Origin of the sequence: Bacillus cereus group sp. BfR-BA-01349 (assembly GCF_022663795.1) — a bacterium.
GTDB lineage: Bacteria > Bacillota > Bacilli > Bacillales > Bacillaceae_G > Bacillus_A > Bacillus_A cereus.
The window spans coordinates 1-43,327 of sequence record NZ_JAKUGE010000045.1 but is presented as its reverse complement, the minus strand read 5'-3'; the positions used below and the strand labels follow the sequence as shown (position 1 = coordinate 43,327).

Here is a 43,327-nt window from a genome sequence, read left to right as displayed (position 1 = left end):
ATAAAAAAATCCCCTCCAGATAAAACAGTATTGAGTCCATCATATCAGATGGACTCTTTTTTTACTGTCTACCTATAGGGGATAATACCAATCTTTCTCTGTTTTGATCTTCATTGATAAATTCACCTTTCTAGTAAATTAATGCATCAGTTCAATAATCCATAAAATCCAGTAAGCACCTGGTACAAATAGCAGTTGTGCTAATAATGTGCCGAGAAGTCTAGAAATCATTAGCCAACCATACATTTTACTCATAGATTCAGCACCGCTTTCTGATTGTAGAGCACGTTCTGTTAAAAGAGCAATGCGTGGATCGAGTAATACAGTTAATAAAATAGTAGCGAAACCATTTACAAGGCCAGAAGCTGTACTTGCATTTGTTGCATAATCTGGATTTAAAAAAGAAGCGTAAAGGGCTGAAAGTACCCCTGCTGTATAAATAGCAGTAGCAAACATGTTAATAAGCATAATACGCTTTGGAATACCACCGATACGCAGTCTATGAATCATTTCTAACTTTGGAAAACGGACATATTTTTTTGTGTACTTTAATTTTTGAATGTTATTCGTTTTCATCATTCGAATGAAAGAACCGTCTGTTTCAAAGTTTTGAATGACATATCCAAATAATTTTGTCAAAGTTGGATAAAGAATGATCGCGATTAATGTACCGATAGAAGCCGATAATAGTACGAGTCGTATAATATGCTCTAAATTAATAGAAGAATCTAGTTTTGCTTCATCGACAATACCACCGATTAAAAAGGCTTGTAGTAAGTTTGATGTTCTTGAAATAAGTAACACCATTCCTACAACAGACAAGGCAACCGCAATCTTCTTTAAACGTACTCCAGCTAATCGAATACTATAAGAGCTTGTTTCAACTGCGTGGATCACAATTGTGAAAGCCATTATAAAAATTAACGTAATTGACATTTGTTTCACCAGTTTCTATTAAAATAATTGTAACTTTTTTACTGTATCATATCTATCGTATTTTGTAACTGAAAGTATGTGACATATGGAAATTGATTTTTCGAAAAAATAGATAATAATAGTATAATAGGGAGAAGTGGAAGAGATGTTAGGACTTATTTATACAGCAAATTAAGTGGAGGAATGAAGCATGTATAAAACATTTCTATTTGATTTAGATGGAACTTTAACGGATCCGAAAGAAGGGATTGTAAACTCGGTTTTATATGCATTAAAAAAAGTAGGAATTGAAGAAGTACATATAAGTGAGTTAGATTCATTTATAGGTCCTCCTATTCAGCAATCATTCATAGAGAGATATAATATGAGTGAAGGAGAGGTTGAACGTGCTGTTTTTTACTTCCGTGAGTATTTAAAGCAGCGTGGATTGTTTGAAAATAATGTATACGAGGGGATTCTGAAGCTCTTGCAACAATTAAAAAGTTCAGGGAATCGCATATTCGTAGCAACTTCAAAGCCCACTGTATTTGCGAAACAAGTTATAGAGCATTTTCAATTAACGAATTATTTCGAAGACATCATTGGAAGTAATTTAGATGGTACGAGAATAAAAAAAGAAGAAATAATTGCTCATATTTTACAAACACATGAAGAACTAAATAAAGAAGAAATGATAATGATTGGTGATAGAAAGCACGATATAATAGGTGCAAATCAGAATGGAATTGCTTCAATTGGTGTTTTATATGGCTATGGCTGTGAAAAAGAACTGACTGAAGTTAGTGCGACCTACATAGTGAAAGATGTTGAAGAACTGTATCATTTTTGTGTAGAGAAAAATTTAATACAGCAGTAAATATAGATTCTAGCAATCCCTTTATAACGTATGACGATGAATTCGTTTCTGTTTAAAGGGATTTTTCATATGTAATCGAATAATTATAATTAGACATTTTTAGCATAAAAATTTGTATGAATAAGAGGAGGGATGTCAGAATTAAAAGGTTAGTAGAAATTTATCAATAAAATTTAGAATATTCTGTTTAATGGAGGGGTAAAATTGGAGTTAGTTATTATATTATTAGCACTAAGTTTACTTATGTTCGTAGCATACAGAGGTTTTTCTGTTATTTTATTCGCGCCGATATTTGCATTATTTGCAGTATTTTTGACAGAACCTAGTTATGTATTACCTTTCTTTTCTAATATCTTTATGGAGAAAATGGTTGGATTTATAAAATTATATTTTCCTGTGTTTTTATTAGGAGCAATATTTGGAAAAGTAGTGGAAATGTCAGGAATTGCAGATTCTATCGCAAAAACAATTATTGAGTTAGTTGGTGAAAAACGTACTATATTAGCGATTGTATTAATGGGGGCTATTTTAACGTATAGTGGTGTTAGTGTGTATGTAGTAGTGTTTGCTGTTTATCCGTTCGCAGCTAAGTTGTTTCGACAAGCTAATATTCCAAAGCGTTTAATCCCTGGAACGATTGTTCTTGGAGCAGTAACGTTTACAATGGATGCGCTACCTGGATCACCACAAATTCAAAATGTAATACCTACAACATTTTTTAAAACGGATATTTATGCTGCACCGATACTTGGGATTGTAGGAGCAATTTTTGTTCTTACATTAGGTTTACTATATTTAGAGAGTAGACGTAAGAAGGCAAAAGCAGCAGGTGAAGGATATTTTGGTTTTAATGATGGAAATACTGAAATGGCAGCATCTTTGCAAGTAGAACAAAAAAATATGCCATTAATTAATAACATTGAAATCACAAGAGCGCAACAACTTATTGCATTTATACCACTTATTTTAGTAGGTGTAATGAATAAAGTGTTTACTATTATGATACCGAAGTGGTATCCAAGCGGTTTTGATTTTTCTGCAATTGGTATGAAAGCATTTGGAAAAGTAGAATTAAGTGCAGTAGTAGGAATTTGGTCTGTAGAATTGGCACTTATTATAGGGATCTTAACAACGTTATTATTATATTGGAAGCGAGTAGTAACAGGTTTCCAAGCTGGATTGAATACAAGTATTGGTGGAGCGCTACTTGCAACGATGAATACAGGAGCTGAGTTTGGATTCGGTGGTGTCATTGCAGCACTTCCAGGCTTCGCAATTATGAGAGATGGCATCTCTGCTACTTTCACAAATCCGTTAGTGAATGGTGCAGTAACGACGAATATTTTAGCTGGAATTACAGGTTCGGCATCAGGAGGAATGGGAATAGTATTAAGCGCAATGGGAGATAAATTTATTGCAGCGGCCAATCAATTTGATATTCCATTAGAAGTTATGCACCGTATCGTATCAATGGCATCAGGCGGAATGGATACACTACCACATAACGGGGCTATTATTACTATTCTTACAGTAACAGGATTAACACATAAACAGTCATATAAAGATATATTTGCTATTACAATTTTGAAAACGGTGGCTGTATTTTTAGTTATCGCATTCTATACTTTAACAGGACTCTATTAAAAAATTTGAATCGTAAAGATTCATCAAATCGATAATTTATATTATAAAATATTAATTAGGATAAGAAGGGGTGGGGGACTTGCAAGAGGTTTCTGAGTTTCGTATGCCAAAGTCGGTATTATATGCAAGAAATTCGCTTGAAAAACTGGGAGAACAATCAAAAAAGTTAGGGAAAAAAGCTTTTATAGTTACTGATACAATTATGGAGAAATTAGGATATGTTGAAAAGTGTATGCAACAACTAAATAAGAAAGGTATTACTGTTAGCACATATAATAAAGTGGATGCTGAGCCTACAAATATACACGTATTAGAAGCGTTATCTCTTTGTAAAGAGGAAAAGTGCGATTTTATTATCGGTATTGGTGGTGGAAGTTGTATTGATGCTGCGAAAGCGGTAGCGGTTTTATATACAAATGGTGGAGAAGTTGAGGATTATGTCCAAAAGGATATTGAAATAGAAAACAATCCACTACCACTTATTGCAATTCCAACAACTTCTGGTACTGGTTCGGAAGTTACAAGTGTAGCAGTAATTACGAATAAAAAAACAGATGTAAAAATGATGATGAAGCATCCTAGTTTTATACCGAAAGTAGCAATTATAGATCCAGTTTTGACAAGTTCGTTACCACCACAAATTACGGCAGCAACAGGAATAGATGCGTTATGTCATGTGATTGAAGCTTATATTTCTAAATTTTCACAACCACTTACAGATGTACTTGCTCTTTCAGCTATTGAAAGTATTATGAAATATTTACGTATAGCATATGAAGATGGACATAACATGGAGGCAAGAGAAGCGATGATGATTGCTTCCTTACAAGCTGGAATTGCATTTTCGAATGCATCAGTTACATTAGTTCATGGAATGTCAAGGCCAGTGGGAGCATTATTTCATGTACCGCATGGAATATCAAATGCCATACTATTACCTACAGTGTTAGAGTTTACAAAAACAAGTGCAGTGAAAAGGTTAGCAAAAATTGGGCGTAGTTTAAATAAGGATTTGTATTCGAATTCTGATGAGGAAGTAGCAAACTACACGCTTGGGGAAATAAAAAAACTTTGCTTTGATCTTCGTATTCCAAATTTAAAAGAATATGGAATCGATGAAATTGAATTTGAAAATGCTATTTCTAAAATGGCATTAGATGCAATTGAAAGTGGTAGCCCAGCTAATAACCCACGTGTTCCATCATATGATGAAATCAAAGAGTTGTATCGAGAGTGTTTTAATTATAAGTATAAAGAATTTATAAAAACATCAAATTTTTAATTTCAGAATATTCTATAAAAATTTCCTTGGAAATGAAAGTAGAATTATTCTTTATTATTCCGTTAAAACAAGACTTTATATTCCAAACTTAAAGTCTTGTTTTATTGTGTATAATATACATAATAAAACGTTGTTATTAGTTTTATAAAAATAGTTTAGGTAGGTGTTTTGTTTATATGAAAACGATAGGTCTTATAGGTGGTATGAGTTGGGAATCAACTTCAGAATATTATCGAATTATTAATGAAGAAATAAAAGAGAGATTAGGAGGGCTACATTCAGCAAAATGTTTGATTAATAGTGTGGATTTTGAAGAGATTGAACGATGTCAGTCTAGCGGAGATTGGGATGGTGCTGGAGAAATTCTAGGGAATGCGGCATATTCATTACAAAAGGGAGGAGCAGACTTTATAATTATTTGTACAAATACAATGCATAAGGTAGTTGGAAAAATAAAGGCGAAAATTGATATTCCAGTCTTACATATTGCTGATGCAACTGCAAAAGAAATTAAAAGAAAAGACATTCAAAAGGTTGGTCTGCTTGGAACTAAATATACAATGGAGCAAGATTTCTATAAGTCACGTATAGAAGAAAATAATATAAAAGTAATAGTACCATCAGAAAAAAATAGAAAAGAAATAAATAAAGTAATATATACAGAATTATGTTTAGGAAAAATAGTATCTCAATCTAGAGAATATTATAAAAGAGTCATCGAAGAGTTAGTGCAAAAAGGAGCACAGGGAATCATATTAGGTTGTACAGAAATAGGATTATTAATAAAGCAAGAAAACGTATCTGTCCCGATATTTGATACAACTCATATACATGCAATTGAAGCAGTCAAGGTAGCTCTAGATAGAGTATAATTATATTATGTAAACTTGATTCGTATATCTGGAAAACATTCAGAAAATATTTTATAATGTAAGTGGTTACATTTAAGGGGGAATGCGTATGTTTTCAGTTCAACCAATCGCATTTGTACATAATGAAAGAAAGGAAATAAAAGATGATGAGTGGGGGAAAGTAAGATCCCGTATAACTTTAACTGAAATGTATGCAGAAGAAAGTATACAAGGGATTGAAGATTTTTCTCATATTGAAGTTGTTTTTTATTTTCATAAAGTAACTGACGAGCAAATTCAGTATTTTGCTAGACATCCTAGAAATAATAAGGATTATCCTGAAGTAGGTATTTTTGCACAGCGCGGGAAAAATCGTCCGAATCGCATAGGTGTAACAATTGTCAAGGTAATCAAAAGAGAAGGTAAATCAATTATTGTTGAGGGATTAGATGCTATTGATGGCACTCCTATATTGGATATAAAACCAATAATGAAAGGGTTTATGCCGACAGAAGAAATACACCAGCCTAAATGGGCAACGGATATAATGAGACAGTATTGGAAGGGGAATGGAGTAAAATGAGAATATATGAGGCAACAATTGCAGATTTAGATGGATTAGCATCAGTTTTTAATAACTATCGCATATTTTATAGACAAGATTCTGATTTAGAAGGGGCAAAAGTATTTTTACGAAATCGAATTGAGAGAAAAGAGTCCGTTATTTTCGTAGCAGTTGAAGACGGCGAATATATTGGGTTCACGCAACTATATCCATCATTTTCTTCCATTTCAATGAAAGAATTATGGATTTTAAATGATTTATTTGTACAAGCGGCGAAGCGTGGAGCCGGAACAGGTAAAAAATTATTAGAAGCTGCTAAAGAATACGCATTAGAAAATGGAGCAAAAGGTGTAAAGCTGCAAACAGAGATTGATAATTTATCAGCACAACGATTATACGCTGAAAATGGTTATTTGAGAGATAATCGTTATTTCCATTACGAATTAACGTTTTAAAAAATTAAGTTGAAAGAGACATTTTCAAGAAAAAGAATTTCTTTGTAATGAGAAATTCTTTTTTATTTTTGCCTAAATTAAAAAACATGACAAAAATAAAACGATATTTATTTATTATTAAACAATAAATGTTGTGATAAAATTATGTTGTCATTAAATAAGTGAGGAATTGTAAATGAATCTTAAACGAAGTTCAACAACGTTCTTAAAAGTAATTATTTTTCTTGCTGGAATTTCAGTGCTTGCTTTATGCATATTTTTAGTGCCGGAAATGGCGAATTTCGCAGCAAGTTTGTATCCTAATATTGCTCCGATGAAATATCTTGTTTTCATTGTGATGTATGGAGCAGCTGTGCCTTTTTACGTTGCTCTTTATCAGGCTTTCAATCTTTTACAGTACATTGATGAGAACACAGCGTTCTCGGAATTATCAGTAAAGGCGTTAAAGAATATAAAGCGCTGTGCAATTACAATCAGTGGTTTGTATGTATTAAGTTTGCCACTTTTTCATTTTATAGCGAAAAAAATGGACCCTCCTATTGGGCTAGTGGGACTCATTATCGTTTTTGCTTCGCTCGTTATCGCCGTTTTTGCTGCTATCCTCCAACGACTTCTACAAGAGGCAATTAACATAAAATCAGAAAATGATTTGACGGTCTGAGGTGGCGGATATGACAATCATTATTAATATTGACGTCATGTTAGCAAAACGAAAAATGAGTGTAACGGAGCTTTCGGAGAAGGTTGGAATTACGATGGCGAATCTTTCTATTTTGAAAAATGGGAAAGCAAAAGCGGTTCGTTTTTCAACATTAGAAGCGATATGTAAAGCTTTAGAGTGTCAGCCAGGGGATATTTTGGAGTATAAAAACGATGAGAATACTCAATAAAAACAGATAACAAATGTAAATAATAGAAGTCAATAAAGAAGGGATAGCCACTAAGCTATTCCTTCTTTACGTTAATTGCTGTTACTAATAAAAAATATAATTTGAATTGCAATGTTTGCGTATCAAAAGGGAACTTGCTACCTTTTGAGGTGATCCGTTTTGTGGAAGACAATTATTTGCCAAAAAAGCTATTTAAACTATGTTTTAAATTATTTCGAGTGAATCAAAATCTTCATTTGTATTATAGTTGATTTAAAACCCAGTTTGTTGCATCTTCAAAGTTATCTGCAATGTAGTTTGGTTCAATATGTGCCCATTTGTCTCGGTACGTATGCAAAGCATCATACCCAGCGCCTGTTCGGACTAGAATCGTAGTCGCATTTACTTTTGCCCCTGCAACAATATCAGTCCAGCGATCACCAACTACAGCACATTGTGTTAAATCAAGCCCATGTTTTTTTGCTGCTTTAAGCAGCATGCCTGTACTTGGTTTACGGCATTCACAACCATCACCGTGTTTATGAGGACATACATAAACATCATCAAAACCGAAGCCTTCTAATTCTTGTACAAAATCGGCTACAGTTGCTATTCCATCTGCGATACCAGGTTGATTTGTGAAAGAGAAAATTTTTATATTTTTAGCTTTTAGTTTTTGCAAAGATGTTTTTGTGAATGGAAATAATGTAAAAGATCCTGGATAATGTATTGTAGTGTCACCACCAATTGTACCGTCACGATCAATGAAAATTGCTTTAATGTTTGTCATAGTTATAGTCCCTTCAATTTATTCCGTATTAACGGGGAGTAAGACCCCCACTGATTAAAGTTTCACTTTATAAGTAGTTTAAAAATGTTTTACAAATCGGTAGCCATTTACTTCATAGCCTAATTTTTTGTAAAAAGGATGAGCTTCTACTCTTTTTGTTCCACTAACTAGCCATGTGCCAATGCAATTATGTTTCTTTGCTAATTGCTCGGCATAATCCATCAACACTTGTCCAATGCCTTTCCGTCGTATGTTAGAATCAACGCTAATAATTGAAATCTCTCCATAACGTGTTACATCTTCTAAATTTTCACGTATACGAAATCCAAGTAATCCAAATATAGCTTCTTCTTCCTCGTAAACATATAAAAAATCAAACGGACTCATTTGTACGAATTGTAGGCGGTTGTTCATATCTTCATAGGAAATAGAGGAACCTTTTAATTCTTTCGTTAAAGAACAAAGTGCGTCTATATCATCTATCGTTGCTTCACGAATTTGAAAAGACATATTATCAACTCCAATAAAATGTAATCAAACATTTTATATTCTGTTAAAAAATGTTTTTTCCTGCTATGAAAATAAATATTTTATAATGATATACAGATAGTTATATATTATTATTTTCCTTGATTGTATTAGAAATGGAAAGAAGGGGAATGCATGTTAAAAGTAAATATCCGCTCAGCTGGATATGAAATAGGTGAAAAAATAATTCATGATATAGCTTTTTCTATCGAAAAAGGTGAACTAGTTGCTCTTATTGGAGCAAATGGTGCTGGGAAGAGTACGACGATTAAAACGATACTCGGATTACTTGTAAATATGGACGGTGAAATATCATTCGGTGAAAAGAAAAATCCGTATGCATACGTACCAGAACATCCAACATACTATGATTACTTGACGCTCTGGGAACATATTGAATTATTAATGGCAGCTCGTGGAAGTGAAATGGGAAGTTGGGAAGAACGAGCGGAACAATTATTACATACTTTTCGAATGAATAAGCATAAACATGAGTATTTATCAAAGTTTTCAAAAGGCATGAAACAAAAATCGATGCTAATATTGGCGTTTTTAACTGAGCCAGATTTTTATATCATTGACGAACCTTTTATCGGTTTAGATCCAGTAGCTACGAAAGAGTTTTTAAATTATTTATATAAAGAAAAAGAGCGCGGGGCAGGAATTTTACTTTGTACGCACGTATTAGATACTGCTGAAAAAATTTGTGAAAGATTTTTACTCATTTCACAAGGTACATTAGTCGCAGATGGACATTTAGAATCTATTCAAATATTAGCGGAAATGCCGGGTAGTTCATTATTAGACTGCTTTGATGTAATTGTAAGGCGTGAACAACATGATTAAACAACAATTTTATAAGAGATTACGCCATGAACTTGAGCGGAAATGGAAGTCTATACGTTCGGTAACAGATTGGACAGTCGCATTATATATTATTATTCCAGCACTTATATTTATGGGAATCTATTATCGATCGCTATGGATAAATGAATTATCAACGGAAGAGACGATTTATTTCGGATTAGGATTACTCGCATTTTATTTAGTAACATATCCAAGAGGAGTTCGTTCATTTTTTGAGCAAGCGGATAGTTTATTTTTAATTTCGTATGCAACACATATGCGAAAATTAGTCCAGTATGGCATGATGTACACATTTGTTCGAATAGCGATAACGAATATAATAGTAGTCGTTATTATGTTACCGGTGTTGATGAAAAGTATCGAAGTAACAGAGATACAAGTCCTATTATTTTGGGTATTCTTTACTATATTTCGATTTATGTTGTCGTTGTTAACGAGATTTGTTCATGTACATGTGGGGAAACGATGGGTTTTATGGATTGTAAAAAATGTAGTATTTTCTATGAGCGTGTCCTTTTTTGGAATTAGTTTATTTTTTATTTATAAAAATCCGTTGTATTCAATTTTATTTATCGGTCTAGTAATTTTCTTAAGTAGTGTATTAGTAAAAGAGAAAATGAATTATAAAAAGTTCTTTTTTAAAGAAATCGAGAAAGAAAAGGAGGAAAGCATGCGCTGGACGAGCGGAATTATGCAAGTTGGTGGTCATGCGGCTAAACCGAGTAGTTCGAATAAAAAACCGTGGATGTTTCCGCGCTCTAAAAGACTTTTAGGGAAAAAAGCTGATTCTCGTATTGTCGAATCTTTTTTGAAAGAATTTTTCCGTACAAGTACTGCACGAATATTTTATATTCAAATTGTATGTATCAGTACTGCAAGTATAATTATGACTCCAAGGTGGATTGCAGCTATTGTTCTCGTATTTGCTGTAGTTGCAATTTCTCGCTATGCACGTGATTATTGGAATGAATTTACGAATAAGATGTTTCTTCGTTTATATTGTGATGAAGGGAAATTACTATTGTTAAGATGGAAGGCAGATCGTTATTTACTACTACCAGCAATACTTTTATATGGAATAGTTATACTTTCACAGTTTTATTTATTGCCAGCTGTGGTAGGCAGCGTTGTTTTTATTTTATTAATTGTATGGATTGTATTTCTACCATTAAAAAAGAGCCATTGATGGCTCTTTTTCTAGTCTGTAACACATTGATAAATAAAATATACTAAAACGAGTATGCTTGCGGCGGAATACATGACGTCTAAAGTCATTCAAGTGCCTCCTCAATATCGTGGTATTAATATTGTATGAAATCTTACAATTTCATATTCAAGTGAAAAATATGTGAACGTTAACAAAATTGTAAAGTGCAAAAATTACAATCATTTTGTATAATAGAAGAAACCACCGTTATATAAAAAATAATGAGTGAAAGGGGAGGGAACATAAATGCCAAATTGGTTTAGAAAAACCTTAGTCGCATTAATTACCGTATTTACATTTGGTTTAGTGACGCCTCCTTCCATATTGCTTGATAATGCCAAAGCTGCGGACAAGCCTACGAGCACAGCTGGGCAACAAAGTTTGGAGAGTACGTCCTATACATATGAAGAAACGAATGACAGGTTAACCACCGATACTTTTATTACTTATGCGATGCAAGAAGCAGAGAAGCAGTCGATGCAAAAGTTTGGTACTAAAATTGGTCCAGTAATTGAAGATGAATTTAAAGATGTAATATTACCAAAGATTGAAGAGGCAATTGCTGAGCTTGCTAGTGATGTACCAGAAGATTCACTACAATCATTAGCGATTTCTCAAAAACCAGCTGGTGGGAATAACGAAAAGATTTTTCATGTCTACGATACGAAATCAGGAAATGATTTATTGCGTTTCCATGTAAGAAGAGATCATCCACCGCAAGATGGTTATTATTTTAATTTCCATTATCATCGTTTTGATGATGGATACTCAGGACATCATGAGTTAGGAAATATTTATTGGAATACGAATGTACCGCCGAAATGGCTTTCTTAAAAAGAACAAGAGAAAATCTTGTTCTTTTTTATTTTTATAGAAGGGACAGACAACCATGTTGTTGAATAACATAGGTTTAGAAAAAAGAAGCAAAGGGAGTATGGAAATGCAAAAATATATTGTTTTTGACTTTGATGGCACATTAGTAGATTCACAAAATATATTTGTACCAATTTATAATCAAATTGCTGAAAAGCACGGATATAAAACGGTAAGAGAAGAAGAAATTGAGTATTTACGCAAGTTAACGATGGCGGAGAGATGTAAACAACTCGATGTACCACTGTATAAACTACCGATATTAGCGCTGGAGTTTTATAAATTGTATCAACCTGCTATAAAAGATCTTATTTTGTTCCATGGGATGAAGGAAGTATTAGATGAACTACATAAAAAAGGCTACGGAATTGCAGTCATATCATCGAACTCAGAAGAGCATATTCGGGCGTTTTTACAAAAGAATGATATAGAAAATATACAAGAAGTGTATTGTTCTAAAAATTTGTTCGGTAAAGACAAGATGATAAAAAGATTTTTAAAATCGAAAAAGATAACAGAGAAAGATATGTTATATGTCGGTGATGAACAGCGAGACGTAGCAGCGTGTAAAAAGGCTGGAGTGAACGTAATTTGGGTATCTTGGGGATATGATGTTATTGAAACAGTGAAAAAAGATGCACCAGATTACATGGTTCATAAGCCGATGGAAATTGTGCAAGTAGTACAAGGAGCGTATTCTTAATATGAATACACTGCGAGCAGGCATTCATCATATTGAATTTTGGGTAGCAAATTTAGAGGAGTCCATTTCTTTTTATAATAAGTTGTTTTCCATAATTGGGTGGAGAAAGTTAAATGAAGTAGCATATAGCACAGGAGAAAGTGAAATATACTTTAAAGAAGTAGATGAGGAAATTGTAAGGACGTTAGGGCCTAGACATATTTGTTATCAAGCTATTCATAGAGAAGTAGTTGATGAAGTAGCAGATTTTCTTTCTAGTACGAAAGTGAAGGTAATACGTGGTCCAATTGAAATGAATCATTATTCGGAAGGTTACTATACGATTGATTTTTACGATCCGGATGGATTTATTGTAGAAGTTGCCTATACACCAAATGCAGAAATGTAAGGGGAATAGATATGAAGATAATTACAGCACGGCAAAGCAATATACAAATAGTAAAAGATGCAGCGAATATTGAAGAAATTTCTAAAGGTTTTTCGCCTGATAAGAAATATATAATTACGAATGCAAATAATGAAAAATATTTATTTCGGACAGGCGATATAAAAGAGTATGAAAGAAAGAAAATATAGTTTCAAATTTTAAATGAAATGGTAAAACGTAACGTACAGGCACAAAGGCCAATTGAAATAGGTATATTGGAAGAAGAAGGTGTATGCTATAGTATTTTTTCATATTTAGAAGGGGAAGATGCGAAGAAGCTATTGCCTACGTATTCACCAAAAGAACAATATGATATTGGTATAGAGGCAGGAAAAGATTTAGCAAAAATGCATACATTTGAAGCTCCTAAGGATATACTTCCATGGTATGAAAGAGCTATGAAAAAACATAGTAAATATGTAGAGGTATACAAAACATGCGGAATAAAAATAAAAAATGATGATAAAATCATAAAGTTTATAGAGGAAAATGAAATATATTTAAAGAGCCGCCCGAATCGATTTCAACACGATGATTTTCATTTAGAAAATATAATTGTACGGGATGGAAAATATGTAGGTGTTGTTGATTTTAATGGCTATGACTGGGGCGACCCAATTCATGATTTCGTAAAAATTGCACTGTTTGCAAGGGATATTAGTATTCCGTATTCAATCGGACAAATAGAAGGATACTTTAATAGGAAAATACCAGAGGAGTTCTGGAAATTATACACGGTGTATGTTGGCATGACAGTTTTCTCCTCAGTTGTCTGGACATTACGAGCAGCGCCGCATATGTTAGATGATATGTTAGAGCGTCTTACTATAGTTTTAGAGGATCATAATAACTTTGAGTTATCGAAACCAATTTGGTTTCAACCAGATAAGATTGATATGAAATAGAAAAGGTAGGTGTGATTCGCACCTACCTTTATTTTTTACCGTCAAGATACTTATTTAATTTTCTTAAATGTAAGCGGCTGAGTACTTAATGTAGCTGGTACATGTAACTGAAGGGATGGGAATTCACCACTTACATTCATTTCATAAGCGAATAATAAGCTCATTTTCATTTGGAATAAGTCAACTTTTGTGGAGAAGATGTCGTAATGATGATGCCCTAATTGAATATCCATTTCCATAAATTGTACATATAACGAATCATCTCGTTTGTATACTTGTAATGTTCCGTATGCAGGATGTTCAAAAGTACCAGTATAATCCTCTAACTTGTGCGAAGGTGTAGTCCCTTTAATTTGTTCAGGGAGGGATTCAGTTGCTTCTTTCATCATTTCCTTCATTTTTTTAGTATCTTCTACAGCACGTTTATGCCAATCAATGGATTCTAATTCAAGTAGTTCGTCATAAATTTGATTAGCGAGATAAGTAGGAAGTAATGTTCCTCCAGCATTCGTTAAAATGACAAGGCCTATGTTTTCTGTTGGTATGAATGAAACAAGCGCTGAAAATCCATCGATATTACCGCCATGATGAATCACTTTTTTACCACGATAAGCGCTAATAAACCAACCAAGACCGTAACTATTTAATGGAGATTCAGGGAGTGATAAAACCGGTTGGTCTGGAATTGAATTGTGTGGTGTATACATTTGTTGTAATAATTCAGAGGAGATTAATTCATGATCTCCAAATTTTCCTTCATTTAAGTGGAGAAGTACCCAATTTGCCATATCTTCAATTGTGGAATTAATACACCCAGCAGCGCCAACTGTATCGATGTTACGGAATGGAACTGCTTTTATTTCACCGTCATTTTCAATGTAAGGTAAAGCGTAATCATCTGTAGTTTGTGAATCGTTAACAGAGAAGTTTGTATGTCTCATATTTAAAGGTTCTAAAATATGTTCTGTAGTGTATTGCTCCCACGTTTGATTTGTAATGTTTTCAACAATGTAGCTAATTGTTGCATACATTAAGTTGTTATATAGAAATGCAGTCCGGAACGGTGCATCAAGTGGTAAATGTTTTATTTTTTCAACGAGATCTTTTCGAGATAAGGAAGAACTGTACCAAAGAGCCTCATGACGACTCACTCCAGTTCGATGAGAAGCTAAATCCCGTCCTGTAACTTGTGAGCTAGCAAGTAGTTCAGATAAAGTAAAGTTAGGTATATAAGACGGGACAGGAGCATCCCAATTAAACTTTTTTTGCTGTGCTAACAAGCTTAATGAAAGTGTACCAAACGCTTTCGTTGAGGAACCGATTGCGAATCGAGTATTCGGTGTAACAGCCTCTTTTGTTTCTATATTACGATAGCCGAAACCTTCTGAAAGAATAACTTCACCGTCTTTTATAACAGCGACAGCAACACCAGGAACATTTAAATCCTTCATCATTTTTTCAACCGTGGTTTGTAAAGAAGTCATAACAGGTGTTTCAATTTTAGGCATATTTCTAACCTCCAAATATAAATTTTGATCTACCGCACTATACTTTCGGTAATAGAAAATGAAAACCTTTTAAAATATGGAAAGTTAATAATTTTGTAAGAATTAGCGCAAGAAATTTTATTAATTAAGATTATTAAATTTACCATTTTTCATGTTATGATAAATTCCATATACGATTGAAAGAAGGTTTTCCTACATATGAAACATGCTGAAAATGAATACTTAAATTTATGCCGCCATGTAATGGAACATGGTACGAAGAAAGAAGATCGTACAGGGACAGGAACTGTATCTGTATTTGGATATCAAATGCGTTTTGATTTGAGCAAAGGATTTCCTTTATTAACGACAAAAAGAGTACCATTTCGCCTTGTAGCAAGTGAACTACTTTGGTTTATGAAAGGTGATACAAATATTCGCTATTTATTGCAGCATAATAATAACATTTGGAATGAATGGGCGTTTAAGAGCTGGGTAGAAAGTGATGAGTATACTGGTCCTGACATGACTGATTTTGGTCTTCGTTCACAACAAGATGAAGAATTTAAAGTACAGTACGATGAGCAAATGGAATTGTTTAAAAAGAACGTTTTAGAAGATGATGAGTTCTCAAATAAATATGGTTATTTAGGAGACGTTTACGGTAAACAATGGCGTGCTTGGAAAACGACAGCTGGTGAGACACTTGATCAATTAAAAGATGTAATTGAAATGATTAAAAAAACACCAGACTCGCGTCGTTTAATCGTTTCTGCTTGGAATCCTGAAGACGTACCGAGTATGGCATTACCGCCTTGTCATACATTATTCCAATTTTATGTAGCGGACGGAAAACTTTCTTGTCAGCTATATCAAAGAAGTGGTGACATATTCCTTGGAATTCCATTTAACATCGCAAGTTATTCACTACTAACACATTTAATTGCACATGAATGTGGTCTTGAAGTAGGAGAATTTGTTCATACAATTGGAGATGCACACATTTATACAAATCATTTTGAACAAGTAGAAAAGCAATTGGCACGTGAACCACGTCCATTCCCGAAACTTACATTAAATCCAGATGTGAAATCTGTGTTTGATTTTGAAATGGAAGATTTAACGATTGAAGGATACGATCCGCATCCAGCAATTAAAGCACCGGTTGCAGTATAATTGTAGAGGAGATGAAAAAATGATTGTTTCATTTATGGTCGCGATGGACGAAAATAGAGTAATTGGTAAAGATAATAATTTACCTTGGCGTTTACCGAGTGAATTACAATACGTGAAGAAAACAACGATGGGCCACCCGCTTATTATGGGAAGAAAGAACTATGAAGCGATTGGTAGACCACTGCCTGGAAGACGTAATATTATTGTAACTCGTAATGAAGGGTATCATGTTGAAGGCTGTGAAGTTGTTCATTCTGTAGAAGAAGTATTTGAACTATGTAAAAATGAAGAAGAGATTTTTATTTTTGGCGGAGCGCAAATTTACGATCTCTTTTTACCTTATGTAGACAAGTTATATATAACAAAAATCCATCATGCATTTGAAGGAGATACATTCTTCCCAGAAATGGATATGACAAATTGGAAAGAGATTTTTGTAGAAAAAGGTTTAACGGATGAAAAAACCCCGTATACGTATTATTACCATGTATATGAGAAGCAACAATAATAAAAAAGATTGATGTGAGAATTCACGTCAATCTTTTTATTTGTATTCACCAATATAAGTTTATAGATGAGATTCGATAGTGCTATAATGATAGGTAGCTGTAAAAATGCTAAAATTTTCAAAAGTACTAATATAGAAAGAGGAGGAGAATCGATTGAGAAAGATATGGGGGATTCTTTTTCTTTGCTTAACATTCATGTTAGTTGGATGTGGTAAAGAAGAAAAACCACAAGAAGCGTTTGATACATATGTAAAAGCGTGGAATAAACAAAAATTTGCAGATATGTATGATCAACTATCAAAAAATGCAAAAAAAGATATTTCAAAGAAAGAGTTTACTGAGAAATATGAAAAAATTTATTCTGGTATCGAAGTGAAAGACTTAAAGGTAGAAACAGGGGAAGTAAAAGAAGATAAAAAAGATGAAGGTCCTGTTCCTTTTAAAGTAAGCATGGATACAGTTGGTGGTAAAATCACATTTGGTCATGAAGCAAAAATGGTGAAAGAAAAAGATGGAGATAAAGAATCTTGGAAAATAGATTGGACTCCTGATTTTATTTTCCCTGGCATGACGAAAGATAGTAAAGTGCGTATGCAGACAACACAGCCAAAACGTGGTGAAATATACGATCGTAATGGAAAAGGTCTTGCAACGAATGGGAAAGCTTCTGAAATCGGATTGATTCCTGAAAAGTTAGGCGATACTGCTCCGCAGACGAAAGAAACAGTAGCGAAGTTATTAAATATGTCTGTAGAAGAAATTGATCAAAAATTAGCTGCTAAATGGGTAAAACCAGGGTATCTCGTACCAATTGGAATTTTGCCTGAAGGGGCAACACAAAATACGTACATTGATTTACCAGGTGTTTCAACAAAACTTGTAAATGTTCGTACATATCCGTTAGGGGAAGCGGCAGCTCATCTGACTGGTTATATTGGAAAGGTAAATGCTGAAGATTTAAAAACGCTACAAAAGAAAGGCTATCAAGCTGATGACCCAGTTGGTAAAGCTGGCTTAGAGCAAGTATTAGAGGAAAAGCTACGCGGTAAAAAAGGTGGCCGTGTCTTTGTAGAAGATGCGCAAGGAAAAGAAATTAAAAATTTAGCAAAAACAGATGCTGTTGATGGAGAAAATGTAACTTTAACTATTGATAGTGTTGTTCAAGAAAAAACGTATAATGAAATGAAGGGCGAAGCTGGTTCAAGTGCAGCAATTAATCCGAAAAGTGGAGAAACAATTGCACTAGTAAGTAGTCCAGCATATGATCCTAATATAATTGCACGAGGGACATCAAAGGCACAACGCGAAGCGTGGAATAATGATCCGAAAAAACCAATGACAAATCGCTTTACACAATTGTCGGTACCAGGTTCTGTATTTAAACCTATTACAGCTGCAATTGGTCTTGAAACGAAAACGATTGATCCAAAAGAAGAGTTGAAAATTGAAGGATTAAAATGGACAAAAGATTCTTCTTGGGGTAATTACTATGTAACGCGTGTGAAAGATGCAAATCCGATTGATCTTGATAAGGCGATGAAATACTCGGATAATATTTACTTCGCACAAGAAGCTTTAAAAATCGGAAAAGACAAGTTTATGAGTGAAGCAAAAAAATTCGGATTCGATGAGAAACTACCAATTGAATATGGATTCCCTGCTTCTAAAATTGCAAATGACGGCATTAAAAATGATATTCAAATGGCAGATACAGGATATGGACAAGGACAAGTATTAATGACTCCTCTTCATTTAGCTTTAACGTATGCGCCAATTGTAAATGATGGAGCGATTCCGTCACCGTATATTATTAAAACAGATAAACAACCAAAAGCTTGGAAAGAAAATGTAATTTCTAAAGGAAATCAGGATATATTAAAAACTGCAATGACGAAAGTAATTAATGATCCAGATGGTACAGGGAAAATTGCTAAAATTGATGGCATGACTCTTGCTGGAAAAACAGGTACAGCGGAATTAAAAGTATCAAAAGAGGCCGAAGGAAAAGAACTAGGTTGGTTCGCTGCATTTGATTTAAATTCACCAGATATGGTCATTACAATGATGATTGAAGATGTAAAAGGTAGAGGCGGAAGTAATATTCCAGCTGAAAAAGTAAAACATGTATTTCAAAAATAATATGTAATAGAAGGCTATCTCTATAAGTTGTAGAGGTAGCCTTTTTATATGAAAGAGTTCTTAATATCTGTATACTAAATTTTAAGGAAACAAAGTAAATCATTAACTTACGAAAAAAAAGTAGCTATTTTTTTATTGACATTGATTAAAACTTTTTGTATTATACTTACATAAGGTAAGTTGTTAACTTTTAAAAAATAAATCTTGAATTGAAGATAAAGAGAAAAAAGGGAGAGAATACAATGACAAAAGTACTATTTATTACAGCAAATCCAAATTCAGCAGAAGGTTCTTTCGGAATGGCAGTAGGGGAAGCTTTCATCGAAGCTTATAAAAATGAACATCCACAAGACGAAGTTGTAACAATTGATTTATTCAATACTACAGTACCAGCAATTGATGCAGATGTATTTGCTGCTTGGGGTAAATTTGCAGCAGGTGAAGGCTTTGAAGCTTTAACTGAAGTTCAACAACAAAAAGTAGCAGCAATGAACACAAACTTAGAAACATTTATGAATGCAGATCGTTATGTATTCATAACTCCAATGTGGAACTTTAGCTATCCACCAGTAGTAAAAGCATACTTAGATAACGTAGCAATCGCAGGTAAAACATTCAAATATACTGAAAATGGTCCAGTCGGCTTATTAGAAGGTAAAAAAGCACTTCACATTCAGGCAACAGGTGGCGTATATTCTGAAGGAGCATACGCAGCTGTAGACTTCGGTCGCAATCACTTAAAGACTGTATTAGGATTTGTCGGTGTAAATGATACTGAATATATCGCAGTTGAAGGTATGAATGCAAACCCTGAAAAAGCACAAGAAATTAAAGAAGCAGCAATTGCTAATGCTCGTGAATTAGCAAAACGTTTCTAATATAGAATGCTTAAAAAGTCCAAACACTTGCTGTTTGGACTTTTTTTCTTCTTTTTCCTTCGTTTGTCTAGTATAATGAAGGTCGGAATGATAATAGGTGGGGGTTCTGTATGATTCAAACGTTTTTTAAAATCTTTTATTTAATTTTAATCGTAATTGCGATTACACCGAGAATGTGGCGTCTTAAAAGACAAGTAAATACGATGGCGCCAAAAGAAAAAGATAATGCTGTGTATAAAACGACAAATTGGTTTGGTAAGAAAATGGTACGTGTAGCTGGAGGGGCAGTAGAAGTGAAAGGACTTGAAAATGTTCCGAAAGACAAGCCAGTACTAGTTGTAAGTAATCACCAAAGTAATATGGATATCCCTGTTTTACTAGGTTACTTAAATAAACCAATTGGATTCGTTTCAAAAGCAGAGATTAAAAAGTTCCCAGTTGTACCAATTTGGATGGAACTTATGAATTGTGTATTTATGGATCGTAGCGATCGTCGTCAATCTCTTCAAGCGATTAAAGATGGAATTGAACTATTAAAGAATGGACATTCTATCGTAATTTTCCCTGAAGGAACGAGAAGTAAGGGTGGCGAAGTTGGAGAGTTTAAGGCTGGTAGTTTTCATCTGGCAGTAAAGTCAGGTGTAGCAATTTTACCTGTAACGTTAGATGGTACATATAAGATGTTTGAAGCGAATGGAAATCGTATGAAGCCAGCTCATGCAACAGTAACAATTTCTAAGCCGATTACACCTGAAGATTATGCGAATATGGATATTAAAGAATTAACGAAGCATACACAGGAAGTTATCGCATCACAATTACATAAGTAATAAAAAAGGATTCAGCTTATAGTAAGCTGAATCCTTTTTTATTATGCTGTAGGTAAGACATAAAAGAGTACACAGAAGAACATCATCGCACTACCACCTAAAACGAACAGGTGCCATATGGCATGGTTGAAAGGTAGCTTTTCCCAAAGGAAGAATATAGCTCCGACAGAATATAAAATTCCACCTGCTAAAAGTAGTGAAAAACCATGTCCAGTTAGATTTTCATAAAGTGGTTTAATGGCAACGATTATGAGCCAACCCATAATGATGTAACATAAAGTTGAAGCCTTTATAAAGCGACGTACAAAGAAAATTTTGAAGACGATACCTCCGATTGCTAGTGTCCATATTATAGCAAGCAACGTCCATCCTAATGGGCCACGAAGTGTAATAAGTAGAAAAGGAGTATACGTGCCAGCAATCAATAAGTAAATGGCTGAATGATCTAAAATAGTAAATATTTTTTCTACTTTAGGATGATGAATGCTATGTAGCAATGTTGAAAACAAGTACAGTAAGAACATGCTTACACCATAAACAGTAAATGCAACTACAGCTGATGCGGTACCGTGCTTAGAAGCATGAATAATCAATATGATTAAGGCAGGGATGCTTAAAATGGCACCGATACCATGTGTAATTGCATTTGCAATTTCTTCTTTTACAAATTGGGTCATTCGTGTCATTTTTTCAGTCATAATGCAAATCCTTTCTACTATCATAAAATAATATGTCATTTCCCTTACCATATCATACACAAGAGCAATAGAAAATGAAATTTGTATAATTGATTATATTTTTGAATTTTTTTGATAAAAGACAATGGATTTGTTGACGTTTTCAAACTTTTTTGACAAAATAAAATTATGTAATAGTAGGACAAGGAAACTACTAATAAAGGGGATGGGGAAATGTTTTCAAATATTGGCTTTCCAGGGTTAATTTTAATTTTAGTAGCAGTACTCATTTTATTTGGACCTAAAAAATTGCCGGAAATCGGGAAGGCTTTAGGGGAAACGTTAAAAGAGTTTAAAAAATCAACGAAAGAATTGACAGATGACGCATTTCAAGAAAAGGAAAAGAAAGAAAAAATGTAGTGTATTTTCCTTGTAATGGATAAATAAAGTGTGGTGAACGAGATGGAAGATCGGGAAATGAGCGTAGTAGAACATATTGTTGAGCTTCGAAAAAGAGTAATATATACGGTGTTATCCTTTGTACTATTTTTAATTATTGGATTTACTTTTACAAAGGATATTTATTTTTGGCTTGTAAAAGATTTACCAATGAAATTAACTGTTCTCGGTCCAAGTGATGTATTGTGGATTTTTTTCTCGATTGCTACAGTATTTGCTATCGTTTGTACAATTCCTTTTGCTGCTATACAAATTTGGTTATTTGTAAAACCGGGTTTACATCCAAATGAACAAAAGATGACAATAATGTATATACCGGTATTGTCTATATTATTTCTCGCAGGTTTATGTTTTGGATATTTCATTGTAATGCCGTTTCTATTTCACTTTTTAACTACGATAGGTAATGAAATGTTTAATACGATGTTTACGACAGAAAAGTATTTTCATTTTGTACTTAATTTAACAGTTCCATTTGCTGTGATTTTTGAATTGCCAGTCGTTGTAATGTTTTTAACTAGTATTGGAATACTTACGGCGGAATTTTTAATAAAAATAAGAAGGTATGCTTACGTAGCATTAATTATCATTGCATCTTGTATATCACCGCCAGACTTTTTATCTCATAGTTTAGTTGCAGTGCCGCTTATTTGTATTTATGAAGTAAGTATTGCGTTATCAAAGGTTGTTAGTAAGAGGAAAAAGAAAAGAGAAGAAATGCAGTCGAAAAGTGCCTCGTTATAAAGGCACTTTTTTATTTATTTGTTATACTATAGCTATAAACGTATACAATATATAGAAGAAAAAAATTATAGAATCTCCAAAATTTAGACAAACTTTGCGCTTTTATAAGCTTATACTAAATGTATTAAACAATTGATGGATAATGAGATTCCCGTCTCAGAGATATTTAGGACGGGAAGGTGAATTAGGTGAAGATGAATAGAGTATAAATCTTCTAGCCATAAGGACTACAGAAATCATATAAGTCTGATTTTACTCCACTTTAAACAACGTGTTACAGCGCAAAGTAGAGGAAGTTCAAAAATCCAATGAAAAAGAGGATTGATATTGTGATTACGAAAAGTTTTTATTTCACTCATTCAACAGGGGATTGCATTAAAATATTCGAAATCCCTGTCCTACAGGCACAGCATCCATTATCGTTTCTAATTCAGTCTCGTCTTCAATTATTTATTGCAAAAATTCAAAGACAAAAACACCCAAGATTTTCGTATTCTTTCCGTGAATATTTACAAAATTGTTTGAAGTGGAATGATTATTTAAATGTATATAAAACAAATACCCTTGAAAAAATGCATGATACGAAGTACGGACAGGGTTAGTAAACTCTGTCTTTTTCATTTTAGATATGAAAATATAATTAATTTGATGAAATTTCGTTCCAAATTGTTGAAAGCAATGGGAATACTAGTATAATAACAAGGAGAGCGTATTGGAAAGGGAAGAAGTATAGTATGCAAAAAATTAAAATTGTAACAGATTCAACGGCAGATTTATCACAAGACGTAATCGAAAAGTATGACATTCATGTTTTACCATTATCAATCTCTGTAAATGGACAAACATATTTAGATCGCGTTGATTTACAACCTGACGAATTTATTGAAGAAATGATTAAATCAGAGGAATTACCAAAAACATCACAACCAGCTATGGGTACATTTGTAGAAATGTATGACAAGCTAGGGGAAGATGGAAGCGAAGTCCTTTCTATCCATATGACAAGTGGAATGAGCGGTACTGTAGCAACTGCAAATAGCGCTGCATCAATGACTGATACAAAAGTAACGGTTGTTGATTCTCAATTTATTACACATGCTTTAGCATATCAAGTAATTGAAGCTGCAAAAATGGCAAATGACGGACGCTCACTAGAAGAAATTTTAAAACGTGTAGATGAAGTAAGAAAGAATACTCGTTTATATGTAGTAGTGGATACATTAGAAAACTTAGTGAAGGGTGGACGTATCGGTAAAGGAAAAGCGTTTATCGGTTCGCTACTTAATATAAAGCCAATTGCTAGTCTTGAAGACGGTGTTTATAATCCTGTAACGAAAGTTCGTAGCCAAGGCCAAATTGTAAAAACATTAGCTAAGTTATTTGAGCAAGATACGGCTGGAAAAGTCGTAAAAGCTGTTGCAATTCCGCATGCGAAAGCAATTCCTTTAGCTGAAAGTATGAAAGCGGCGGTTGAAAAAGTGAGTGGATTTGCTCAATCAGAAATTTTTTATACAACGCCTATTATTAGTACTCATACAGGTCCGGGCGCAATCGGATTTATGTATTTAGCAGAGTAATAAAAAAGCTACTTGAAAATATATTTCAAGTAGCTTTTTTATGTAAATAGAAAGTAAGAAATAAGAAGAGCTACACAGGCACTACCGCTAATGATATAGCGAGTCTGTAAATATTCATTCATAGAAAACACCCTTTATCCCGCTATTTGCGGACAGTAAAACTCTCTACCTCAAATTTAGCTGGAGCAAAGAGGTTAGGTAGCGGGCTGCCCGTAAAAGCTTGATTGGTGAAGGCAAATAATCAGTGGGGATGAAGAAATCCCACTAATTAAAGTTTCACTATAGGATTTTCTATATTATATGTTGGATATAGAAAATCAGTCATTACGTTACACATGTAAAGTTTCAATTTTTTCGTTTATTTGCTTATCATTTGTTGCGTTACTATAAATAAAAGTTTGACCTAAAAAGAGTACATGCAGTTGTTCCCACGGTAACATGCGCAAATTCCAATTATTTCGAAGTCTAGTTATTGCTTCACGAGGTGTTTCATCGGCGAGTGCAAAAGCTCCGTAATGCATTGGTATAAAATGTGTAGCGTTTAAATCTAAATAAGCTTGCACGGCCTCTTCAGGTGAAACATGAGATACTTTCATAAACCATTCTGGTTCATAAGCGCCAATGGGCATAAGAGCAATATCAATTAAAAAGCGTTCACCAATTTCTTTGAAACCTTGGAAATAGCCACTGTCGCCACAAAAATATATGGTTTCCATAGTCGTTTCATTATCAATAATCCATCCGCCCCAGTGAGACGTATTCATATCAAATAAGAATCTTCTCGTCCAGTGCTGAGCAGGTACGAAGTGAAAAGAAACTTCGTTAATTATCGTACTTTCCCACCATTTATACTCTTCTACATGTTTAAATCTCTTACGAGTAAATAATTTTTTTAATCCAATAGGTACAAGATATAGAACATCATCATTCAACTGACGAAGAGTTGAAAAATCTAAATGATCATAATGACCATGTGAAATAAGGACAATATCAATTTTAGGTAGTGCTTCTATAGAGAGTCCAGGTTCTGTAAGTCTTGGAACTAGCTTTAATTTATTAGCCCATACTGGATCTGTTAATATATTAAGTCCATTCGTTTGGATAAGAAAAGTGGAATGCCCAATCCATGTGATAGTCGTTTTTTCAACATTACTTTGCAAAAATGCACTTTGTTTAACGGGTGATTGTTCTACTAAGAAAGAAAAATCTTTTTTGTTTTGCTTTCGTTCTTTACGCCAGCGTAAAAAAGAGCGAATTGATTTTTTTGTACTAACATTATCCATATTTTCATAGCGCTTTGCCATGAACATCACCTCATTTAAAGTCGTTGTATTTGTATTGTACCGAAATGTTGTTAAGGAATACAGTGTAAAACATGGATTAATGTTTAAGGAATTGTTAAAAAATAGGGAGAGGTATTTACAAAAGTAACAATGAAATTAGTTTTATCACTTTTATTTAGAGAAATAATAGTAAAAAAATATATTTTGTCTAGTAATTCGCTTGAAATAAAGAAGTAACATACGTAAATTCGTACGATTTCGTGAACAAATGTAGTAAACAATTTTCTCGTAGTGTTAACTTTTGTTATTATAAACATAACCTATTTAAATTTAGGATAGAGAAAAGAGGTTTATAAATGAAGCGTTATCAAAAAATAATTGGTCTTATGGTTGTATTTTGTCTCTTTGTACTTGCTGGATGTAGTGAATCAGGTTCAAAGCTTCGTAAACCATTAAATTGGGATTTAGAAACCTTCCAATTTACAAATCAAGATGGAAAGAAATTTGGTACAAAAGATTTAAAAGGGAAAGTTTGGGTTGCAGATTTTATGTTCACAAATTGTCAGACAGTTTGTCCACCAATGACTGCAAATATGGCCAAGCTTCAAAAGATGGCAAAAGAAGAGAAATTAGACGTTCAGTTTGTTTCATTTAGTGTAGATCCAGACCTTGATAAGCCAGAAAATCTGAAAGCTTTTATTCAAAAGTTTACAGAGGATACTAGTAACTGGAATTTATTAACGGGGTATTCGTTAGAAGATATTACAAAGTTTTCAAAAGATAATTTCCAATCACTTGTTGATAAGCCGGAGAACGGTCAGGTCATGCATGGGACATCATTTTATTTAATTGATCAAAACGGAAAAGTAATGAAAAAGTATAGTGGCATTAGTAATACGCCATACGAAGACATTATACGTGATATGAAGCGATTAGTGGGTTAAAAATAAGGGTGCATAGCACCCTTATTTTTTTTTGTATTAGTCTATCGATAAAATGTCATGTTGCTGGGGAAGTTTCGGTGCACGAATTTCTAATACGCCGTTTTGATAAGAAGCTTTTGCCGCTTTTTTATTAATTGAATACGGCAATTTAATCAATCTTGATGCTTCTGAAATGGAACGTTCTCGGCGATAATAGTTATGGGATGTTTGTTCTTCTTCCTCTTCAAGTATCTCTTCTTTTACAGAGACTTTTAAGTATTCACTTTGTATTTCAATTTGGATTTGTTCTTTTTGTATACCTGGTAGTTCAGCTGTAACAACGAGTTCTTCACCAACTTCATATAAATCTACAGGGAATGTTAATAAACGGTTTCCTTTTTGGAAAAAATGATTTAAATCAGCGATTACATTGCGAAGAGGTGTTTGCTCGAAGAAATCATCAATTTGCTTTAAGTAATTACGAACCGGTGGGCGAGAAGAATCTTTTTTTTCTTCACTCATGGTATTCCCTCCTAGAAATCAATTTGCAATATCATATGACAAAAGCGGAGAAAGGTGAGTGCCTAGTTTTCATGTTTTCATAAAAAATTGTTAAAAATGTGAAATGGAGTGATTTTTTTATAGTTTTTGGTCGCCATATTCAGTTGATTATGCTAGTATAAATAGGGTTGATATAGTAGTATAGAGACAGAATGAAAACTGAAAGAGGGTAAGAAGTATGTGTGGTTTTGTAGGATGTTTATGTGAAAACCCTAGAGAGTTTTCAGAAACAGAAAAACATCAATTTGAAAATATGAACACGATGATTTTCCACCGTGGTCCAGATGACGAAGGATATTTTCGTGATGAACATGTACAATTTGGCTTCCGCCGTTTAAGCATCATTGACTTAGAGGCAGGACATCAGCCGCTAACTTATGAAAATGATCGATATGTAATTATTTTTAATGGTGAAATTTACAACTATGTAGAATTACGTGAAATGTTAGTTGAAAAAGGTGCAACGTTTGCAACGCAATCTGATACAGAAGTTATCATTGCATTGTATGCACATATGAAAGAAAAATGTGTAGACTACCTTCGTGGTATGTTTGCATTTATGATTTGGGATCGTGAGGAAAAGAAACTTTTCGGTGCACGTGACCACTTCGGTATTAAACCTTTATACATCGCACAACAAGGTGATACTACATTCTTCGCATCTGAGAAGAAAAGTATTATGCATGTGATGGAAGATAAAGGCGTTAATCCAACGTCACTACAACATTACTTTACGTACCAATATGGTCCAGAGCCAGAAACGTTAACAATTGATGTTAATAAAATCGAGCCTGGTCATTATTTCGTAAAAGAAATCGGTAAAGAGATGGAAATCCATCGCTACTGGAAACCTTATTTCAACGCTTCAAGTGCAACGAAAGAGGAGCATATCCAAGCAATTCGTGATGTGTTATATGATTCAGTAAAAGTGCATATGCGTAGTGATGTACCAGTAGGTTCATTCTTATCTGGTGGTATCGATTCATCTATCATCGCTTCTATCGCAAGAGAAATGAATCCAAATCTTTTAACATTCTCTGTTGGTTTTGAGCAACGTGGTTTCAGTGAAGTTGATGTTGCGAAAGAAACTGCTGAGAAATTAGGCGTTAAAAACCATAACGTATTCATTTCAGCGAAAGAATTTATGGATGAGTTCCCAAAAATCATTTGGCATATGGATGATCCTTTAGCTGATCCAGCAGCTGTACCATTGTACTTCGTTGCGAAAGAAGCACGTAAACATGTAACAGTTGTTCTTTCTGGTGAAGGCGCAGACGAGCTATTTGGTGGTTATAACATTTACCGTGAGCCAAACTCACTAAAAATGTTCTCTTACATTCCTAGCCCAGGTAAGAGCGTTCTAAAAGCATTAAGTGGTGCTCTTAAAGAAGGATTTAAAGGTAAGAGCTTCCTAGAGCGTGGATGTACACCAATTGAAGAGCGTTACTATGGAAATGCTAAAATTTTCCGTGAAGAAGAAAAAGCTGAATTAATGAAGTATTACAATGAAAGTGTTAACTATATGGATATCACGAAACCATTGTATAACGAGATTAAAGATTATGATGATGTAAGTAAAATGCAGTACATTGACATGTTCACATGGTTACGCGGTGACATTTTATTAAAAGCTGATAAAATGACAATGGCAAACTCATTAGAACTTCGTGTACCGTTCTTAGATAAAGAAGTATTCGATGTTGCATCTAAAATTCCAACTGAATTTAAGATTGCTAACGGAACTACGAAAGCTATTTTACGTGAAGCAGCACGCGGAATCGTTCCAGATCACGTATTAGATCGTAAAAAACTTGGATTCCCAGTACCAATTCGTCACTGGTTAAAAGACGAAATGCATGATTGGGCTATAAATATTATAAACGAAAGTAAGACAGAGCATTTAATCGACAAACAGTATGTATTAAACTTACTGGAAGCACATTGTGCAGATAAAGGCGATTATAGCCGTAAAATTTGGACTGTACTTGCGTTTATGGTATGGCACCAAATTTATGTTGAGCATAAATACGATACGAATAAGTTCCATGAAGAAACAAAACGTGCGTATAGCTTAGTTTAATTAGAAAAACCTTAAGATCGCATACGGTCTTAAGGTTTTTTTCATAAATAGGAAGTATTATTGATACAATAATAGTAAAAGGATGGACAACATATGATTACGTTTGAGAAAGTTACTGTAGAAAATGAAAGCGTTGTTAAAGAAATGTTTAAATCGCATAGTTTAGGTGAGAAAAAGGTACAGTACTGTGTGAAAGTTGATGATACATATATTGGTGTAATAGATTATAGTGTACAAGAGGAACGGGCTGTTTTATCACAGCTAATTATTCATTTTGATTACCAAGGTTACGGTTATGGTACAAATACGTATTTTACATTTGAAGAAATGATGAAACAAAGAAATGTGAAAGAAATAAAAGTGCTACAAGAGAAATTAACAGAAAAGGCGAAGTCTTTCATAGAGAGTTTTGGTTTTACTTCAGAAGATGAAGAGTATGTAAAGAAAATATAACGATGATTATTTATGCGATACAATAAATATAAGGCAGGTGGATGTATGACGATGACTTCTGGTCTTGTATTAATTGGAGGGTGCTTTATAGTAGCAGAATTATGTCATATAATCATTCGGAAAAGAATGAGTAAGAAAAAAAAGCCATATGAATTACAATACATCCCTGTCTTTTTCATTATGTTTTGTATGCTTAGTACATTACAAAATCTAATGAACTTTCCACCACTTGTAAATGTTTTTTTAAAGTTTGGTCCACTTTATAGTGGTGTTGGAATAGCACTTTTATTTATTTTATTTTGCATACGTTATGTTCACTATCAATCGTATATATTTATTTTAAATTGGTTAAAGCAAGATGATAGAAACCGCCTTACATAAGGCGGTTTTTTTATTTGCAATTGTAACAGAACTTGTACATTTCACATAAAATAGGACGAGTAGAAATGCGAACATATTACAAGAAAGGGGCGGGGCAATAAAATGAAACTTGTTATAGACGCAGGGCACGGTGGATATGATTCTGGTGCTGTTGGTAATGGTTTAGTAGAAAAAAACTTAACACTTCAAATTGCTAGACGCGTTCGAGACATTTTAACGGTAAATTACCCAATTACAATTAAAATGACACGTGATAGTGATGTGTTTATTTCTTTATCGGAACGTGCTAATATTGCTAATGCTTTCAGTGCGGATTATTTTATTTCATTTCATATTAATAGCGGCGGGGGTACAGGTTTTGAAAGTTATATTTATAATGCGTTATCCAATAGCAGCACTGCATATGCAAAGCAACAAAAAATGCATACAGCTGTCAATCCTGTATTAATAAAATACGGTCTTCGTGATCGAGGAGCAAAAAAAGAAAATTATGCGGTATTAAGAGAAACCGCAATGGATGCAATTTTAACTGAGACTGCTTTTATTGATACAGCGTTTGATGCGAATTTGTTAAAAAATCCACAATTTATTGAAGATCTAAGTCAAGCGTATGCAAATGGAATAGCAGCTATTTTGGGAGTAGCTCCAAATCCACAACCCCCTAACCCACAACCGACACCTCAAACGAAGGGAATCGCTTATGTTCTTGGGAAAAATGTAAATTTAAGAAATGGTCCATCAACTTCTTCCTCAGTTATTCGTCAATTAAATTCTCCAGAATCTTACGTTGTATATCAGGAAAGTAACGGATGGCTAGATTTGGGGAATGGACAATGGGTGTATAATGATCCTTCGTACATTAATTTTGTAAAGACAAGCAATAGTGATGGAAGCCCGATTGGGGTTGCATATATACAAGGGATGAATGTAAATTTAAGAAGTGGTCCATCAACTACATCTGCAGTTATCCGCCAATTAAATTCTCCAGAATCTTATTTAGTATATATAAATGAAAATGGTTGGTTAAACCTTGGGGGAAATCAGTGGGTATATAATGACTCAGCGTATATTAAGTATACTCAATATTAGGAATTGAAATGATAGTGCAATATGGATGCGTATCCTTGTTATGTATAACAAGGATACGCATTTTAATAACAACATTATTTTTCATACTTATGCACTATGTTTTAAAAAGAAACATTAGAAAAGCGGATAGAATCTAAATAGTATATATAAAAAAAGTTATCTTATATACATTGACAATGTATGTAAGATACATTAATCTTTAAATGTTAATGATAATCGATTTCATCTAGGGAGGACATATGATACATACTAAAAAACTAATTATGTTCTGCATTATGATACTCATGGTTGTAATTGCAGGATGTAGTAAAGAAGAGAAAAAAGAAAATAATATATCAGCGAAAGCAAAAGGTCCATATACGGTAAAGCATGCAATGGGTGAAACGACAGTAAATGGTACACCTAAAAAAGTTGTTGTTTTAACAAATGAAGGCGCAGAGGCTCTCCTAGCTGTGGGCGTAACGCCAGTGGGGACTACGAAACCACGTGCTGGTGATGAATGGTATCCTCATTTAGCGAAAGAGTTAAAAAACACGGAAGTTGTAGGAACTGAACGTGATATTAATTTAGAGGCTGTAATGAAGCTTAAGCCAGATTTAATTATCGGAAATAAAATGCGTCATGAAAAAATATATGATCAGCTAAAAGAAATCGCACCAACTGTTTATGCAGAAACATTACGCGGTGATTGGAAAGAAAACTTTACACTTTATACAAAAGCTGTAAATAAAGAAAAAGAAGGGCAAAAAGCTCTTGATGATTATAAAAAACGCATTGAAGGAATGAAAGAGAAGTTAGGCGATAAATTGAATTCTAAAGTTTCTATTATTCGTTTCGTGCCAGGTGATGTTCGTATTTATCAAAAAAACTCATTCTCGGGCGTTGTTTTAAATGATATTGGATTTAAACGACCACCATTACAAGATAAAGATGATTTTGCGATAAAAGGAATTACAAAAGAGCAGATTCCAAATATGGACGGAGACTACTTATTCTATTTCACGTCTGATAAAGATGCAGATAAGAATAATGAAGGAAATTCGTTAGCAAAGGAATGGACAGAAGATCCACTCTTTAAGCAACTACAGGCTTCTAAAAATAACAAAGTATTCCAAGTAGATGAGGTAATCTGGAATACAGCAGGCGGTATTAAAGCTGCGAACCTTATGTTAGATGATATTGAAAAATATTTCCTTAAATAAATGATAAAATACATCACTTTTACGAAGTGATGTATTTTTTGTTTGTGAAAATACAGAAAATTCCTTCTTTCAGGGTGTCATAAGTTGTACAATAAAATCAATCATGTGATAAAGGAGTGGGGAAGAATGAAAGCTACTCATAAAGATTGGATCTTGTTTAATGGGAGAATGATTAATACGAAGGAAGAACAGCCGATGGTCGCATTAGAAGAGCGAGGCTTCCAATTTGGTGATGGGATTTATGAAGTATTTAGACTATACGATGGCAAGCCTCATTTATTAGATTTACATTTGGAACGATTCTTTAACTCTATGGCGGAAATAAAACTAATTCCACCATTTACGAAGGAAGAATTAGTAGAAGAGTTATATCAAATGATTAAAAAAAATCAATTTCAAGAAGATGGGAATGTATATTTACAAATATCAAGAGGTGCACAACCGCGCAATCATGTATATGAATCAGATTTACAACCGACATATTTTGCAAATCTTGTTTCGTTCCCAAGACCAGTTGCTTCAATGGAGGCAGGGATTAAGGTGACAGTAGAAGAGGACATCAGGTGGAAGTTTTGCCATATAAAATCTTTAAATTTGCTTCCTAATATCATGATCAAAAACAAAATAAATGAACAAGGGTATCAAGAAGCAATATTAGTACGAGATGGCATTGTGACTGAAGGGTGTCATTCCAATTTCTTTATCGTGAAGAATAATAAGTTGATTACACATCCAGCGGATCATTTCATTTTACATGGTATTACACGTCACTACGTAATTACATTAGCGAAAGAGTTACATATCGATGTAGAGGAACGAGAGTTTTCATTACAAGAAGTATATGACGCTGAGGAGTGCTTCTTTACAGCGACGCCGCTTGAAATATTCCCAGTCGTTCAAATTGGTGATGAACAGTTCGGGGCTGGTGAAAGAGGACCAATTACGAAAAAACTACAAGCTGCATACGAAGAGAGTATTCGTTTATTTAAAGTGACAAATTAATTATGAAGAAAAAAGCTGGTATTCTTCCGGCTTTTTTTCATGATATAATTCAAGCATAGGACAAGTTTTGAAAACGCTGTAAAAAGGGGATTTAATATATGAATTATGAAGATTTTAAAGAAGTAATTCACGGAAGACGAAGTGTTAGAAAGTTTACAGATCAAGAAGTATCTACTAATGATATAAAAGAAATAATTGATTGTGCTCGTTACGCACCAAGTGATACGAATTCACAAACGTGGGAATTCTTAGTTATCATGAATCGAGAGAAGATTAAAGAAATTGAACAAATGACATGGGATGCATTACATAAACTTGCGACAAAAGCAGCAGAAAATGGAGAAGAGAAAGCAGGGAAATTACTTACACGTTCTTTCGGACCATATGCAACAGCTTTCTCGGAGGCACCAGTATTAATCGTATGTTTGGCAACACCATATGAATCAAAGTTCCGTGAAAAGATATTTGATCCAATTGCTTTTGTTCCAGATTCAGTTTGGGAAGAAGAAGGCATTAAGAGTAGCTGTTTAGCGGCACAAAACTTAATGTTAGCTGCACATGCAAAGGGACTTGGTACTTGTCCAATGACAGGGCCAGTATTGCTAGCTCAAGATGAACTGCGCCAATATTTACAAATTGAGCCTGAAAAACAAATAAATATGGTTATTTCACTCGGATTTCCGAAAGATAAACCGAAGAAACTTCCAAGAAAAGAAGTAGATGAGATTACAACGTGTGTTTTTTAATTGCTGTATAGAAAAGACATTGAACTAACAATGTCTTTTTATTTTTGAGGGTATGTAATTCATATGTTGGGCTAAAATGATAGATAAGAGGGAATTACTATTTATTTCATAAAAAAATTAATGTTCTATTAAGGAAAGTATGATACATTAATCGTGAGCAAGATTCTATTTGTTCATGAAAGTGTTGAAAGTAGTCTCAAAATTTAAAAGTTATTTTTGTATAATAAATTATAATGAAGTTACAGGGGGGATGAATTTTGAAAAAATTCATAATCACTGGATTGTCTGTATTGTTATTAGTTGGTTGCGGTGCTCCACAGGAAAAAGAGGACGCGCAATCAAAACAGGAAGAACAAGTTGTAAACGCAAGTGATGAGAATATGGTTGTATTTCCTGAAGGAGCAATGTCAATTGGAGAAGGGAAAGTAAAAGTTATTACTCCAGATGGTACTTCTGAAAACGGCAATATACCGACTGTATTCATCAAAAAGGATACGTTAATTCAGCAAGTTGAATTAGAACTTTCTAATTTTCAAAGTGATAAAGAAACATTCGTATTTGTAGATCAAATGTATACGGATAAACATCAAGTAACTAGTACAACGCAGACAACAGTGCAGTTAAAAGAAAAAACGCTGGAAACAGGTAGTCATACAATTACTGCAGTTCAGTATGAAAACAATGACCCGAAAGGAAAGGTTATTAGTTTTAATCAAGCAACATTTGAGACAAAACCAGCGTCTTAATATGAATAAAAAGTACATTACTCAAAAAGTAGTGTGCTTTTTTGTTTGGACTAGAGTGTGCAAGAGTGAATAGCTTATTTCATTTTCTAATACGATTAAATAGGAAGTAATCACTTGTTACTACTATGACAGAGAAAGAGGCTGAATACGTGAATCGGTGTATTCGTATCATTTTGATTAGCCTAATGATGGCAGTAATTTGGTTTACGATACAAGAGTTTATGCAAATAACGCTCAATTATCAAATTCATGACTTGTTAATAGGAGCTATTTGTTTTACCATTGTTTATCTATTATATCCCGCACTAACGGGCAGTAAGACCTTACCTTAAAACTCGGTATAGGTGAGGAGATTAGGTGGGAGATCAACTGCCTGTAAATGCACGATTGATGAGGGCTGATAATCATTGGAGATGAACAACCTCTCCAATGATTAAAGTTTCACTTTATGATAAACTCGGATTAAGGTGAGTTTTGCAAGAAAAATGTAGGTATTTCATTTGAAATGTCGAATAGTACATACGATGTCGTAATAACAAATTTTCTATTGTTTACTGTGAAACAGGAGAAGGAGAGATAGTAATGAAACGAGCTCTTATAAATATTGATTATACATATGATTTTGTAGCTGAGAAAGGCGCTTTAACATGCGGGAAACCAGGACAGGAAATTGAGAAGGAAATTGTACATATAACGAAGCAATATATTGAAAATGGAGATTACGTTGTCTTTGCTATTGATAAACATGAAGAAAATGATGTATATCATCCAGAATCAAAGTTATTCCCGCCTCATAATATAGCTGGTACAAATGGAAGAGATTTGTTTGGTGAATTACAAGATGTGTACGAAACATATAAAAATGCAGAGAATGTATATTACATGGATAAAACACGGTATAGTGCATTTGCAGGAACAGACTTAGAGATGAAGCTAAGAGAAAGAGGAATAGCAGAAGTTCATCTTGTAGGTGTTTGTACTGATATTTGTGTTCTTCATACAGCAGTAGATGCGTATAATAAAGGGTTTAAAATTGTTGTTTATGAAAAGGCAGTTGCATCTTTTAATGCGCAAGGACATGAATTTGCACTTGGACATTTTAAATCTTGTTTACATGCAGAAGTGAAATAAAAAAGAGGCCTTTAAAAAGGTCTCTTTTATTTGTCATTGTTCATTGAAAACAGCTACCGCAACGCCTACTAAATTGAGTGGTCTTGATCCGACAACTTCTCTAATTTCTTCGATATACCCTATTGTAGGTAACCTCCTTAAGGAAAAATAAGAGCATATAAACTATTCGTTATTATATAAATATATTCCTCTTTATAAAGATGAGAGATGTCAAATATCTCATGTGTTTTATTTGGTAAAATATACATCAAAAAAGGTCAAATAAAAACTTTGACCTTTTTTGACCAAATGTTATAATAAAGGCAGAAAGAGATAATCTTTCATTCATAAATAATAAGGAGGAAAAAATATGCGTAATTTATTTCCAGAGATAACAAAACGTCAAAATGGTATTTTTGATTTTGGGCCTTCTTTATTAGAAGGGATGACAGATGCTTTCTTTAAGCCACTGAACATGGATACTTTTAAAGTAGATGTTCATGAGCAATCTGATAAATATACTGTGAAAGCAGATTTACCAGGTTTTCAAAAAGAAAACATTCAAGTTGATTTTGAACTAGATGTATTAACGATTCAAGCAACTAACCATAATGAAGTAGAAGAAAAAAATGAGAATGGCACATATATTCGTAAAGAACGTTCTATAGGTTCTGTAACTCGACGCTTTAGTTTTAAACAAGTTGAGGAAAAAAATGTTAGAGCAAATTATAAAGATGGCGTGTTGACAATTGAATTGCCAAAATTGAAAGAAGAAAAAAGCAGTAAGACAACAATTAATATCGAATAAAAGAGCTGATAAATTCAGCTCTTTTTTTACGTAGTTAATGAATAAATTAGTTGAAATCGTAATGAGCTGAATAAAGTTGTAACGTTGAAAAAATTTCACGATTTGCTCCCCCTTAGGTTATTAAAAAGGGTATATTTAAAGGGAAAGGAAAAGAACATCTAGACATACTGTATAAACTGAATTAGTAATAAAGTCAAAATACATAGTAAGGGTAGTGGCATTTTAGATTAGGATAATAGATTTTCCTAGAAAAAACTGAGACGATTATGAATTTCTTAATTAGTAAGGAAGTGGATGGATGAGTTTATTAACGTATACTGAAGAATTTTTTAATTATGTAAGGGAGTTTTTACTTTTAAGATTTTTACTATTTGCTTTAGTTTTAATCATTATTTCGTTTGTAATAAACCGTATTATTGATTGGTTTTTTAGGAAATCAAGCTTTTTTGATGAAGAGGTAGAGCAGACGATTCAAAGTGTAATTCGATCTATTTTTAGATATATCATTATCATCAGTCTTATCATATATTTAATTAGCCAATTTGTAGATATAAAAAGTATTATTGCAGGTGCAGGGATAGCTGGAGTTGTCATCGGTTTTGCTGCACAACAGATGCTAAAAGATGTTATATTAGGTTTTGCAAGATTAGCGGACAAAGAGTTTCGAGTTGGTGATTTTGTAACTTTTAACGGAACAAATTCAGGAACTATTGAAGAGATTAGTATTCGTTTTATGCAAATTCGTGAATGGTCAGGAAAACTACTTACCATCCCGCACGGAGAGATTAGAACGATACAAAATTTTAATAAAGGATGGATGCGTGTAATTGAACGCATCACGGTAAGTTATCAGGAAGATCCAACAAGAGTGAAGGAATTGTTAGAAGAAGTATGTGTTATATGCAATGAAAAATTGAATCAAACTCTTTATAGAGTAGAGGATGAGGCTGTTGAACCATTTAAATACGTCGGTGTTACAGACTTAAATCCTAACTTGAAATATGTTGGCTATGAATTTTGTATTACAGGTTTAATAAAGCCAGAAGATTATTTTGAAACTTCTAGACAAGTAAGATTTGAATTAATGTCTATGTTCCATAAAAATCAAGTGCAAATGCCAGCAGCGAATATGGTTGTTACTACTGAAGGTTTACAGCATATCCATGGTGGACAATCTTTATCGGACAGCTAAAGTAGAATCGTTTGTTAACAAAAATTCTGATTCCGACATTGGATAGAATAACAATAATAAAATGATTGATATAAAGAAAGGGCTGAAGGAATTCGGTTCTTTTTTCATTTATAGAATTTAGAAATTTCTTAATGTTATAATTGTAGTTGGTGAGGAAAATGAATTTTGAAGAAAAAGAGATGCATCGTTTAGAAGCATTAAAAGAAATTGCTGAATTATTAAATGAAGCAACAAACTTACAGGATATGTTAGAAAAAGTGTTGCATACATTGTTACAAGTAATGAATTTACAAACAGGGTGGATATTCTTTATTGATGAAAGTGGAAAGCATAGCATGCTTGTAGACGAAAATTTACCAGAAGCTCTTACGTGGCAAGAGAAGAAGCCGATGTGTGAAGGAAACTGTTGGTGTGTAGAACGTTTTGTAAAGGGGAGATTGGAAAAAGCGACTAATATTATTGAATGTAAGCGAATAGAAGATGCAATTGAATGTAATTGGGGAGAGACAGAAGATGTTACACATCATGCGACAATTCCGCTTAGGTCTGGATCAGAAAAATTTGGTCTACTAAATGTGGCTGCACCTCATAAGACTCATTTTTCAGAGGAAGAGTTAGCATTATTAGAATCAATTGCATTTCAAATTGGAACGACAATACAACGTATTCAGTTAGTTGAGAAAGAACGTAAATATGTAGTGGTAGCGGAAAGAAATCGACTTGCACGTGATTTACATGGTTCAGTAAAACAATTGTTATTTTCTATTATGCTAACAGCGAAAGGTACTCTGAATATGACGCAAGATAGAGAATTGCAAGAGATGTTAAGTTATATTGGGGAATTATCACAAGAAGCATTACAAGAGATGACGCTATTAATTTGGCAATTAAGACCTGAAGGATTGGAGAAAGGATTAGCAGAAGCAATTCAAAATTACGGGAAGTTATTAGGAGTTCAAGTGGAAGTTCGAATTGATGGGATGGTTTCAATGGGGGATGAAATAGAAGAAGTTTTATGGCGTATTAGCCAAGAGGCGCTACATAATTGTAAAAAGCATGCTTCGTGTGAAAAGGTACATATTCTTTTGAAAATAGAAAATAACCAGTTACATTTTTACATAGAAGATAATGGAATAGGATTTATACAAGAACAAGTAAGGGAATCAGCACTTGGTCTGAAAAGTATGAAGGAACGTATTCAGTTAATGAAGGGATCGTTTCAAATTATAACGGAGCTGAAAAAGGGTACAAAAATAGAAATTCAATTGCCGATTTGAAGGGGAGAATAAGATTGAAGATTAAATTGCTACTAGTTGAGGATCATCATATCGTTCGAAGAGGACTTGTATTCTTTTTGAAAACGAGAGAAGAATTTGAAATTATTGGGGAAGCGGAAAATGGCGAAGAGGCATTACATTTCGTGCAAAAAGAAAGACCAGATGTCGTACTAATGGATGTATCGATGCCGAAAATGGATGGAATTGAGGCAACAAAACGTCTAAAGCAATATGATGAGACAATAAAGGTACTTATATTAAGTAGTTTTTCAGAGCAAGATTATGTTATACCAGCACTTGAAGCTGGAGCAGATGGTTATCAATTAAAAGAAGTACAACCTGAGCAACTTGTCGCTTCTATTATTGCAGTACATCAAGGAAATGCGAATTTTCACCCGAAAGTAACACCTGCATTAATGGGGCGTTCTGCAGTAAAGAAGGAAGTAGAAAATCCTTTTTCAATGTTAACGAAAAGAGAGCAAGAGGTACTTCGCGAAATTGCGAAAGGAAGAAGCAACAAGGAGATTGCAGCAGAACTTCATATTACAGAACAAACTGTGAAAACACACGTTTCAAACGTTTTAGCTAAATTGGAAGTGGATGATCGTACGCAAGCCGCATTATACGCAGTGAAACATGGAGAGAATTATTCATAAGCATGAATAATTCTGTTATATCGTATGACAGAATACATAGGAGCAATTAAAAATTATAGTAATCCCTAATATAGGTTTTTCTTCTTTCGATAATTAGGTACAATAAAGTGAAACGCTAATCAGTGGAGGACCATCCCCACTGATGATTAGTTCAACTAATCGGTTTTTACAGGATAAAGCTACGATGGAAGGGGAGGATATGCTATGCCTGGTACAAGAAGTGGGATTGGAAAGATTCAGGCTTCGTTAAATGGTTTATCACCGAAATTGCGAAGTATTGCCGAACATATTTTGAAACATCCACAAGATGTTGTACATAAATCTATTACAGAATTAGCTGAAGTTACGAATAGTTCCGAAGCTACGATATTCCGCTTATGTAAAAACCTTGGTTTGCAAGGTTTTCAAGATTTAAAGATTACATTAGCTCGTGAAATTGTACATACACCGATGCAAAATATCCATGAAGAGGTATCAGCAGAAGATAGTATGGTAACTGTTGCTAAAAAAGTTTTTCATTCGCATATTACAGGACTGCAAGATACTTTACATTTGCTTAATGAAACGGCACTTGAGCAGGCTGTACGAGCCTTACAAGAAGCAAGTCGAATTGAGTTTTATGGAAATGGTGGCTCTGGTATTATTGCAATGGATGCGTATCATAAGTTTATGAGAACGGGTATTTCTTGTATCGCTCATACTGATTCGCATTTTCAAATTATGGGGGCAGGTTTACTCTCGGAAAATTCAGTTGTTATTGGTATTTCTCATTCTGGTAGCAATAAAGGATTACTTGAAGCGTTAGAAGTAGCGAAAGCAAGAGGAGCCAAAATTATTGCGATTACGAGCTATAAGAAATCAGCATTAAGTCAACTTGCTGATATAACGTTATATACATCAACACGTGAGACTGAATTCCGCACAGAAGCAAGTTCATCAAGATTAGCACAGTTAAGCTTATTAGATACTTTGTATGTAGGGTTGTCGTTGCAACGACAAGAGGAAACTCTAAAAAATTTACAAAGTATACGTGAAACGATTTCGATGAAGCGAATATAAAAAAAGCTCTTCAAATGAAGAGCTTTCAGACTGTAGACAAACTATTTTTGGAGAGTTCAAATACTAAAAATAGTTTGTCTCTTAATTTATAGATAATTTATCCAATAGCATTTATATGTAGTGCTTTCTATACTACAATTTACTATAAGTGAGGAAGGTGTCTTATGAAAATATCTGTTTATGTTGCAAGTGCATTTAGCAAGGATCATAAAGGCGGAAATAAAGCAGGAGTGGTATTTATTGAGAATACATTGACCACTACTCAAAAAATGGAAATAGCCAAACAACTGGGCTATGCGGAAACCGCATTTATATCAGAATCTGAAATTGCTGATTATAAATTTGAGTATTTTACACCAAAAGAAGAAGTTGATTTATGTGGTCATGCCACAATTGGCTCTTTCGCGATACTGATGCATTTAAATAAACTTTTCAGGAATCGCTATACGATTGAAACGAACAGCGGTGTTCTTACTATTACTATAAAAGATGACATCATATTCATGGAACAAAATAAACCGATATTCTATGATGTTGTATCTCCAAACGAGTTCATCGACTGTTTTGATAGTAAAGATATAGAAAATAAATACCCAATTCAAATTGTCTCCACGGGCTTAAAAGATATTTTAATTCCTATAAAAAGTGAAACACAATTACATGCACTGCAACCTAATTTTGAAAAAATTAAAGAAATCAGCAAGTATTATAATGTTGTCGGGATGCATCTATATACTTTTAATGACAATCGAATTATATGCAGAAATTTTGCTCCGCTATACGACATCAATGAAGAAGCAGCGACTGGAACTTCAAACGGTGCATTAGCTTGCTACCTTTATGAACAGCACTACTTGCAAAAAGAAGTCTATGTATTTGAACAAGGCTATTCTTTACACTCGCCTTCTGAAATATTAGTTAAATTAGCAACCAATAGCAAAAATAAAATAGAAAAAGTTTATGTTGGTGGCAAAGGATATTACTGTGAAACTAAGTGTTTACATGTAGAAAATATTGAGTGAAGAGCTTTTTTATCGGTAAGAAGTTTGTTAATTTATTTTCTTTTAGAAATATGTGACTTACTTATAGTCAATGATAAACTCTCATTTTTAAAAATTTAAAATAAAGACCGATTTGTGTAATGATTCAAATATTGTTCATAATTTCACAAGTTGTTTATGAAGTGTCATGTTATGATGAAGATGTAATGATGATTGAACACTTAAATTTGGTACAATAACTAGCCAAAGTAGTGAAGAAAGTAGTTGTGAGATAAACTCATTAAAATGCTAAAACACTAAAGGGGAGATCACATATGAAAGCAGTAGTGGTTAATAAAAACAGCAAAGCAAACATCGAAGTGATTGAAAAAGAATTACGTCCGTTACACTCAGGTGAAGCGTTAGTAGATGTAGAATATTGTGGAGTTTGCCACACTGATTTACACGTTGCGAATCATGATTTTGGTAACACTGATGGCCGTATTCTTGGTCATGAGGGTGTAGGTATTGTTACGAAAATAGCTGATGATGTTACTTCACTAAAGATAGGTGACCGTGTAAGTATTGCATGGATGTTCCAATCTTGTGGACGTTGTGAATATTGCGTAACTGGTAGAGAAACATTTTGCCGTGAAGTTAAAAACGCTGGTTATTCAGTGGATGGTGGTATGGCTGAACAATGTATCGTTACAGCTGATTATGCGGTAAAAGTACCAGAAGGATTAGATCCTGCTCAAGCATCATCAATTACTTGTGCTGGTGTAACTACATATAAAGCTATTAAAGTATCAGATATTAAACCTAGTCAACCTATTGTAATCTATGGCTGCGGTGGATTAGGGAACTTAGCTATCCAATATGCTAAAAATGTATTTGGTGCAAAGGTAATCGCAGTAGACATTAATGATGACAAATTAACCTTAGCAAAAGAAGTTGGTGCTGATATGACTATCAATCCAATTTCTCAAGGTCCTGCTGATAAAATTGTGCAAGAGGAGTTTGGTGGCGCTTATGCTGCGGTAGTAACAGCAGTCTCTAAAGTAGCCTTTAACTCAGCAGTTGATGCAGTACGTGCTTGCGGTAAAGTAGTTGCAGTAGGGCTACCAGTAGAAACAATGGACTTAAACATCCCACGACTTGTACTGGATGGAATTGAAGTAGTTGGTTCTCTAGTTGGTACTCGTAAAGATTTGGAAGAGGCGTTTATGTTCGGGGCAGAAGGAAAAGTAGTGCCGGTTGTTCAAACTTGTTCTCTAGATAAAGTACAAAATGTATTCGAAGAAATGGAACAAGGTAGAATTCAAGGGCGTATGGTAATTGATTTTAAAAAACATAATTGTGATTGCAAATAATTCACTTTAAATATAAAAAGCATGAGTCTAGCAAAGGACATGTAAAAAAGTTAGACAGTATAAGAAGATGATCCCTGTATTTTGATATGATCCCCTTATAGTAGACAGTTGAAAGAAAGTTACTTTACTGTTTATTATGGAGGGGATTTTTTATGGGGAAAATTAGAAGAAC

Annotated in this window: 47 protein-coding genes and 2 pseudogenes; 41 read left to right on the top strand and 8 right to left on the bottom strand. The window is 33.7% G+C overall.

The genetic code is table 11. From position 1 onward, the window contains the following. Positions 1-138: 138 nt before the first annotated feature. Complete coding sequence (locus MR169_RS21440; protein ID WP_000028915.1) at positions 139-936, bottom strand: lipid II flippase Amj family protein; 798 nt, start codon at positions 934-936, stop codon at positions 139-141. Positions 937-1,126: 190 nt separating this feature from the next. On the opposite strand from MR169_RS21440, the gene MR169_RS21435 reads away from it, so the two are divergent. The 8 genes from MR169_RS21435 (at position 1,127) to MR169_RS21400 (ending at position 7,479) form a co-directional block, all read left to right on the top strand. Beyond that, entirely contained in the window at positions 1,127-1,792 is a 666-nt protein-coding gene (locus MR169_RS21435) for an HAD family hydrolase (RefSeq protein ID WP_000278478.1), read from the top strand. 204 nt (positions 1,793-1,996) lie between these two features. Further along, entirely contained in the window at positions 1,997-3,436 is a 1,440-nt protein-coding gene (locus MR169_RS21430; RefSeq protein WP_000424327.1) for a GntP family permease, read from the top strand. 79 nt (positions 3,437-3,515) lie between these two features. Then, positions 3,516-4,718, top strand: a complete 1,203-nt coding sequence (locus MR169_RS21425; RefSeq protein ID WP_242319993.1) for an iron-containing alcohol dehydrogenase — start codon at positions 3,516-3,518, stop codon at positions 4,716-4,718. Positions 4,719-4,894: 176 nt separating this feature from the next. Continuing rightward, a complete protein-coding gene (locus MR169_RS21420) occupies positions 4,895-5,590 on the top strand; it encodes an aspartate/glutamate racemase family protein (protein WP_000848571.1) in 696 nt (231 codons plus the stop codon). Positions 5,591-5,678: 88 nt separating this feature from the next. Then, positions 5,679-6,152 (top strand): SAM-dependent methyltransferase, encoded by a 474-nt coding sequence (locus MR169_RS21415; RefSeq protein ID WP_016117728.1) that lies wholly within the window; start codon positions 5,679-5,681, stop codon positions 6,150-6,152. Continuing rightward, positions 6,149-6,589, top strand: coding sequence for a GNAT family N-acetyltransferase (locus MR169_RS21410; protein WP_001223853.1), 441 nt, complete (start codon positions 6,149-6,151; stop codon positions 6,587-6,589). The genes MR169_RS21415 and MR169_RS21410 overlap by 4 nt, the downstream gene beginning before the upstream one ends. 175 nt (positions 6,590-6,764) lie before the next feature. Continuing rightward, the gene (locus tag MR169_RS21405; RefSeq protein WP_242319992.1) at positions 6,765-7,250 is read left to right on the top strand and encodes a DUF2975 domain-containing protein; all 486 of its coding nucleotides are present in this window, start codon (positions 6,765-6,767) and stop codon (positions 7,248-7,250) included. A 10-nt stretch (positions 7,251-7,260) separates the two neighbouring features. Next, positions 7,261-7,479, top strand: a complete 219-nt coding sequence (locus tag MR169_RS21400; RefSeq protein ID WP_000152534.1) for a helix-turn-helix domain-containing protein — start codon at positions 7,261-7,263, stop codon at positions 7,477-7,479. A 241-nt stretch (positions 7,480-7,720) separates the two neighbouring features. Here the strand turns inward: MR169_RS21400 and MR169_RS21395 are convergent, their stop codons facing one another. Together MR169_RS21395 and MR169_RS21390 are read right to left on the bottom strand one after the other, a co-directional pair. Continuing rightward, a complete protein-coding gene (locus MR169_RS21395) occupies positions 7,721-8,248 on the bottom strand; it encodes an HAD-IIIA family hydrolase (protein WP_016117730.1) in 528 nt (175 codons plus the stop codon). Between the two features lie 78 nt (positions 8,249-8,326). Then, entirely contained in the window at positions 8,327-8,758 is a 432-nt protein-coding gene (locus MR169_RS21390; RefSeq protein WP_000009776.1) for a GNAT family N-acetyltransferase, read from the bottom strand. Between the two features lie 153 nt (positions 8,759-8,911). Between MR169_RS21390 and MR169_RS21385 the strand changes: the two genes are divergently transcribed. The 6 genes and pseudogenes from MR169_RS21385 (at position 8,912) to MR169_RS21360 (ending at position 13,758) form a co-directional block, all read left to right on the top strand. Next, on the top strand, positions 8,912-9,622 hold the full coding sequence (locus MR169_RS21385) for an ABC transporter ATP-binding protein (protein ID WP_000921904.1): 711 nt from the start codon (positions 8,912-8,914) through the stop codon (positions 9,620-9,622). Further along, positions 9,615-10,829: an ABC transporter permease gene (locus MR169_RS21380; protein ID WP_000595442.1), complete on the top strand. Its 1,215-nt coding sequence runs from the start codon at positions 9,615-9,617 to the stop codon at positions 10,827-10,829. The genes MR169_RS21385 and MR169_RS21380 overlap by 8 nt, the downstream gene beginning before the upstream one ends. 267 nt (positions 10,830-11,096) lie before the next feature. Then, entirely contained in the window at positions 11,097-11,684 is a 588-nt protein-coding gene (locus tag MR169_RS21375) for a YpjP family protein (RefSeq protein WP_001134421.1), read from the top strand. A gap of 106 nt (positions 11,685-11,790) precedes the next feature. Next, the gene (locus MR169_RS21370; protein ID WP_001987851.1) at positions 11,791-12,426 is read left to right on the top strand and encodes an HAD family hydrolase; all 636 of its coding nucleotides are present in this window, start codon (positions 11,791-11,793) and stop codon (positions 12,424-12,426) included. Between the two features lies 1 nt (position 12,427). Beyond that, positions 12,428-12,814 carry a VOC family protein gene (locus MR169_RS21365; protein WP_047386066.1) on the top strand — a complete coding sequence of 129 codons (387 nt, stop codon included), beginning with the start codon at positions 12,428-12,430 and terminating at the stop codon, positions 12,812-12,814. 11 nt (positions 12,815-12,825) lie between these two features. Beyond that, positions 12,826-13,758, top strand: a pseudogene (locus tag MR169_RS21360) (aminoglycoside phosphotransferase family protein). Between the two features lie 50 nt (positions 13,759-13,808). Here the strand turns inward: MR169_RS21360 and MR169_RS21355 are convergent. After that, positions 13,809-15,266: a serine hydrolase gene (locus tag MR169_RS21355; RefSeq protein WP_242319991.1), complete on the bottom strand. Its 1,458-nt coding sequence runs from the start codon at positions 15,264-15,266 to the stop codon at positions 13,809-13,811. Between the two features lie 198 nt (positions 15,267-15,464). Here MR169_RS21355 and MR169_RS21350 point away from each other — a divergent pair, with 198 nt between their 5' ends. The 5 genes from MR169_RS21350 (at position 15,465) to MR169_RS21330 (ending at position 20,777) form a co-directional block, all read left to right on the top strand. After that, entirely contained in the window at positions 15,465-16,421 is a 957-nt protein-coding gene (locus tag MR169_RS21350) for a thymidylate synthase (RefSeq protein ID WP_000679609.1), read from the top strand. Between the two features lie 19 nt (positions 16,422-16,440). Then, on the top strand, positions 16,441-16,929 hold the full coding sequence (locus MR169_RS21345) for a dihydrofolate reductase (protein WP_242319990.1): 489 nt from the start codon (positions 16,441-16,443) through the stop codon (positions 16,927-16,929). A 154-nt stretch (positions 16,930-17,083) separates the two neighbouring features. Then, the gene (pbpC, locus tag MR169_RS21340; RefSeq protein WP_242319989.1) at positions 17,084-19,069 is read left to right on the top strand and encodes a penicillin-binding protein 3; all 1,986 of its coding nucleotides are present in this window, start codon (positions 17,084-17,086) and stop codon (positions 19,067-19,069) included. 242 nt (positions 19,070-19,311) lie between these two features. Next, entirely contained in the window at positions 19,312-19,947 is a 636-nt protein-coding gene (locus MR169_RS21335; RefSeq protein ID WP_098782833.1) for an FMN-dependent NADH-azoreductase, read from the top strand. Between the two features lie 110 nt (positions 19,948-20,057). Next, positions 20,058-20,777 (top strand): lysophospholipid acyltransferase family protein, encoded by a 720-nt coding sequence (locus MR169_RS21330; protein ID WP_242319988.1) that lies wholly within the window; start codon positions 20,058-20,060, stop codon positions 20,775-20,777. Between the two features lie 41 nt (positions 20,778-20,818). Here the strand turns inward: MR169_RS21330 and trhA are convergent, their stop codons facing one another. Further along, positions 20,819-21,475, bottom strand: coding sequence for a PAQR family membrane homeostasis protein TrhA (trhA, locus tag MR169_RS21325; protein WP_000136889.1), 657 nt, complete (start codon positions 21,473-21,475; stop codon positions 20,819-20,821). Between the two features lie 213 nt (positions 21,476-21,688). On the opposite strand from trhA, the gene MR169_RS21320 reads away from it, so the two are divergent. From MR169_RS21320 to MR169_RS21305, 4 genes are all read left to right on the top strand, one after another. Next, positions 21,689-21,874, top strand: coding sequence for a twin-arginine translocase TatA/TatE family subunit (locus MR169_RS21320; RefSeq protein ID WP_000492443.1), 186 nt, complete (start codon positions 21,689-21,691; stop codon positions 21,872-21,874). A 42-nt stretch (positions 21,875-21,916) separates the two neighbouring features. Then, positions 21,917-22,657 carry a twin-arginine translocase subunit TatC gene (tatC, locus tag MR169_RS21315; protein WP_000390120.1) on the top strand — a complete coding sequence of 247 codons (741 nt, stop codon included), beginning with the start codon at positions 21,917-21,919 and terminating at the stop codon, positions 22,655-22,657. Between the two features lie 329 nt (positions 22,658-22,986). Continuing rightward, positions 22,987-23,259: a DUF2535 family protein gene (locus tag MR169_RS21310; RefSeq protein ID WP_242319987.1), complete on the top strand. Its 273-nt coding sequence runs from the start codon at positions 22,987-22,989 to the stop codon at positions 23,257-23,259. 132 nt (positions 23,260-23,391) lie between these two features. Next, the gene (locus tag MR169_RS21305) at positions 23,392-24,234 is read left to right on the top strand and encodes a DegV family protein (RefSeq protein WP_001169470.1); all 843 of its coding nucleotides are present in this window, start codon (positions 23,392-23,394) and stop codon (positions 24,232-24,234) included. Positions 24,235-24,563: 329 nt separating this feature from the next. Here MR169_RS21305 and MR169_RS21300 read toward each other — a convergent pair whose 3' ends face one another. Beyond that, entirely contained in the window at positions 24,564-25,538 is a 975-nt protein-coding gene (locus tag MR169_RS21300) for an MBL fold metallo-hydrolase (RefSeq protein WP_016117735.1), read from the bottom strand. A gap of 335 nt (positions 25,539-25,873) precedes the next feature. On the opposite strand from MR169_RS21300, the gene MR169_RS21295 reads away from it, so the two are divergent. Then, the gene (locus MR169_RS21295) at positions 25,874-26,461 is read left to right on the top strand and encodes an SCO family protein (protein WP_000833331.1); all 588 of its coding nucleotides are present in this window, start codon (positions 25,874-25,876) and stop codon (positions 26,459-26,461) included. 36 nt (positions 26,462-26,497) lie between these two features. Here MR169_RS21295 and MR169_RS21290 read toward each other — a convergent pair whose 3' ends face one another. Continuing rightward, entirely contained in the window at positions 26,498-26,962 is a 465-nt protein-coding gene (locus MR169_RS21290; protein WP_001288085.1) for an Hsp20/alpha crystallin family protein, read from the bottom strand. Between the two features lie 217 nt (positions 26,963-27,179). Here MR169_RS21290 and asnB point away from each other — a divergent pair, with 217 nt between their 5' ends. The 10 genes from asnB (at position 27,180) to MR169_RS21245 (ending at position 35,831) form a co-directional block, all read left to right on the top strand. Further along, a complete protein-coding gene (gene asnB / locus MR169_RS21285) occupies positions 27,180-29,081 on the top strand; it encodes an asparagine synthase (glutamine-hydrolyzing) (protein WP_242319986.1) in 1,902 nt (633 codons plus the stop codon). Positions 29,082-29,174: 93 nt separating this feature from the next. After that, complete coding sequence (locus MR169_RS21280) at positions 29,175-29,534, top strand: GNAT family N-acetyltransferase (protein ID WP_000627523.1); 360 nt, start codon at positions 29,175-29,177, stop codon at positions 29,532-29,534. Between the two features lie 51 nt (positions 29,535-29,585). Beyond that, complete coding sequence (locus MR169_RS21275) at positions 29,586-29,915, top strand: hypothetical protein (RefSeq protein ID WP_242319995.1); 330 nt, start codon at positions 29,586-29,588, stop codon at positions 29,913-29,915. Between the two features lie 102 nt (positions 29,916-30,017). Next, complete coding sequence (locus MR169_RS21270) at positions 30,018-31,004, top strand: N-acetylmuramoyl-L-alanine amidase (RefSeq protein ID WP_044795542.1); 987 nt, start codon at positions 30,018-30,020, stop codon at positions 31,002-31,004. Positions 31,005-31,243: 239 nt separating this feature from the next. Continuing rightward, positions 31,244-32,206, top strand: coding sequence for an ABC transporter substrate-binding protein (locus tag MR169_RS21265; RefSeq protein ID WP_242319985.1), 963 nt, complete (start codon positions 31,244-31,246; stop codon positions 32,204-32,206). Positions 32,207-32,332: 126 nt separating this feature from the next. Beyond that, on the top strand, positions 32,333-33,208 hold the full coding sequence (gene dat / locus MR169_RS21260; protein WP_000648387.1) for a D-amino-acid transaminase: 876 nt from the start codon (positions 32,333-32,335) through the stop codon (positions 33,206-33,208). Positions 33,209-33,306: 98 nt separating this feature from the next. Beyond that, entirely contained in the window at positions 33,307-33,954 is a 648-nt protein-coding gene (locus MR169_RS21255; protein WP_242319984.1) for a nitroreductase family protein, read from the top strand. Between the two features lie 257 nt (positions 33,955-34,211). After that, complete coding sequence (locus MR169_RS21250) at positions 34,212-34,700, top strand: putative periplasmic lipoprotein (protein ID WP_000713496.1); 489 nt, start codon at positions 34,212-34,214, stop codon at positions 34,698-34,700. A gap of 125 nt (positions 34,701-34,825) precedes the next feature. Then, positions 34,826-35,032 carry a hypothetical protein gene (locus MR169_RS28380; RefSeq protein WP_347408026.1) on the top strand — a complete coding sequence of 69 codons (207 nt, stop codon included), beginning with the start codon at positions 34,826-34,828 and terminating at the stop codon, positions 35,030-35,032. Positions 35,033-35,282: 250 nt separating this feature from the next. Beyond that, on the top strand, positions 35,283-35,831 hold the full coding sequence (locus tag MR169_RS21245; protein WP_242319983.1) for a cysteine hydrolase family protein: 549 nt from the start codon (positions 35,283-35,285) through the stop codon (positions 35,829-35,831). 36 nt (positions 35,832-35,867) lie between these two features. Here the strand turns inward: MR169_RS21245 and MR169_RS21240 are convergent. After that, positions 35,868-35,954 (bottom strand): annotated as a pseudogene (locus MR169_RS21240) (DNA mismatch repair protein MutT); the annotation flags it as partial. A 226-nt stretch (positions 35,955-36,180) separates the two neighbouring features. On the opposite strand from MR169_RS21240, the gene MR169_RS21235 reads away from it, so the two are divergent. The 7 genes from MR169_RS21235 (at position 36,181) to adhP (ending at position 43,155) form a co-directional block, all read left to right on the top strand. Next, a complete protein-coding gene (locus MR169_RS21235) occupies positions 36,181-36,618 on the top strand; it encodes an Hsp20/alpha crystallin family protein (RefSeq protein WP_001245049.1) in 438 nt (145 codons plus the stop codon). Between the two features lie 298 nt (positions 36,619-36,916). Beyond that, positions 36,917-37,810, top strand: a complete 894-nt coding sequence (locus MR169_RS21230) for a mechanosensitive ion channel family protein (protein WP_000055434.1) — start codon at positions 36,917-36,919, stop codon at positions 37,808-37,810. Between the two features lie 158 nt (positions 37,811-37,968). Then, complete coding sequence (casK, locus tag MR169_RS21225) at positions 37,969-39,087, top strand: two-component system sensor histidine kinase CasK (RefSeq protein ID WP_481746820.1); 1,119 nt, start codon at positions 37,969-37,971, stop codon at positions 39,085-39,087. Between the two features lie 14 nt (positions 39,088-39,101). After that, entirely contained in the window at positions 39,102-39,743 is a 642-nt protein-coding gene (gene casR / locus MR169_RS21220) for a two-component system response regulator CasR (RefSeq protein WP_000694629.1), read from the top strand. A gap of 204 nt (positions 39,744-39,947) precedes the next feature. After that, positions 39,948-40,802 (top strand): MurR/RpiR family transcriptional regulator, encoded by an 855-nt coding sequence (locus tag MR169_RS21215; RefSeq protein WP_001119646.1) that lies wholly within the window; start codon positions 39,948-39,950, stop codon positions 40,800-40,802. A gap of 164 nt (positions 40,803-40,966) precedes the next feature. Beyond that, positions 40,967-41,824 carry a PhzF family phenazine biosynthesis protein gene (locus tag MR169_RS21210; protein WP_000704317.1) on the top strand — a complete coding sequence of 286 codons (858 nt, stop codon included), beginning with the start codon at positions 40,967-40,969 and terminating at the stop codon, positions 41,822-41,824. A gap of 293 nt (positions 41,825-42,117) precedes the next feature. Then, entirely contained in the window at positions 42,118-43,155 is a 1,038-nt protein-coding gene (adhP, locus tag MR169_RS21205) for an alcohol dehydrogenase AdhP (protein WP_242319982.1), read from the top strand. The last annotated feature ends 172 nt before the right edge of the window (positions 43,156-43,327 follow it).

Bases quoted from the DNA above. Each gene is read 5' to 3' on its own strand.
- MR169_RS21365 (WP_047386066.1), top strand. From the start codon at position 12,428: ATGAATACACTGCGAGCAGGCATTCATCATATTGAATTTTGGGTAGCA.
- MR169_RS21405 (WP_242319992.1), top strand. From the start codon at position 6,765: ATGAATCTTAAACGAAGTTCAACAACGTTCTTAAAAGTAATTATTTTT.
- adhP (WP_242319982.1), top strand. From the start codon at position 42,118: ATGAAAGCAGTAGTGGTTAATAAAAACAGCAAAGCAAACATCGAAGTG.
- MR169_RS21330 (WP_242319988.1), top strand. From the start codon at position 20,058: ATGATTCAAACGTTTTTTAAAATCTTTTATTTAATTTTAATCGTAATT.
- MR169_RS21440 (WP_000028915.1), bottom strand. From the start codon at position 936: ATGTCAATTACGTTAATTTTTATAATGGCTTTCACAATTGTGATCCAC.
- MR169_RS21235 (WP_001245049.1), top strand. From the start codon at position 36,181: ATGCGTAATTTATTTCCAGAGATAACAAAACGTCAAAATGGTATTTTT.
- MR169_RS21215 (WP_001119646.1), top strand. From the start codon at position 39,948: ATGCCTGGTACAAGAAGTGGGATTGGAAAGATTCAGGCTTCGTTAAAT.
- MR169_RS28380 (WP_347408026.1), top strand. From the start codon at position 34,826: ATGACAGAGAAAGAGGCTGAATACGTGAATCGGTGTATTCGTATCATT.
- MR169_RS21320 (WP_000492443.1), top strand. From the start codon at position 21,689: ATGTTTTCAAATATTGGCTTTCCAGGGTTAATTTTAATTTTAGTAGCA.
- MR169_RS21255 (WP_242319984.1), top strand. From the start codon at position 33,307: ATGAATTATGAAGATTTTAAAGAAGTAATTCACGGAAGACGAAGTGTT.
- MR169_RS21375 (WP_001134421.1), top strand. From the start codon at position 11,097: ATGCCAAATTGGTTTAGAAAAACCTTAGTCGCATTAATTACCGTATTT.
- MR169_RS21355 (WP_242319991.1), bottom strand. From the start codon at position 15,266: ATGCCTAAAATTGAAACACCTGTTATGACTTCTTTACAAACCACGGTT.
- MR169_RS21290 (WP_001288085.1), bottom strand. From the start codon at position 26,962: ATGAGTGAAGAAAAAAAAGATTCTTCTCGCCCACCGGTTCGTAATTAC.
- MR169_RS21370 (WP_001987851.1), top strand. From the start codon at position 11,791: ATGCAAAAATATATTGTTTTTGACTTTGATGGCACATTAGTAGATTCA.
- asnB (WP_242319986.1), top strand. From the start codon at position 27,180: ATGTGTGGTTTTGTAGGATGTTTATGTGAAAACCCTAGAGAGTTTTCA.
- MR169_RS21350 (WP_000679609.1), top strand. From the start codon at position 15,465: ATGAAACATGCTGAAAATGAATACTTAAATTTATGCCGCCATGTAATG.
- MR169_RS21345 (WP_242319990.1), top strand. From the start codon at position 16,441: ATGATTGTTTCATTTATGGTCGCGATGGACGAAAATAGAGTAATTGGT.
- MR169_RS21265 (WP_242319985.1), top strand. From the start codon at position 31,244: ATGATACATACTAAAAAACTAATTATGTTCTGCATTATGATACTCATG.
- MR169_RS21435 (WP_000278478.1), top strand. From the start codon at position 1,127: ATGTATAAAACATTTCTATTTGATTTAGATGGAACTTTAACGGATCCG.
- MR169_RS21400 (WP_000152534.1), top strand. From the start codon at position 7,261: ATGACAATCATTATTAATATTGACGTCATGTTAGCAAAACGAAAAATG.
- MR169_RS21305 (WP_001169470.1), top strand. From the start codon at position 23,392: ATGCAAAAAATTAAAATTGTAACAGATTCAACGGCAGATTTATCACAA.
- MR169_RS21335 (WP_098782833.1), top strand. From the start codon at position 19,312: ATGACAAAAGTACTATTTATTACAGCAAATCCAAATTCAGCAGAAGGT.
- MR169_RS21210 (WP_000704317.1), top strand. From the start codon at position 40,967: ATGAAAATATCTGTTTATGTTGCAAGTGCATTTAGCAAGGATCATAAA.
- dat (WP_000648387.1), top strand. From the start codon at position 32,333: ATGAAAGCTACTCATAAAGATTGGATCTTGTTTAATGGGAGAATGATT.
- MR169_RS21385 (WP_000921904.1), top strand. From the start codon at position 8,912: ATGTTAAAAGTAAATATCCGCTCAGCTGGATATGAAATAGGTGAAAAA.
- MR169_RS21275 (WP_242319995.1), top strand. From the start codon at position 29,586: ATGACTTCTGGTCTTGTATTAATTGGAGGGTGCTTTATAGTAGCAGAA.
- MR169_RS21245 (WP_242319983.1), top strand. From the start codon at position 35,283: ATGAAACGAGCTCTTATAAATATTGATTATACATATGATTTTGTAGCT.
- MR169_RS21395 (WP_016117730.1), bottom strand. From the start codon at position 8,248: ATGACAAACATTAAAGCAATTTTCATTGATCGTGACGGTACAATTGGT.
- MR169_RS21270 (WP_044795542.1), top strand. From the start codon at position 30,018: ATGAAACTTGTTATAGACGCAGGGCACGGTGGATATGATTCTGGTGCT.
- MR169_RS21280 (WP_000627523.1), top strand. From the start codon at position 29,175: ATGATTACGTTTGAGAAAGTTACTGTAGAAAATGAAAGCGTTGTTAAA.
- MR169_RS21380 (WP_000595442.1), top strand. From the start codon at position 9,615: ATGATTAAACAACAATTTTATAAGAGATTACGCCATGAACTTGAGCGG.
- MR169_RS21415 (WP_016117728.1), top strand. From the start codon at position 5,679: ATGTTTTCAGTTCAACCAATCGCATTTGTACATAATGAAAGAAAGGAA.
- trhA (WP_000136889.1), bottom strand. From the start codon at position 21,475: ATGACTGAAAAAATGACACGAATGACCCAATTTGTAAAAGAAGAAATT.
- MR169_RS21295 (WP_000833331.1), top strand. From the start codon at position 25,874: ATGAAGCGTTATCAAAAAATAATTGGTCTTATGGTTGTATTTTGTCTC.
- MR169_RS21420 (WP_000848571.1), top strand. From the start codon at position 4,895: ATGAAAACGATAGGTCTTATAGGTGGTATGAGTTGGGAATCAACTTCA.
- MR169_RS21230 (WP_000055434.1), top strand. From the start codon at position 36,917: ATGAGTTTATTAACGTATACTGAAGAATTTTTTAATTATGTAAGGGAG.
- casK (WP_481746820.1), top strand. From the start codon at position 37,969: ATGAATTTTGAAGAAAAAGAGATGCATCGTTTAGAAGCATTAAAAGAA.
- MR169_RS21300 (WP_016117735.1), bottom strand. From the start codon at position 25,538: ATGGCAAAGCGCTATGAAAATATGGATAATGTTAGTACAAAAAAATCA.
- MR169_RS21390 (WP_000009776.1), bottom strand. From the start codon at position 8,758: ATGTCTTTTCAAATTCGTGAAGCAACGATAGATGATATAGACGCACTT.
- tatC (WP_000390120.1), top strand. From the start codon at position 21,917: ATGGAAGATCGGGAAATGAGCGTAGTAGAACATATTGTTGAGCTTCGA.
- MR169_RS21410 (WP_001223853.1), top strand. From the start codon at position 6,149: ATGAGAATATATGAGGCAACAATTGCAGATTTAGATGGATTAGCATCA.